At 59.0% G+C, this 44,918-nt stretch carries 38 protein-coding genes and 1 pseudogene; 14 read left to right on the top strand and 25 right to left on the bottom strand.

Annotated elements, in window-relative coordinates; translation table 11 throughout:
- Positions 1-2,751: DUF6531 domain-containing protein (locus AWM79_RS18350; protein ID WP_208599911.1), on the bottom strand; the 2,751-nt coding region annotated here is incomplete at its 3' end.
- 462 nt (positions 2,752-3,213) lie between these two features.
- Here AWM79_RS18350 and AWM79_RS18345 point away from each other — a divergent pair.
- Positions 3,214-3,816: a BON domain-containing protein gene (locus AWM79_RS18345; protein WP_060783479.1), complete on the top strand. Its 603-nt coding sequence runs from the start codon at positions 3,214-3,216 to the stop codon at positions 3,814-3,816.
- 281 nt (positions 3,817-4,097) lie between these two features.
- Here AWM79_RS18345 and AWM79_RS18340 read toward each other — a convergent pair whose 3' ends face one another.
- The 15 genes from AWM79_RS18340 to AWM79_RS18275 form a co-directional block, all read right to left on the bottom strand.
- Positions 4,098-4,397: a DUF2845 domain-containing protein gene (locus AWM79_RS18340; protein ID WP_060783478.1), complete on the bottom strand. Its 300-nt coding sequence runs from the start codon at positions 4,395-4,397 to the stop codon at positions 4,098-4,100.
- The gene (locus tag AWM79_RS18335; RefSeq protein ID WP_060783477.1) at positions 4,394-7,318 is read right to left on the bottom strand and encodes a DUF748 domain-containing protein; all 2,925 of its coding nucleotides are present in this window, start codon (positions 7,316-7,318) and stop codon (positions 4,394-4,396) included. Before AWM79_RS18335 ends, AWM79_RS18340 begins: the two co-directional genes overlap by 4 nt.
- Before the next feature lie 133 nt (positions 7,319-7,451).
- Positions 7,452-8,468, bottom strand: coding sequence for a class I SAM-dependent rRNA methyltransferase (locus AWM79_RS18330; RefSeq protein WP_060783476.1), 1,017 nt, complete (start codon positions 8,466-8,468; stop codon positions 7,452-7,454).
- Positions 8,469-8,572: 104 nt separating this feature from the next.
- Positions 8,573-10,510 carry an acetate--CoA ligase gene (gene acs / locus AWM79_RS18325; RefSeq protein WP_060783475.1) on the bottom strand — a complete coding sequence of 646 codons (1,938 nt, stop codon included), beginning with the start codon at positions 10,508-10,510 and terminating at the stop codon, positions 8,573-8,575.
- A gap of 117 nt (positions 10,511-10,627) precedes the next feature.
- Positions 10,628-12,292 carry a glucose-6-phosphate isomerase gene (gene pgi, locus AWM79_RS18320; RefSeq protein WP_060783474.1) on the bottom strand — a complete coding sequence of 555 codons (1,665 nt, stop codon included), beginning with the start codon at positions 12,290-12,292 and terminating at the stop codon, positions 10,628-10,630.
- A 326-nt stretch (positions 12,293-12,618) separates the two neighbouring features.
- Positions 12,619-13,479 (bottom strand): pantoate--beta-alanine ligase, encoded by an 861-nt coding sequence (gene panC / locus AWM79_RS18315; RefSeq protein ID WP_060783473.1) that lies wholly within the window; start codon positions 13,477-13,479, stop codon positions 12,619-12,621.
- Complete coding sequence (gene panB / locus AWM79_RS18310; protein WP_060783472.1) at positions 13,476-14,276, bottom strand: 3-methyl-2-oxobutanoate hydroxymethyltransferase; 801 nt, start codon at positions 14,274-14,276, stop codon at positions 13,476-13,478. Before panB ends, panC begins: the two co-directional genes overlap by 4 nt.
- 273 nt (positions 14,277-14,549) lie before the next feature.
- Complete coding sequence (gene folK / locus AWM79_RS18305; protein ID WP_060783471.1) at positions 14,550-15,032, bottom strand: 2-amino-4-hydroxy-6-hydroxymethyldihydropteridine diphosphokinase; 483 nt, start codon at positions 15,030-15,032, stop codon at positions 14,550-14,552.
- Between the two features lie 4 nt (positions 15,033-15,036).
- Complete coding sequence (locus tag AWM79_RS18300; protein WP_060783470.1) at positions 15,037-16,425, bottom strand: polynucleotide adenylyltransferase PcnB; 1,389 nt, start codon at positions 16,423-16,425, stop codon at positions 15,037-15,039.
- 740 nt (positions 16,426-17,165) lie between these two features.
- Complete coding sequence (locus AWM79_RS18295) at positions 17,166-18,599, bottom strand: sigma-54-dependent transcriptional regulator (protein WP_060783469.1); 1,434 nt, start codon at positions 18,597-18,599, stop codon at positions 17,166-17,168.
- Between the two features lie 22 nt (positions 18,600-18,621).
- Positions 18,622-21,576: a sensor histidine kinase gene (locus AWM79_RS18290; protein WP_167375435.1), complete on the bottom strand. Its 2,955-nt coding sequence runs from the start codon at positions 21,574-21,576 to the stop codon at positions 18,622-18,624.
- Complete coding sequence (locus tag AWM79_RS25070) at positions 21,560-21,736, bottom strand: hypothetical protein (protein ID WP_003176118.1); 177 nt, start codon at positions 21,734-21,736, stop codon at positions 21,560-21,562. The genes AWM79_RS18290 and AWM79_RS25070 overlap by 17 nt, the downstream gene beginning before the upstream one ends.
- A gap of 78 nt (positions 21,737-21,814) precedes the next feature.
- Positions 21,815-22,714: a tRNA glutamyl-Q(34) synthetase GluQRS gene (gene gluQRS, locus AWM79_RS18285; protein ID WP_060783467.1), complete on the bottom strand. Its 900-nt coding sequence runs from the start codon at positions 22,712-22,714 to the stop codon at positions 21,815-21,817.
- Positions 22,715-22,810: 96 nt separating this feature from the next.
- Positions 22,811-23,257, bottom strand: a complete 447-nt coding sequence (gene dksA, locus AWM79_RS18280; protein ID WP_017133065.1) for an RNA polymerase-binding protein DksA — start codon at positions 23,255-23,257, stop codon at positions 22,811-22,813.
- A 21-nt stretch (positions 23,258-23,278) separates the two neighbouring features.
- A complete protein-coding gene (locus AWM79_RS18275) occupies positions 23,279-23,521 on the bottom strand; it encodes a hypothetical protein (protein ID WP_060783466.1) in 243 nt (80 codons plus the stop codon).
- A 142-nt stretch (positions 23,522-23,663) separates the two neighbouring features.
- Here AWM79_RS18275 and AWM79_RS18270 point away from each other — a divergent pair, with 142 nt between their 5' ends.
- Both AWM79_RS18270 and sfsA read left to right on the top strand, forming a co-directional pair.
- Positions 23,664-24,836 (top strand): pyridoxal phosphate-dependent aminotransferase, encoded by a 1,173-nt coding sequence (locus AWM79_RS18270; protein WP_060783465.1) that lies wholly within the window; start codon positions 23,664-23,666, stop codon positions 24,834-24,836.
- Positions 24,836-25,543 (top strand): DNA/RNA nuclease SfsA, encoded by a 708-nt coding sequence (sfsA, locus tag AWM79_RS18265; RefSeq protein ID WP_060783464.1) that lies wholly within the window; start codon positions 24,836-24,838, stop codon positions 25,541-25,543. The genes AWM79_RS18270 and sfsA overlap by 1 nt, the downstream gene beginning before the upstream one ends.
- A gap of 4 nt (positions 25,544-25,547) precedes the next feature.
- Here the strand turns inward: sfsA and AWM79_RS18260 are convergent, their stop codons facing one another.
- Positions 25,548-25,865: a Rieske (2Fe-2S) protein gene (locus AWM79_RS18260; RefSeq protein WP_017133061.1), complete on the bottom strand. Its 318-nt coding sequence runs from the start codon at positions 25,863-25,865 to the stop codon at positions 25,548-25,550.
- A 108-nt stretch (positions 25,866-25,973) separates the two neighbouring features.
- On the opposite strand from AWM79_RS18260, the pseudogene AWM79_RS25685 reads away from it, so the two are divergent.
- Together AWM79_RS25685 and deoC are read left to right on the top strand one after the other, a co-directional pair.
- Positions 25,974-26,113: pseudogene (locus AWM79_RS25685) on the top strand (heme ABC transporter ATP-binding protein); the annotation flags it as partial.
- Positions 26,114-26,292: 179 nt separating this feature from the next.
- Entirely contained in the window at positions 26,293-27,084 is a 792-nt protein-coding gene (deoC, locus tag AWM79_RS18255; protein ID WP_017133060.1) for a deoxyribose-phosphate aldolase, read from the top strand.
- Between the two features lie 515 nt (positions 27,085-27,599).
- On the opposite strand, the gene AWM79_RS18250 is transcribed toward deoC, so the two are convergent.
- The 3 genes from AWM79_RS18250 to AWM79_RS18240 form a co-directional block, all read right to left on the bottom strand.
- On the bottom strand, positions 27,600-27,872 hold the full coding sequence (locus AWM79_RS18250) for a TfoX/Sxy family protein (RefSeq protein ID WP_017133059.1): 273 nt from the start codon (positions 27,870-27,872) through the stop codon (positions 27,600-27,602).
- A 257-nt stretch (positions 27,873-28,129) separates the two neighbouring features.
- Positions 28,130-28,474 carry a pentapeptide repeat-containing protein gene (locus AWM79_RS18245; protein ID WP_060783463.1) on the bottom strand — a complete coding sequence of 115 codons (345 nt, stop codon included), beginning with the start codon at positions 28,472-28,474 and terminating at the stop codon, positions 28,130-28,132.
- A gap of 90 nt (positions 28,475-28,564) precedes the next feature.
- Positions 28,565-30,121 carry a bifunctional aminoglycoside phosphotransferase/ATP-binding protein gene (locus AWM79_RS18240; protein ID WP_060783462.1) on the bottom strand — a complete coding sequence of 519 codons (1,557 nt, stop codon included), beginning with the start codon at positions 30,119-30,121 and terminating at the stop codon, positions 28,565-28,567.
- Between the two features lie 118 nt (positions 30,122-30,239).
- Between AWM79_RS18240 and mrcB the strand changes: the two genes are divergently transcribed.
- Genes mrcB through AWM79_RS18225 form a run of 3 tightly spaced genes read left to right on the top strand, consistent with a single transcriptional unit; the run spans position 30,240 to position 33,662 of the window.
- A complete protein-coding gene (mrcB, locus tag AWM79_RS18235; protein WP_060783461.1) occupies positions 30,240-32,564 on the top strand; it encodes a penicillin-binding protein 1B in 2,325 nt (774 codons plus the stop codon).
- A gap of 16 nt (positions 32,565-32,580) precedes the next feature.
- Complete coding sequence (locus AWM79_RS18230; protein ID WP_060783460.1) at positions 32,581-33,333, top strand: tetratricopeptide repeat protein; 753 nt, start codon at positions 32,581-32,583, stop codon at positions 33,331-33,333.
- Positions 33,333-33,662 carry a YqcC family protein gene (locus AWM79_RS18225; protein ID WP_060783459.1) on the top strand — a complete coding sequence of 110 codons (330 nt, stop codon included), beginning with the start codon at positions 33,333-33,335 and terminating at the stop codon, positions 33,660-33,662. The genes AWM79_RS18230 and AWM79_RS18225 overlap by 1 nt, the downstream gene beginning before the upstream one ends.
- A gap of 164 nt (positions 33,663-33,826) precedes the next feature.
- On the opposite strand, the gene AWM79_RS18220 is transcribed toward AWM79_RS18225, so the two are convergent.
- From AWM79_RS18220 to AWM79_RS18200, 5 genes are all read right to left on the bottom strand, one after another.
- On the bottom strand, positions 33,827-34,462 hold the full coding sequence (locus AWM79_RS18220; protein ID WP_060783458.1) for an FMN-binding negative transcriptional regulator: 636 nt from the start codon (positions 34,460-34,462) through the stop codon (positions 33,827-33,829).
- Between the two features lie 11 nt (positions 34,463-34,473).
- A complete protein-coding gene (locus AWM79_RS18215; protein WP_060783457.1) occupies positions 34,474-35,325 on the bottom strand; it encodes a TauD/TfdA dioxygenase family protein in 852 nt (283 codons plus the stop codon).
- A 42-nt stretch (positions 35,326-35,367) separates the two neighbouring features.
- Positions 35,368-36,372 (bottom strand): TauD/TfdA family dioxygenase, encoded by a 1,005-nt coding sequence (locus AWM79_RS18210; protein ID WP_060783456.1) that lies wholly within the window; start codon positions 36,370-36,372, stop codon positions 35,368-35,370.
- A gap of 27 nt (positions 36,373-36,399) precedes the next feature.
- Positions 36,400-36,933 (bottom strand): FcoT family thioesterase, encoded by a 534-nt coding sequence (locus AWM79_RS18205; RefSeq protein WP_060783455.1) that lies wholly within the window; start codon positions 36,931-36,933, stop codon positions 36,400-36,402.
- Between the two features lie 530 nt (positions 36,934-37,463).
- The gene (locus AWM79_RS18200) at positions 37,464-37,889 is read right to left on the bottom strand and encodes a DUF4124 domain-containing protein (protein WP_060783454.1); all 426 of its coding nucleotides are present in this window, start codon (positions 37,887-37,889) and stop codon (positions 37,464-37,466) included.
- Between the two features lie 401 nt (positions 37,890-38,290).
- Between AWM79_RS18200 and AWM79_RS18195 the strand changes: the two genes are divergently transcribed.
- The 6 genes from AWM79_RS18195 (at position 38,291) to msrQ (ending at position 44,282) form a co-directional block, all read left to right on the top strand.
- Positions 38,291-40,015, top strand: coding sequence for an acetolactate synthase 3 large subunit (locus AWM79_RS18195; RefSeq protein WP_060784014.1), 1,725 nt, complete (start codon positions 38,291-38,293; stop codon positions 40,013-40,015).
- A 1-nt stretch (position 40,016) separates the two neighbouring features.
- Positions 40,017-40,508 (top strand): acetolactate synthase small subunit, encoded by a 492-nt coding sequence (gene ilvN, locus AWM79_RS18190; protein WP_060783453.1) that lies wholly within the window; start codon positions 40,017-40,019, stop codon positions 40,506-40,508.
- A gap of 53 nt (positions 40,509-40,561) precedes the next feature.
- Positions 40,562-41,578, top strand: coding sequence for a ketol-acid reductoisomerase (ilvC, locus tag AWM79_RS18185; RefSeq protein WP_003185459.1), 1,017 nt, complete (start codon positions 40,562-40,564; stop codon positions 41,576-41,578).
- A gap of 143 nt (positions 41,579-41,721) precedes the next feature.
- On the top strand, positions 41,722-42,579 hold the full coding sequence (gene pssA, locus AWM79_RS18180) for a CDP-diacylglycerol--serine O-phosphatidyltransferase (protein WP_017133044.1): 858 nt from the start codon (positions 41,722-41,724) through the stop codon (positions 42,577-42,579).
- A 63-nt stretch (positions 42,580-42,642) separates the two neighbouring features.
- Positions 42,643-43,656 carry a protein-methionine-sulfoxide reductase catalytic subunit MsrP gene (msrP, locus tag AWM79_RS18175; protein WP_060783452.1) on the top strand — a complete coding sequence of 338 codons (1,014 nt, stop codon included), beginning with the start codon at positions 42,643-42,645 and terminating at the stop codon, positions 43,654-43,656.
- A complete protein-coding gene (msrQ, locus tag AWM79_RS18170; RefSeq protein WP_060783451.1) occupies positions 43,656-44,282 on the top strand; it encodes a protein-methionine-sulfoxide reductase heme-binding subunit MsrQ in 627 nt (208 codons plus the stop codon). Before msrP ends, msrQ begins: the two co-directional genes overlap by 1 nt.
- The last annotated feature ends 636 nt before the right edge of the window (positions 44,283-44,918 follow it).

The raw sequence follows: 44,918 nt of genomic DNA, 5'->3' as shown, positions 1-44,918 counted from the left end.
GGTCACTTGGTCCAGCCGGTCGTAGCTGTAGGTGGTGCGGCCATCGGCGGTGATCTTGGCGATCAGGCGACCCAGTGCATCGCGTTCCAATTGATGGACGATAGGAGCCGGAGTCGGGCTTCCATCCTCTTGAGGCGCTGGCAAGTGTTCAATGGCGACTACGTTGTCGTGCGTGTCATAGCTGTACTGCCGGGCGCTGCCGTCCAGATCCTGTTGGCGGATCCGGCGGTCGTTGGCATCCCAGGCAAAGCGGTAACTTTCCCCGTTCTCGTTGGTCAGTGCCTGCAAGCGGCCATAGGCGTCGTAGTGGTATTCGATCTGTCGGCCAAGGGCGTCGGTGCGTTGGCGTACCTGGCCGCGTCGGTTGTACTGGTAGCGCGTGCTGCCGCCAGCGGCGTCGATATGGGCGATCAGTTGGCCGTGGGCGTCGCGCTGGTAGTGGTCGAAGCGGTCCACGGGCCGTTCGGTTTGCAGCAGTCGGCCTTGAGCATCGCGTTGGTAGTGCACCCGTTCGCCAAAGGCATCGGCCACCGTACACAGGTGGCCGCGTCGGTCGTAGTAAAAGTCCGTGGGATAGTCGGAGCAATCGGCGTGGTAGGTCAGTTGCCCGCATTCGTTCCAGCGCAAGGTTCGGCTTTTGCCCGTGGCATCGATGATTTCCACCACCTGGCCGAAGGCATCGTAGCGATAGGTGGTGGTGTGCCCCAGCGGGTCGGTTTCGCTGAGGCAGTTGCCGCGTTGGTCGTAGCGGTACTGCCAGGCCTGGCCGGCGGCATCGGTTTGCACTTGGGGCAGCGACCAGTGTTCCAGCCACAGGGTGGAGTCGATACGGCCCAATGGGTCTTCGCTGGTGGACAGGTTGCCGGAGGCGTCGTAGCTGAAGCGCCAGTGTCCGTCCTGCGGATCAATGGCGCCGAGTAGCTGGCGTTCGTCGTTCCACTGAAATTGCCAGGTATGGCCGAGGGGGTCGGTGTAGGCGGTGATCTGGTACTGGCGGTTCCACTGGAGGGTGCTGACACGCCGTAAACCATCGGTAATACGTGTGATGCCAGCCTCCAGGTCGTAGTCGAACTGGTAGTCATCGCCGTCATCGGTCCAGTGCCGGGTGACGCGCCATTCCTGTGTTTTTTGTGTTTTCTGTGTTTCTTGTGTTTCCTGTGTTTCGATCAGCGCCCATTGATAGAAACAACGCAGGCCGCTGGGCAATTGGTGTTCGACCAGGCGCCGGTGTTCGTCATAGGCAAAACGCCGCTGAACTTGCCCTGTGGCATCGCGAACTTCACTCAGGTCGCCCGCCGCATCGTAGTCATAGCTGACCAGCACTTCGCGGGTTTGATCGGGGTACAGGCGTTCGATCTGGCCGATACGCCGAGGCCCTTGGGGGCTGTGGTAGATCAGTTCCACCTGGACTTGGTCGAAGGTGTCACGCAAGCGAATCAGCGTGCCCGACTTGCTGTAGTCGAGGTAGAGCCGGTTGTCGTTGCGGTCGCCCAACTGGCTCAGGCGCAGTCGCGAGGGATCGGCGAGGGTCGGTTCAAACAGCCGGTACAGCCCGTCCTCGCTCTCGATCAGCAACTGCCCGTTGTCGTGGCGCCGCACGCTCAAGCCTTCGCCGGCACTGAACACCGCATGGCCCAGCGGGATTGAGCCCATATCGATCTGTCGGGCCTGCTCGTCGGTGTAGATCAGCCGTTCGCCGCCTTCGGGACGGGCTTCGAGGCGCACGTTGATTTCATACGGCAGGCTCCAGCCCTGGCCGAGCAAACTGTCGTGGCGTTCATCGCGGCTGTTGTAGAAGCGTTGCCAGTCGAGGGGCAGCAAACCGGGCAAGGCGAAATCGAGCTCGTCCTCGCCGCCCAGCACCTTGGCACCAGTGGCGGCGTGGACCGGGTTAGGCGAGCCGGACATCGCCGCGCTCAGGGCGTTGCTGACCTGGCCGGTGCCCCATGACGTCAGTCCGCCGACCAGCATGCAGGGCAATTGGCTGAAAAACTTCGCGCCGCCACCGCGCAACATCAACAAGGTGCCCACCGCCAGGCCCACGCCGGGGGGCTTGCCGCTGCGGATTTCGCGTATCACCACGGGCGCGCCACCGATGCGCACATTGGGTGAAATCAGCCCGTTGACCGCACCGACCCGAGCCTCGCAGGTGCTGCGATCACCCGTGCGCACGGCGGGCTGGCCGTTGATGGTGACTTTGCTGGAGCCTTCGGCGAGATAGACCTGGGGCATCGGCGGGTGTTTGTCGCAGGCCACGCGATCATAAGGGCTGGGAATGGCGCCGGGCGCGGGGGTGGCGACGGTGGGCCGCCATAGCTGGGAAAAGAAGCCCTGGGCGATATCCAGGTAGCCAGCGGACTCGCCGGCCAGTACCGGGCCGATCCTGCCAGCGGCGCGGGCGGCGGGCTTGCCGTTGATAAAGGTGTCGGGCGAGCCGGTGGTGATATGGGCCTGGACCGTGGGCGGAAACAGCGCATTGCTTAGCCAGTCGCAGAGCTGTTTCACCTCCTCGTCGGTGCCGGTCTGGTTCATGCCGACGCCGACCGCAATGCCCACCGCGCTCCCGAGTACGAGGCAGCCCAGCCCACCGGTGGCGACGGTGATACCCGTTGCCGCGACAACCGCCGTGGTGGCCAGTGCGCCGACCGCGACAGAGGCGGCGATTTCCAGGACTCCGCCCAGGAGGTCGGCCATCGGCGCGGTGTGCAGCAAGGCATCGCCTTCGCGGGCGGCCCAGTAGGTGTCGGTCATGCCGGTGCGTTCCGTGCGAACAGGGACGCCCATCGGACCATGAACGAAGACCGGGAATTAAGAGGACGGCCTGACTACAGGGCGTAGGAATGGTCTCTATAAGAGATTGAAATGGCTGACTTTACGGCCTGAGAAAAATCTGCAAGGCGTTTGGCGATCTCACTGGCCTCTTCGCGAGCATGCTCGGCTCCGACAACGGAGGGTGTTCGAGCTTGGTTCGACCGAAAACTAGGGTGACAACGACACCCAACGGGCTGTTCAGGGCGCAAACACGCAACTTGCATGCTACTTGGCAACCAGTCATGCAAAATGCACGACAGCGCTTTTTTTGATTTTGTATAAGTTATTGATTTATATAAATTTACTTTGTTTTCGAGGGTTGGCACAGCACCTGCAATCATATTGACAACCCTGTCGCCAGGACTAAGGCGCAGATTTTTCAGAAGAACAGGAGTTACCTGTATGAAGAAGTTCGCTATCGCTGTAGCCACTGCCAGCGCTCTGACCCTGACCTTGGCCAATACCGCCTTCGCTCAAACCTCTCAGGCACCCATGGTTCTGGCTGCCGGTGAAGTGACCGAAGCCAAACAAGCCACCTCCGACACCTGGATCACGACCAAGGTGAAGAGCGATTTGCTGACCGAGAAGGGTATTCCTGGTTCGAAGATAAAAGTTGAAACCAACCAGGGCGTGGTTTCCCTGTCCTCGGACGAGAAGATCTCCGATGCTCAGAAAACCACCGCTATAAATATCACCAAGAATATTAAGGGTGTTAAAGCGGTATCGGCTGACGGCTTGCTTGCCGGCGGTGTCGCGCATCCCGACAAAATCGACCGTGCCAAAGAATCGACCTCCGACACTTGGATCACCACCAAAGTAAAGGCTGACCTGGTGACTGAAAAAGGCATTCCTGGCACCGACATCAAAGTCGAAACCAACAAGGGTGTGGTGTCGTTGTCATCAGACGTGGCGGTGACTGAAGCGCAGAAAACCACTGCTGTCGCTATCACCAAGAAAATCAAAGGCGTCCAGGCTGTTTCGGCCGATGGCCTGAAAGCCAACTGAGGTTCATCGGTTTCGCTGGAACCCGCTTTAGGGTCAAGCAGGTGGTGTTGCAGTGTACCTGCTGAACCTTGAGGTTCCGGCGACGGGTCGCAGGGAGTGACCCACCACAGGTCCCGACGTTACGCGTCGGGACCTGTTTTTATATAGGGCTTGCGAAGACTGATGCCCTGTACGGGGTCCCCGTAGGCCACAGGAGTGGAGCCTGTCCGCACGGACGCCATCACCGCCCATCGAACGCTGACCGGTCATTCCTTCAGGGTGTTGTTGGGGTCTGCGGGTTGTCAGTTCCCGCGCTTGCTGTCGATGCGCTCCAGGCGTCCGCCGACAAAGCGCAGGTACTGGACCATGCCACCACTCTGGGGATAGACCCATTCTTCGATCTGCACCTCGACACGACGATCGACGCTGCGTTGATAGCCCACCACATCCCGGGAAAGTGGTTCGCCGCATTTATCCAGAACCTCCGATTTCCTGTCGCCGATGCTGATCAAGTGGCTGGCGCAACGCAAGGAGCCAGCCTGGGCCTGGCTGGCAATCAATGCCCATGCCAGGCCGAACAGAATAGGTTTGAACCTGCTCATTCGCTATCCAGGTGCAAGGGAGTGACGACGCGGCCATCGCTCTCGGCTTGACCGAGGCTGGCATCAATGAAGTACACACGAGTGTCTTCCAGTTGGCCTTTGTCTACCAGGAAGTCCTTGATGCTGCTGGCCCGCTCCTGGCCCAATTTACGCAGCAATGCGGCGTTGCCACTCCAGTTCTTGAGTACTGCGTCGCGCAGTCTGGCGGTGCGTTCGTCGCGGCTCAATTGCGCCCATTCGGCTGGCGGCTGTTGCTTGAGCTGACTGCGGTAGATGCCCTCCAGCATCGGCGCCTTCTCACCCTCCGGCACCTGCAACAACGAGGCCTGTGCCGGGACCTTGTCGCCACGGCGCTGGAGCATCTTGTAGTAAGTGGCCTGATATTCGCGGTCCAAGCGTTGCTGGGCGATGAGCGGGCCGTCGCTGGCCTGGGCACTGGTGCCTTCGATCTCCAGGCGCAGGTTTGGACGTTCCTTCAAGGCGGCGGCTAGCTTGCTCAGGGACGATTCGGCGTCCTTGCTCAAGTCGCTGGAGCCTGGGGTGAAGGCTACATTGCTGAGGTCCTGGGAATCGCCACCGGCAATCAGCCCGCCAATGAACTTGAAGGGTGCCGTGGCTGCCCGCACGACCAGGTTACGCAGGGTCTGCCAGACAATCGGCATGACGCTGAACTGCGGGTTGTTGAGGTCGCCGGAAACCGGTAGCTCGATGGAGATCTTGCCATCGGAGTCCTTGAGTAGGGCGATAGCCAGCTTGATCGGTAGATCGACGGCGTCCGGGCTGTCGACTTTCTCGCCCAGTTGCAGTTGCTCGACCACTAACTTGTTCTCGGCCTTCAACTGGCCCTTGGTGATCAGGTAATGCAGATCGAGATTGAGTCGGCCCTTGCGGATACGATAACCGGCGAACTTGCCGGCATACGGTGTCAGGGTGGTCAGCTCGACGCGTTTGAAGCTGGTGGCGATATCCAGGCTGGCCATCGGGTCGAAGGGATTGAGCGCGCCCTTGATGGTCACGGGTGCATAACGATCGACCTTGCCCTTGATATCGACATTGGCCGGCTTGGCCTGGCGGCTGTCGATGGTGCCGATCTGGCCGTTGAGTTGCTGGATGGCGGTGGCGAAGTTGGGAGTGAGGCTGAAGTCGGCGAAGTTGGCCGAGCCATCGTTGATGGCAATGCCGCCGACATGGATACCCAGTGGCTTGCTGTTCGACGGGGCGGCCTTGGCCGTCGATTTGCCAGGTCCCCCAGCCGGCTGTGGAATCAGCAGGTCATCGATGTTGGTGGTACGGTCGTCGTTGATCATGAAACGGACATAGGGCCGGAACACGCTGACTTTGTCGATCGACAGGCTGTCGCCGTGCTGGTAGTTCAGGCCGTCGACCGCCAATTTCTGCCATTTCACGAAGTCCCGACTCTTGAGAGTATCGAGGGTGTGCAGTTGATCGACCTGAGCTCTTCCGGTCACGCTGAAGGTCAGCGGGTCGATATTTTTCAGGTTGACGTCGAGGTCGCTGCCGAGCAGGCCGCTGCGTACTTCCAAGCGAATAAACGGCTCGACATAGGCTTGGGCCACTCGCAAGTCGATATCCTGGGTCTTGACCTTCAGCTTGGCACTGATCGGGCTCAAGCTGACTTCGCCACTGGCAAGCACCTTGCCTTGCTTGCCCAGTCCGGTATCGAACTTGAGGCTGAAGGGCGATGGATTGAGGCTGTCGAAGTTCTGCAGGTCGAGGTTCAATGGGCCGAGATCGAGGGCGACCGGTGTTTTGTTCGCGCGGTCGGCGAGATGTATGCGGTAGTCGCGCAGTTGTACGTCCTTGAGCAGCACCTGCCAGGGTTTGCTGGGTGCAGTCGGTGCGGCGCCAGGGGTATCGGCGGTCGCAGGTGGTGGCTCCTTGGGGGCGGGTTTGGCTGGCTGGCTGGCGAGCAGTTTCTGCCAGTCCAGTTGACCATCGGCTTCACGGGCTGCCCAGGTTTCCAGCTTGCTACTGCGGATCTTGCCGACGACGACCTGCTGCTTGGCGAGGTCGATGCTGGTCTCGCTGACGTCTAGCCGCTCCAGGCGCGCCAGGGGCCGGCCATCGGGAGCCTTGATGGCGAACGGTGCGACGCTGAGCGACGTGTTGCTCAGCAGCAGCTCGGTGTCCTTGGCGAGGTTGAGGGTGTAATCGGTGCTGAGATTGACGATGCCATCTTCGAGGTCCAACGGCAGCGCATCACGGACGTAGGGCCACCAGAGCTTCATCTTGCCATCGGTGACTTTCAACGAGCCTTGGGAGGTGATCGGCACGAGGCTGACATTGCCTTTCCAGTCGATACGCCCACCTTCGGGGCCTGCGGCCACCAAGGTCATGTCGGCGGCGTCGTCGGGCAGGGTGCTGAGATTTTTCAGCTGCAGATCCATCTTGTCATAGAGGAACTCGATAGGTTCGCTCGGACGCAGGTCCTGGAAGTGCAGATAGCCGCCAGCCAGTGCGATCTGGTCGATGCGCACGGGGAAAGGCTTGGCATTGGGATCGGTCGGGGTCGGTTCGCTGGCGGGCAACTTGAACAACCGGGCGAGGTTGAGGCTGCCGTCCTTGCTGAAGGTCACTTCAGTCTTGGGCTGGTCCAGTTGGACTTCGGCCAAGTGCAGGGCCTGGGTCCAGAGGCTGTCGGCCTGCAGATTGACATAGAGACGCTCGAACGCGACCTGCTCCTGGCCCGGCTCGCCGATGTTCAAACCCCACAGCGTCAACTCCAGACTGAACGGGTTGAACTCCAGACGCTGGAGCTTGGCAGGCACCGTGGCGTAGTGCGCCAGTTGCTGGTTGGCAATACGCAGGCCCACGCCCGGCAGGATGAAAAAACCTAGCACGGTGTACAGCGCGAGGACGGTCAGCAAGGCGCCGAGGGCGCGTTTCAATCCTTTGGGCATGTGAGGCGTCGTCTATCTCAGTCGGAGGTGCTTTGGAGTATGGCACGCGTTAGCGGTTCCGAAGCAATCGCCTTTTTTCATCGCTACTTACGTTGCTAGGTGCATTTCAAGAGACGGGTCTCTGGCGCCATGCCTACAGTTGGAGGATCAGGGTTTTCAACGGAGGTTGTCCGTCCCACGAAGGGAAGTCAGCCGCCGGTGCCAGTACCTGCCAATCGCGTACCGGTCGACCGGCTTTTTCCGCGCAACGCAAGACCTGTTCGCGCCAGTCGTCCAGGCTGACTTTTGCCAGATTGTTGCAGCATATCAGCACGCCATTGTCGGCTGTGGCCAGCAGTGCTGGCTTGAGCAGGCTCTGGTAGTCACGCAGCAGGTCGACGGTGCCGAAGGCACTCTTGGCCCAGGCGGGCGGGTCGAGCAGTACCAGGTCATATTGGCGCTGTCCCAGGCGCGGATAGCTCGGCAGCTTCTGACCGCGACGCTGGGCGATGGGCAGGCCGGCGAGCTGACGGATGGCCGGAAAGTAGTCGGACTGGACGAACTGCATGGCCGGCAGTTGCGGGTTGAGCAAACCGTTCTCGCGGCCCACGGCCAGGTTACCTTCGGCGAAGTCGAGGTTGCAGATTTCCAGGGCACCGCCGGCGGCTGCGCTCAGACCGACGCCGCAGGTATAGGCAAACAAGTTGAGGACGCTTTTGCCCTGGCTGTGCTGTTTGACCCAGCCGCGGGCATCGCGCAAGTCGAGGAATAGCAGTGGATCCTGTCCGGCGTGTCGGCCGCGCACGCGGTAGTTGAGGCCCCATTCGTGGCCGATCAGGTCGGCGAGGGCGCTTTCGTCGGCCCGGTAGACCGGGTCTTCGCGATCGATCCGCGAATGGCCGCGGGAACGGTCGTTGTAGACCAGCAGAGTGTCCAGTTGCAGGTACTGGTTGATGGTCCCGTGCAAGGCGAGCAGCTCTTCGCGCGCCAGTGTCTGGTGGAAGGTCTGTACCAACAGTTGCGGGCCGTAGCGATCGACGGTCAGGCCACCGGCACCTTCCTGGCTGCCGTGGAACAGCCGATAGCAGTCGGTGCCCTGGGTATGAAGTTCGGCCAGCAGGTCCTGGCGACGATCGAGGGCGGCGCGCAGCGCCTTATTCAAGGAAGACATGGAGCGCGCCTTGGGGGATGTGGCGCGGGAGTTTACCAGCCTTCCGGGGATCAGGCCCATGCAGCAAGGTCGGTGGCGGCGAAAGTAGCTTTCGCCGCCACCGGTTATTGATTCAGGCGCTTGTCGATGAGTCCCTCGACCACGCTGGGGTCGGCCAGGGTCGAGGTATCACCCAGGCTGTCCAGTTCATTGCAGGCGATCTTGCGCAGGATGCGCCGCATGATTTTCCCTGAGCGGGTTTTCGGCAAGGCGGGTGTCCACTGGATCAGGTCCGGTTTGGCGAAGCTGCCGATCTCCTGGCTGACATGGGCCAGCAACGCTTTGCTGAGGGCCTCGCTCGGCTCGATGCCTTTAATCGGCGTGACAAAGGCGTAGATGCCTTGGCCCTTGAGGTCGTGGGGGTAACCGACCACAGCAACTTCGGCGATGCTTTCGTGGAGCACCAGCGCGCTTTCCACTTCGGCGGTGCCGATGCGGTGGCCGGAGACGTTGATCACGTCGTCGATCCGTCCGGTGATCCAGTAATGACCGTCTTCGTCACGGCGGGCGCCGTCGCCAGTGAAGTAGTAGCCGGGGTAGGGCTTGAAGTAGGTGTCGAGCATGCGTTGTGGATCGCCGTAGAGGCTACGGATCTGCCCCGGCCAACTGGCCTTGATGGCCAGCACGCCGCTGCCGACGCCGCTGATTTCCCGACCTTGCTCATCCAACAGCACGGGTTGCACGCCGAACATCGGCTGGGTAGCGCAGCCCGGCTTGAGCTGTTGGGAGCCGATCAGTGGCGTGAGCATGATGCCGCCGGTCTCGGTCTGCCACCAGGTGTCGACGATAGGGCAGCGCTGCTCGCCGACCATGTTGAAGTACCATTCCCAGGCTTGCGGGTTGATCGGTTCGCCAACGCTGCCAAGCAGGCGCAGGCTTGCCCGAGAGGTCCGTTTCAGCGGTTCGTCGCCTTCGCGCATCAATGCCCTGAGGGCGGTCGGTGCGGTGTAGAGGATATTGACCTGGTGTTTGTCGATCACCTGCCAGAAGCGTGAGCTGTCCGGATGGCTCGGCACCCCTTCGTAGATCAGGCTGGTGGCGCCGTTCGCCAGCGGGCCGTAGACGATATAGCTGTGGCCGGTGACCCAGCCGACATCGGCGGTGCACCAGAAGACTTCGCCAGGGCGATAGTCGAAGACGTACTGGAAGGTCATCGCCGTTTGCAGCAGATAGCCGCCGGTGGTGTGTAGCACGCCTTTGGGGCGGCCGGTGCTGCCGGATGTGTAGAGGATGAACAGCGGGTCCTCGGCCTCCATCGGCTCGGGCGGGCAGTCATCGCTGACGCCATGCACGGCCTGGTGATACCAGAGGTCGCGGCCTTCGACCCACTGTACCTCGCCCTGGGTTCGCTCCACCACCAGGACGGTATCGACACCGGGGCAACCGAGCAGTGCCTTGTCGACATTCTGCTTGAGCGGTATGTACTTGCCGCCGCGTATGCCTTCGTCGGCGGTGATCACAGTATGGCAGTCGGCATCGAGGATACGGTCGCGCAGGGCATCAGGAGAGAACCCGCCGAACACTACCGAATGGATAGCGCCGATCCGCGTGCAGGCGAGCATGGCGTAGGCCGCTTCGGGAATCATCGGCATGTAGATGCAGACGCGATCGCCCTTCTTCACACCGCGCTTTTTCAGCACATTGGCCAACCGGCAGACGTTGTGGTGCAGCTTGCGGTAGGTGATTTGCGCCGATTCGGCAGGATTGTCGCCTTCCCAGATCAGCGCGATGCTGTCGCCGTGTTCGGCGAGGTGGCGGTCGATGCAGTTGTAGCTGACATTCAGTTGCCCGCCGGCGAACCATTGCGCCTGACCTGTACGCAGGTCCCATTGCTGGACCTTGTCCCAGGGGCGGGACCAGTCGAGAAAACGCATGGCCTGTTCGGCCCAGAAAGTGTCGGGGTGGTCGATGGAGTCCCGGTAGAGCCGCTGGTAGTCGGCCTGGCTCAGTTGGGCGGCCTGGCGCACGGCTTCAGCCTTGGGGTATGTGCTGATATCGAACATGGCGGTTCCTTGTTCTTGTCTGCGACAAACCTAAGGGTGCGCCCTGTAGCGGGAAGGTTCAAGGGGTCAGGGAGAATCGATCGTTCCCGCTTGTGCGGGAACGATCTCAACAACCGGTCAGCCGCGATGACGACCGCGGAAGTAGTTGATCAGCCCCTGGGTCGAGGCATCGTCGGCCAAAGACTCCTCGCTGCCGACCAGGCGATTGTAGACGCCTTTGCCCAGTTCCTTGCCCAGCTCCACGCCCCATTGGTCGAAGGCGTTGATGCCCCAGATCACGCTCTGCACGAAGACCTTGTGCTCGTAGGTCGCCACCAGGGCACCGAGACGACGAGGACTGATACGCTCGACCACCAGCGTGTTGCTCGGACGGTTGCCGGGGATCACCTTGTGCGCTGCCAGTTTCTGCACCTCGGCTTCGCTCAAGCCTTTTTCACGCAGTTCGGTTTCGGCTTCGGCGCGGGTCTTGCCGAGCATCAATGCCTGGCTCTGGGACAGGCAGTTGGCGTACAGCCATTGGTGATGGTCGGCCACTGGGTTGAAACTGACAATCGGCACGATGAAGTCGGCCGGGATCAGTTGGGTGCCTTGGTGCAGCAATTGGTGATAGGCGTGCTGGCCGTTGCAACCGACGCCGCCCCAGATCACCGGGCCGGTATCGGTGGACACCGGGCTACCGTCCTGGCGCACGCTCTTGCCGTTGGATTCCATGTCCAGTTGTTGCAGGTGCTTGGTGATGTTGCGCAGGTAGTGATCATACGGCAGGATCGCGTGGCTCTGCGCACCCCAGAAGTTGCCGTACCAGACCCCTAGCAGGGCCAACAGCACCGGCATGTTCTGTTCGAATGGCGCGTTCTGAAAGTGTTGGTCCATGGTGTAGGCGCCGGACAGCAGCTCCTTGAAATTCGACATGCCGATGGCCAGGGCAATCGGCAGGCCGATGGCCGACCACAGCGAGTAGCGCCCGCCGACCCAGTCCCACATCGGGAAGATGTTCTCTTCGCGGATGCCGAAGGCCACGGCGGCGGCGTTGTTGCTCGATACCGCGATGAAGTGCTTGTACAGCTCCGCCTCGGAACCGCCCTGGGCCAGGTACCAGTCACGGGCGGCACGGGCATTCTTCAGGGTTTCGAGGGTGGTGAAGGTTTTCGAGGAAACGATAAACAGGGTCGTCTCGGCGCGAATCTTCGCCGACAGCTCGTGGAACTCGCTGCCGTCGATGTTCGCCAGGTAGTGGCAGCGCACGCCTTTGTGGGCGTAGGACAGCAACGCCTCGGAGACCAGCTCCGGGCCGAGGAACGAACCACCGATACCGATGTTGACCACATCGGTGATTGGCTTTTCGGTGTAGCCGCGCCACAGGCCATCATGGATTTTCCCGACCAGCTCGGTCATCTGATTGAGCACTTTATGCACATCGGGCATCACATTGACGCCGTTGACCGATAGCTTGTCGCCGACCGGACGGCGTAGCGCGGTGTGCAGCGCCGGGCGACCTTCGGAGGCGTTGACCAGTTCGCCGGCAAACAGCGACTTGATTGCGCCTTGCAGATCGACTTCATTGGCCAGGCCCACCAATAGGTTGCGGGTCTCGTTGGTAATCAGGTTCTTGGAGTAGTCGAGGAACAACCCGCAGCTGCTGAGGGTGAATTGATTGAAACGCTGTGGGTCGGCATTAAAGGCTTCGCGCATGCTGAAGTTGTGCATGTTTTCGCGGTGTTGGTTCAACGCCTGCCAGGCGGGCAGGGCGGTCACGTCGTGAGGAGTGCGGTAGTACGCCATCGCTGCGGATTTCCTTTTACGAGAGCTGCCTGTTGGACATTTGACTTTTTTGGACACCAGAAACCCCGGAAGGTCCTGCTTTTATTCAGTGGCAGTGTCCGACAACCTGCGTCGGTACCTTGGAAGACGCAGCGCGATTACAGTAAACCTCGCGCTGGCGTCTGTCTTGGCTTTGTCTGACCTTTTCTCGATACTTTTTCGCACTCTTGGGGTTCAGGTTCGAGCAGGCCCGATCAAGCGACCTGGGCTGCGAACGCGTCCATTTGCCCATGAGATACTCGGACGGCGACCGTTTGACTCAAGCCTGGAGCTCGGGCAGTCGCTATTCATGCGGGAGTGTCGAGGCTCAAGTGCAGATTGTCGATCAGGCGGGTGGTGCCGAGGAAGGCGGCAACCAGGATCACCACGTCGCGGTCCTGCGCGGTGGCAGGGCGCAAGCTGAGGCCGTGGCGGATTTCCAGGTAGTCCAGGCGCAAGCCGGCACTTTCGATCAACCGGGTATGTTCGGCGAGCAGCTTTGGATAATCACGTTCGCCCTGCTCGATGAACCCGGCGATCTGGCTCAGGCTGTGATACAGCACCGGGGCCGCGGCCCGTTCGGTTTCACTGAGGAAGCCATTGCGCGACGACAGCGCCAGGCCGTCGGCAGCCCGAACGGTCGGTTCACCGATCACCTGGATGGGCATGTTCAGGTCATGCACCAGGGCACGGATCACAGCCAACTGCTGGTAGTCCTTCTGACCGAACACCACCAGGTCGGGCTGGACCATGTTGAACAGCTTGCTGACCACGGTGGCCACGCCTTCGAAATGACCGGGGCGACTGTCGCTACACAGCCCTTCGGACAGGTGCGGGACGCTGACCCGGGTCTGTCCGGCCATACCGTCGGGGTACATCTCCTCGACCGTAGGCGCGAACAGCAGATTGCAGCCGGCCTGGAGCAGTTTCTCCTGGTCGGCGGCGAGAGTGCGCGGGTACTTGTCGAGGTCTTCGTTAGCGCCGAATTGCAGCGGGTTGACGAAGATGCTTGCCACCACGAAATCCACGCGTTGGGCCGCCTTGGTGACCAAGGCGGTGTGGCCGGCATGCAGGTTGCCCATGGTCGGCACGAAGCCGATGCGTTTGCCCTCGCAGCGGGCTCGCGCGACGGCGGCGCGTAGTTCACGGACAGTCTTGACTGTATTCATGCCGAAAACCCGTGTTCGGTGCCTGGAAAGGTGACGGCCTTGACTTCGCTGACGTAGGCGCCCAATGCCGCTTGGATACTGCTCTGGCCGAGCATGAAGTTTTTCACGAATTTGGGCACGCGACCGCTGATGGAGAGACCGAGCATGTCGTGCAGCACCAGTACTTGACCGTCGGTGGCGGTACCGGCGCCGATACCGATGACCGGTACTTTGACTGCTTGGGTGATTTCCGCCGCCAGCTCGCTCGGTACACACTCAAGTAGGATCATGGCGGCGCCGGCCTGCTCCAGGGCGATGGCGTCGGCACGCATTTGCCGGGCCTGGGCTTCACCACGGCCCTGGACCTTGTAGCCGCCGAAGATGTTCACCGATTGCGGGGTCAGGCCCAGATGCGCACAGACCGGTACACCCCGTTCGGCCAGCAGGCGAATGGACTCGGCCAACCAGGCGGCCCCTTCGACCTTGACCATATTGGCGCCAGCCTGCATCAGCAGAGCACTGTGGTGCAATGTCTGTTCGACGGTGGCGTAGGCCATGAACGGCAGGTCGGCGACAATCAATGCGCCCTGATTACCACGCTTGACGCTGGCGGTGTGGTACACGATGTCGTCCACTGTCACGGGCAGCGTGCTGTCATGCCCTTGGGAAACCATACCCAGCGAGTCGCCAATCAGCAGCACTTCAACGCCTGCTGCGCAAGCGGCGTGGGCGAAAGTGGCGTCGTAGCAGGTCAGCATGGCGATTTTCTCACCTTTGTGCTTGAGGCTTTGCAAGGTGGTCAGGGTAATGTCTGGCATGAAAAAATCCTCTTCAGGCTCCGTGCAAATTACTGCGAGTAACGCGCGTGGCTCGTCATTTATACAGGCGCACGTTTTTTTGTCGTGCTTATAAACCTCGATTGCGCTCTTTAACGCCGCAGAGGCGGCAACGGGACGCCTATAGTCGTGAGGAGAACCGGGGAAGTCAATCGGATGTGTTACCGCAATGTTACGCCGGGGGTGTTACCGGTGTAACTGATGCGATTCAGCCAGACTGCCGCATCGGCGCTTTTTTGCGGGAGGGTGACGTTCCTAGCGGGAAAGTCGTTCCAGGCCGACAAACGGGCATTCGCCAAGCAAGTTGCGCAGTGTGCGGCCATCGGCCAGTCGCAGGTCGACGGGGGCCAGTTCTGCCAGCGGATACAGCACAAAAGGGCGGGCCTGCATATGGTAATGCGGAACTTTCAGACGCGGCTCGTCGATCAGCCGGTCGCCGAATAGCAGAATATCGAGGTCCAGCGTGCGCGGCCCCCAACGTTCATGACGCTCGCGACCCTGCTCGATTTCGATGGCCTGCAGTGCATCGAGCAAGGTCAGGGGGGGCAAGAGGCTGTCGAGCGCCGCCACCGCATTGGTGTAGCGCGGTTGGCCGGGCAACAGCGAATCGCTCTGGTAGAACGCTGAGACGCCTACCAGCTCGCTGTCCGGCAGTTGTGTCAGAGCGTTGATGGCATTGCGCAATTGCTCTGCTGGCTCGGCCAGGTTGCTGCCCAGGCCGATATAGACGCGCTCCATCAACTTACTCTTCCGAACCTGCGGTACGCTTGCGCTTGCCGGCACTGCTGCGGCGACGTTTGCGCGGCGCGCCGCTGACGTCTTCCTTGCCGCTGAGGTCGCGGATCATGTCGCGGCGGCCAGCGTCATTGGCGTCCTGATAGTCGGTCCACCAGTCACCCAGGCCGTCGGTCTGTTCACCGGCGGCTTCGCGTAGCAGCAGGAAGTCATAGCCGGCACGAAAGCGCGGATTGTCCAGCAACAGGTCGGCGCGTTTGCCGCTGCGGCGTGGCAAGCGTTCCTGCATGTCCCAGATCTCGCGGATCGGCAGGGTAAAACGCTTGGGGATTGCGATGCGCTGGCATTGCTCGCTGATCAGTTCGTGAGCAGCTTCCTGCATCGCCGGAATGGGCGGCATACCACGGGCTTGCAAGTGTAATACCCGCGTCGGCAGGGCCGGCCACAGTAAGGCGGCAAACAGAAAGGCCGGCGTTACCGGCTTGTTCTGCTTGATGCGCAGGTCGGTATTGATCAGCGCTTGGCTGATCAGCGTATGGGTGTAGTTCGGATTGTGTTCCAGGGCTTCGAAGCTGGCGGGGAACAGCGGTTCGAACAAGTTCAGGTCGACCAGCATCTCGAAGGTGTCGGCGGCATAACCCGAGAGGAACAGCTTGAGCACTTCTTCGAACAGGCGCGCTGAAGGGATCTCGCACAGCATCGGCGCCAGGTCGCGGATCGGTGTCACGGTATGTTTCTCGATACCGAAGTCCAGCTTAGCGGCAAAGCGCACGGCCCGCAGCATCCGCACCGGGTCTTCCTGGTAGCGCTGGGTCGGGTCGCCGATCAGGCGGATCAGCCGATTGCGAATGTCGTGTACGCCGTGGGCGTAGTCGAGGATACGTTCGCTGACCGGATCGTAATACAGCGCATTGATCGTGAAGTCCCGGCGCTGAGCATCGTCTTCGAGGGTGCCATAGACGTTGTCGCGCAAGATTCGCCCGCTTTCGTTACGAGAGGACTGATTGCTGTCTTCCTCGTCGTCGTTCTGCGGGTGATTGGCGCGAAAGGTCGCGACTTCGATGATTTCCCGGCCAAAGTGGATATGCACCAGTTTGAACCGCCGACCGATGATCCGCGCATTGCGAAATTCGGCTCGGATTTGTTCTGGCGTGGCGCTGGTGGCGACGTCGAAATCCTTGGGGGTGATATTGAGCAACATGTCGCGCACGCACCCGCCGACCAGGTAAGCCTGGTATCCGGCGCTCTGCAGACGCTCGACGATGTTCACCGCATACCGGCTGAACTGCGCTTTTTGCAGCGAATGCTGGCCGCTGTTGAGCACTTCAGGGGTGCTGCGTTTGTGTTGCGTTCGACGCAAGGGAGAACGGAATGACTGGAACAGCTTCTTCAGCATGGGATGCACTGTTTGAAGGAATATTCGGCCAACACGAAGAATGACCGCATGATGGGCGCAGATTCTAGCATTTAGTCGAGGGATGGTGTAGGAAGCTGCGCCAGTCAGTGCTGTGCAGTTGCTCGGAGCCTTATGGGGCGGGCCTTAGCGGGTGGAACAGAAGCTTTATGGCAGAAACTACAAGGGGAGCTAAAGCTCCCCCAGAAGTAGTTGCGTGCTCTTTTTTTATTATGGTGACGGGCTTTTGTTTTTGTTGATCGCCCTATGTCACAAGTCTTTTTTGCTTGTGACGTCTCCCAATCGGGAGTCAAGAGCAAACGGATTGCTTTGGTTGCTGTGTTGTCATGATCCAGTGGATCCAACCAGTTCAGGCTCTGCCTTGAGGGCAGTTTTTGTTGTTCTCGGCCTGGTCGTGGGGCAAGCCCCAAATACAACGCCTCTCCAAAAGAATCAGTTAGCTGCGCCTCCGCCGTGTTGTTTTTATTGTGCGTGAGTCGATTCGTCTTATTTTTATTGTCTTGTACATTGCTTGTTATTGTTCTTGTACAAGACATATAGCAGGTGTCGTGCCAACTTTTGTGAGGTCCAGTAAAACCAGGGCTTTCGAGGGCTTTTCGATTTTTCACAGGTACAAAAAACCGGATCTTCGTTACCGATAGACCCGGCTTTTGTTACGCGAAAAAACTGGGGTAACAGTTTTTTCATTTTTCGGGGAGGGGCCTGGAGAACTGAGTCCTCGTTCAGCTTTCGCTGGCCACTCCGGTTTTGCGCCGTGGAATTCCCAGGCGCTGGCGCCGTTCCCACAGGCACTTGCGACTGACTCCGAGTTTGCGCGCCAGCTCGGTCTCGGTCATGTGGTCCTGATGCTCCAGGACGAAGTGCTGGAAGTAGTCTTCCAGCGACAGGTCCTCGGTGGGTTCGTGGCTGGTGTTACCGCTCGTGGTCGGCTGTGGCGCCAGGCCAACGAAATGGTCTTCTTCCAGATCGCTCAGTTCGATGTCGATGCCCAGCAGTTCAGCCGAGATTTCCGGGCTTTCGCACAAAATCACTGCCCGTTCGACCGCATTCTCCAGTTCCCGGACGTTACCTGGCCATGAGTAATGACGGATGGCTTGTTCGGCATCCGGAGCGAACTTTAGATCGGTGCGCCCGACACGGGTACTCTGACGGGTGAGGAACGCCTTGGCGATCTCGTTGACGTCGGCGCCGCGTTCACGTAGCGCCGGCAGTTTCAGGGCGATCACATGCAAGCGGTAGTAAAGGTCTTCACGGAACTGGCCGATCTTGGCCAGGCTCTTGAGGTCGCGGTGGGTGGCGGCGATCAGGCGCACATCGACCTTCTGCGACTGGACCGAGCCGACCCGGCGGATCTCGCCTTCCTGCAATACCCGCAGCAGGCGCGCCTGGGCTTCCAGCGGCAGTTCGCCGATTTCGTCGAGAAACAGTGTACCGCCGTCGGCAGCTTCCACCAGGCCGGCGCGTCCGGCGCTGGCACCGGTGAACGCGCCTTTCTCGTGACCGAACAGCTCGGACTCGATCAGGGTTTCCGGAATGGCCGCGCAGTTCACCGAAATCATCGGGGCCTTGGCGCGTTTGGACAGATTATGCAAAGCGCGGGCTACCAGTTCCTTGCCGGTCCCCGATTCGCCCTGGATCAGCACGTTGGAGTCGGTGGGCGCGACCTTGCGGATCTTGCTGTAGAGGTCCTGCATCGGCGCGCAGGTGCCGATGATGCCGATCTCGCCATTGCTGTTATCAGTGCCTGATTTCTCTGCCGAGCCGGTGCCCTTGGCACCCCGCTCCGCCGGCGCGCCCTGGTTGTGCTGGCGGTCGCGCAGGATGCGGGCCACGGCTTGCAACATCTCGTCGTGGTCGAAAGGCTTGGCGATATAGTCCACCGCGCCCATCTTCATCGAGTCCACAGCCGAACGCAGGCTGGCGTAACTGGTCATGATCAGCACCGGCGTGCCCTGACCGAGCTTGATCAGCTCGGTGCCCGGCGCGCCGGGCAGGCGCAGGTCGCTGACGATCAAGTCGAACGAGGGGATGCTGAAGCGCTCCTGGGCTTCCTGCACCGAGCCGGCTTCGCTGACTTGGTACTGATTGCGCTCCAGCAGACGACGCAAGGCAGAGCGGATAATGGTTTCGTCTTCGACGATCAAAATGTGCGGCATTGATTCGGTTCTCTCGACGGTCTCAGTTCACAGCGGACGTCGCTTCGACGTGACGCGGTAAGGTCACCCGAATACGGGTGCCGCGTTGGCTTTCAGTGTCAGCCGGGCTGTCGATGGTGATTTGTCCATAATGCTCTTCAACGATGGAATAGACTAGTGCAAGGCCCAGTCCGGTCCCTTCTCCAGGATCCTTGGTAGTGAAAAAGGGTTCGAACAATCGGGCCATGATGTTCTTCGGGATGCCACTGCCTTCGTCTTCGACGATCAGATCGACGGTGTGTTCGAAGGCTTCGCTCTTGACCCGTACCGCGCTGCCGGAGGGCGACGCGTCACGGGCGTTGGACAACAGGTTGATCAGCACTTGCGCCAGGCGCTGCGGATCGCCGTCGACCCAATGTTTGGGATCGCACAGATTGAAGAACTGTACTTCAAAATTGCGCCGATTCAGTGCTAGCAGACCAATGGCATCCTGGGCGACCTCGGCCAGGCACACCGGTTCGTCGTTGTGCTGGTGGCCACCGGCGTGGGCGAAGCTCATCAGCGACTGGACGATACGTGAGACGCGTTTGGTCTGCTCGATGATCTGCCCGCTGATTTCGGTGATCTCGCCGTCTTCCTCACGCTCTTCGCGCAGATTCTGCGCCAGGCAGGCGATACCGGTGATTGGGTTGCCGATCTCGTGGGCGACCCCAGCGGCCAGGCGACCGATACTCGCCAGGCGTTCGGAGTGCACCAGCTTGTCTTCGAGCATCTGGGTTTCGGTCAGGTCCTCGACCAACAGCACCAACCCGCTGTTGCCCGGAGCCAACGGCTCGTCGATGGCGGCCTTGTGCAGATTCAGCCAGCGGGTCTGGCCGTCGAGGGCCAGGTGTTGTTTGTGCAGGTGTTCGTCTGGAAGGTTGATAAAACCTTGTAACAATTCTTTCCACGGTTCGCCCAGAGTCCCCAGTCGCGAGCCAACCACCCGTTGCGCGGCAACACCGGTAAGTTCTTCCATGGCTTTGTTCCACATCAGGATCTCCTGGTCCTTGGCCAGCGAGCAGACGCCCATGGGCAGCTCCTGCAATGTCTGGCGGTGATAGCGGCGCAGGGCATCGAGTTCGGCGGCCAACCCGGTCAGGCGCGAGTGATAGTCCTCAAGGCGGCTTTCGATAAAGTGAATGTCTTCAGTGACATAGCTTTCCCCGCCGGACTTGTACGGCAAGAAGGTCTCGACCATGTCCTGTGCCACGCTCGGCCCCATCAGGCCCGACAAGTTGGCCTCGATCCGGTCGCGCAGGCGACGCAGGGCATAGGGGCGTCGTTCGTCGAACGGCAGGTAGAGGTCACGCAAGGCTTGCTCGACCTCCTTCTGCGCGGCCTTGGCCCCCAGCGGCTTGGCCAGTTGCGTAGCGAACTCCTGGGGTGAGGCGGCGTGCAGTTCGCGCCGCTGCGGACGGCGGACGTTGTCTACCGTACAGGCTTCGGCGGCACTGACTTCTTCCGGGCTGGCATTACTGAACAATGAAATCAGTGTGAACATCAGCACATTGGCTGCCAGCGACGCGATGGCTGCCATATGCCAACTGGTATCGTCCAGCACGTAGATCATGTTCAGCAGTGGAATATAGAAATCTTGCAGGTCGCCGATCAGCGGCAACAGCATGGTGACCATCCAGACGATAATCCCGGCCAGCAGGCCGGCGATGAAACCGCGTCGATTGGCCGTTGGCCAGTATAGCACCGAGAGCACGCCCGGAAGGAATTGCAGGGTGGCGACAAAGGCGACGATGCCGAGGTTAGCCAGATCTTGTTCGGCTCCGAGCAGTAGGTAGAAGCCATAGCCGGCCATGATGATCGCGACGATCAGGGCGCGGCGGGTCCATTTCAGCCAGCGGTAGATATTGCCTTCGGCCGGTGGCTGGTAGAGCGGCAGTACCAGGTGGTTCAGGGCCATGCCGGACAGGGCCAGGGTGGTGACAATGATCAGCCCGCTGGCGGCAGAGAGCCCGCCGATATAGGCCAGCAACGCCAGGGCTTCGTTGTGGGCGGCGATGCCGATACCCAGGGTGAAGTATTCCGGGTTGGTGGTGGCGCCCAGTTTCAGCCCAGCCCAGAGAATCAGCGGTACCGCCAGACTCATCAGCAGCAGGAACAGCGGCAGGCCCCAGCTGGCGCTGACCAGTGAGCGCGGATTGAGATTCTCGGTAAAGGTCATGTGATACATATGCGGCATCACGATGGCCGAGGCAAAGAACACCAACAGCAGGGTGCGCCACGGGCCTTCCTGCAAGGGCGTGTGCAGGGCGGCGAGGGCAGTCTGGTTCTGCAACAGCCACAGTTCAAGCTGTTGTGGGCCGTCGAATACCCCGTAGAGGGCATATAGGCCGACACCGCCGATGGCGATTAGCTTGATCACCGATTCGAAGGCAATTGCGAAGACCAGGCCTTCGTGCTTCTCCCGGGTGGCGATATGGCGGGAGCCGAAGAAGATAGTGAACAGGGTAATCAGTGCACAAAAACTCAGGGCCACGCGGTGCTGCACCGGTTCGCGGGTGAGGATGCCGATGGAGTCGGCCACGGCTTGGATCTGCAAGGCCAGCAGCGGCAGCACGCCGATCAACATGAACACCGTGGTCAGCGCGCCGGTCCAGGTGCTGCGAAAGCGGAAGGCGAACAAGTCGGCCAGGGACGACAACTGGTAGGTACGGGTGATCTTCAGGATCGGGTACAGCAGCACCGGCGCCAGCAGGAAGGCCCCGGACACGCCGAGGTAGCTGGACAGGAAACCATAGCCATACTGATAAGCCAGGCCCACGGTGCCGTAGAATGCCCCAGCGCTGGCATAGACGCCCAGCGACAAGGTGTAGGTCAGTGGGTGACGAATGATCGAGCGTGGAATCAGGCCTCGTTCGCTGATCCAGGCCACGCTGAACAGGGCCAGCAGATACGCGGCGCTGATCAGCAGCATTTGGCTCAGGCTAAAGCTCATCGGCATCTTTTTGGCTCTGCAGGATGAAGGTCACGACGATCAGAATCAACCAGAGCAGATAGGGCCGATACCAGGCGCCAGTCGCGTCGATCCACCAATCCATGATCGCTGGCGAGAACAGGTAGATCCCGACTACCAGGAGCAGGACCAATCGATAGATGTACATCCTGGCCTCTCTTTTTCTAGTGGTGTGCTCGAAAACGTGCGGCGATGGTAACGGATGGGTGCCAACCTGCAAGCGCCGTCAGTGCAATTGCGTTTCGGCCAGGGTCGCGACCCTCGGAATCAGTGTGGCCTCCCAATGGCGGATTCCCCAATCGAGGACTTCCCTGGGTGTGGCCTGTTCGAGTGTAGCGGGCGGTGTTTGTCCTAGTGTCCGCAGGGCCCTCATCAGCAACGGAGTGGCCTGATCGCCGGTCAGTGGCGGAGAGCGATAGGACTTGCCTAGCTTGTTGCCATCCGGCTGGATAATCAGCGGGACATGCAGGTAACGCGGCTGTGGTAGCCCTAGCAACTCCTGCAAGTAGAGCTGGCGCGGTGTCGAGTCCAGCAGGTCGGCACCGCGCACGATATCGGTCACGCCTTGCCAGGCATCGTCGAGCACCACCGCCAGTTGGTAGGCGTAGAGCCCATCGCGACGGCGGATCACAAAGTCGCCGACGTCACGACCCAGGTGCTGGCGGAATTGGCCCTGTACCCGGTCCCGGAAGCTGTAGCTCAACTCCGGGACACGCAGGCGGATGGCCGCATTGTCGATATCGTGCCCGAGGTTGCGACACAGACCGGGATAGATGCCGTCATAGGCTTCCAGTGCTTTGCGCGAGCAGGTACAGGCGTAGGCCAGACCCTGGCTGAACAGGCGATTGAGTACGTGGGCGTAGACTTCATGACGATCGCTCTGGCGGATCATTTCGCCGTCCCACTCCATGCCATAACGTTCCAGCGTATTGAGGATCGAGGCCTGGGCGCCGAGGACCTCCCGCGGCGGGTCGAGGTCTTCCATGCGCAGCAGCCAGCGGCCGCCGACCGAGCGAGCATCCAGGTAGGAGGCCAGTGCCGCGACCAGCGAACCGAAGTGCATGTGTCCGCTGGGAGTGGGGGCGAAGCGTCCGATATAAGCGGCTGAGGTGGTGATGGCAGTCATAAGTCGCAGGATACTGAATCCGTAGAGGGCAGTGCCAGAAAATGCAGAAACGAAAACGGAGCGTTCCAACGCTCCGTTCGTTCAGTCCGGCAGGGACTACTTACCGACCTGTTTTTCCTTGATTTCTGCAAGGGTCTTGCAGTCGACGCACATGTCGGCGGTCGGTCGGGCTTCCAGTCGACGAATACCGATCTCGACGCCACAAGACTCGCACCAGCCATACTCTTCGTCCTCGATGAGCTGCAGGGTCTTGTCGATCTTCTTGATCAGCTTGCGCTCGCGGTCGCGTGCGCGCAGTTCGAGGCTGAATTCCTCTTCCTGGCTGGCGCGGTCGGCGGGATCGGGAAAGTTGGCCGCTTCATCTTTCATGTGGTCAACGGTGCGGTCGACTTCCTGCATCAAGTCCTGCTTCCACTTCTGCAGGATCTTGGTGAAGTGCTTGCGCATGGGCTCGCCCATGTACTCCTCGTCCTTGCCTTCGACATAGGGTTCGAAGCCGCTGATCTTTTGCTCAGTGCTTTGCTGCTTTGCTTGGGTGGGCATGAATGGACCGCCTCTACTCTTCTAATCCATTGCGCAGAATTTCAACATCACCGACACCTGCCGGCCCTGCGGCTGCAAGCGGGCGAACTTACCAGATCGAATCAGGGTGCGCCACTCCCGGTTGTCGAGCCTTGTGATGCGGGCCGGGCTCTTTAGTTTCTGGCGATCCTCGACGGCATCTTCATCGGCTAGTATCGTATCAATAGGTTTCACGGTTGTTTCGGCGCCGTGAGGGGTTGATCGATGAGGTGGTTGAATCTTCATTTTAGTCAATCCTGGGCGTATCGTCGCATTGCTTTAACCCGGGACAACCGTGGCATCAAGGTTGTTTTACAGGCTCGCGGGGCCAAGGTTGGGTAGAATCGAATGTTGCCCCCCCCGATCAAGGAACCATCAAGGAAGGCTAATGGCTCAGCCCTACAGTGCGCGTAGCCGCGCGATCGAACCGTTCCACGTGATGGCCCTGCTGGCACGCGCCAATGAGCTGCAGGCGGTCGGGCACGATGTGATTCACCTTGAGATCGGCGAGCCGGACTTCACCACGGCGGAGCCGATCATCCAGGCCGGCCAGGCCGCCCTGGCCGCAGGCAAGACCCGCTACCTCGCGGCTCGCGGCCTGCCGGAGCTGCGTGAGGCGATCGCCGGCTTCTATCAGCACCGGTATGGTGTGAGCGTCGACCCGCAGCGCATCCTGGTCACCCCCGGCGGCTCCGGGGCATTGTTGCTGGCTAGCAGCCTACTGGTGGACCCGGGGAAACACTGGCTCCTGGCCGACCCCGGCTACCCATGCAATCGCCACTTCTTACGCTTGGTGGAGGGGGCGGCGCAGCTAGTACCGGTCGGACCGGAGGTGCGTTATCAACTGACTGGCGAACTGCTGGATCGGCATTGGAACGAAGACAGCGTCGGTGCCCTGGTCGCGTCACCGGCCAATCCAACCGGCACGTTGCTGAACCGTGACGAACTGGCGGGGTTGTCGAGGGCGATCAAAGCGCATAATGGCCATCTGGTGGTCGATGAGATCTATCACGGTCTGACGTATGGCTGCGACGCCGCCAGTGTGCTGGAAGTCGACGATAGCGCCTTTGTCCTTAATAGCTTTTCCAAATATTTCGGCATGACCGGTTGGCGCCTGGGTTGGCTGGTGGCGCCACCCGAAGCCGTGGCCGATCTGGAGAAACTGGCGCAGAACCTCTACATCAGCGCGCCGAGCATGGCTCAGCATGCTGCTCTGGCATGCTTCGAGCCGCAGACTCTGAGCATCCTCGAAGAGCGTCGCGCCGAGTTCCGCCGTCGTCGGGATTTCCTTCTGCCTGCGTTGCGCGAACTCGGGTTCGGGATCGCGGTGGAGCCTGAAGGGGCCTTCTATCTGTATGCGGATGTCAGCGCCTTTGGCGGCGATGCCTTCGCGTTCTGCGAGTATTTCCTCGAAACCGAGTATGTGGCGTTCACTCCGGGACTGGATTTTGGTCGTCACCTGTCCGGCCAGCATGTGCGTTTCGCCTACACCCAAAGCCTGCCGCGATTGCAGGAAGCGGTGGAGCGGATTGCCCGTGGCCTGCGGAGTTGGCAAGGCTGATGCATTTTTCCCCCGCGCTCGAAGAAGGACGGCTGATCAGGCGCTACAAGCGATTCCTGGCAGATATCGAAACCGCCTCTGGCGAATTGCTGACGATCCACTGCCCCAATACTGGCTCGATGCTCAACTGTATGGTTGACGGTGGGCAGGTCTGGTTCAGTCGCTCCAACGACCCCAAGCGCAAATTGCCCGGCACCTGGGAAATAAGCCAGACCCCTCAAGGGCGGCTGGCGTGTGTCAACACGGCGCGGGCCAATCCGCTGGTTGAAGAAGCCTTGCACGCCGGACTGATCGTCGAACTCAACGGCTTTACCGGGCTCAAGCGCGAGGTCGCTTATGGCCAGGAAAACAGCCGGATCGACTTTCGCCTGGACTACCTAGCGGAGTCGGCGTTTGTCGAGGTAAAAAGCGTCACCCTCGGCTATAACGGAACAGCTGTGGCCGCCTTTCCAGATGCGGTCACCCAGCGTGGCGCCAAGCATCTGCGCGAGTTGGCCAGCTTGGCCCGGGAAGGCGTGCGGGCAGTGCAACTGTATTGCGTCAACTTGACGGGGATCGAGGCGGTGCGGCCGGCCCGGGAGATCGATCCGGCCTATGCCGATGCGCTAGGCGAGGCGGTGGCCGCTGGCGTCGAGGTGCTTGCCTATGGGGTCAGCCTCAGCGTGGAGCAAGTGCGGGTTGATCGGCGTTTGCCGGTGCTGCTCTGACGGCTCAGGCCTGGACCCAGATGCCCTCGGCATCTTCCCGGCAGGGCAGCGCCAGCAGCGACTGTCCGACACAAGGCCCTGCCACACATTCGCCGCTTTCGATCAGGAACAGTGCCCCATGGGTGGCGCACTGGATCAGGCTGGCACTGGCGTCGAGAAACTGGTCGGGTCGCCATTCCAGCGCAATGCCCCGATGCGGGCAGCGATTCTGATAGAGATACACTCGACCTTCGCGGCGTACCGCGAGCACCGGCCTGCCATCCACTTCGAAACCACGGCTGCTGTTGTCGGCGAGGGTATGTGACGTACAGAGAAACTTCATGTTGATCCTTTGGCAGCCTGTCTTGCCTTTAAAAGGGCCTGAGTGGTTAGTTCTGTGAGGCAATTTCGGCGCCACAAGCCCCTGAGCGGCGTTACTGACCGCTTGTGACTCTTGGAAATGGGACGCCCACATGCCCTTGACTTCCCTGAGCAGGTCCTGCGGCCCGACATGCTCAACGCGGTGTGCGGTCTGGAAGCACCGTGCTGCCTCATCCGGAGCGTGGTCATCCGCTGATCATCGCGCGCTGACACCGCTCATATAGAGAATCTTCCTATTTTGATGTAGTCCAGGTCCTTGTCTTTGGCTCGCTGTGATTTCGTTCGGATCAGTCCTTTATTGTATCGGCTGCGCGTGTTTCGCGTCGTCTGAGGGTTTGAACTTCAGATGATTTGTCACGTTGATGCAATGATCGGATGTGGGAGCAAACATGAAGCAGATTAATCGAGCGGATCAGCAACTGGCGCGTCAGGCTATCGGCCTGCTCGACCTGACCTCTTTGAACAATGATGACGATGCCGAGCGAATCATCTCGCTCTGCCGGCGGGCCGTGACGCCCTTCGGGCCTGTAGCGGCGGTCTGTGTCTTTCCACGCTTCGTGACCCTGGCCCGCAAGACGCTGGACAAGCTCAATGCGCCAGGGATACGGGTGGCCACGGTGGCCAATTTTCCCTATGGTGGGCCGAATGTGGCGGCGGCTGTCTCGGAAGTGGAGGCGGTACTCAAGGCCGGCGCGGACGAGGTGGACCTGGTCTATCCCTATCGTTCGCTATTGATGGGCGATACACAGACAGGCAGGACCATGGTTTCGGCCTGCCGCGAATTGTGCGCGGGCCGGGCCAGGCTCAAGGCGATTTTGGAAACCGGCGAGCTGCGCGATCCGCAAATGATTCGCCTGGCCAGCCAGGACGCGATTGCCGCTGGCGCCGATTTTCTCAAGACCAGCACCGGCAAGGTCCTGGTCAACGCCACGGAGCAGGCTGCGCGGATCATGCTTGAAGCCATAGCGGAGCGGGGTGGGCAGGTGGGCTTGAAGGTGGCGGGCGGGATTCGTACCTTCGATGACGCACGAACCTACATCGAGTTGACGAACGCCCGTTTCGGCGAGAATTGGGTCAACGCCGATCACCTGCGCCTGGGCGCCTCGGGGCTACTGGACGAATTGCTGGCACAACTGGAGTGGTCGGCGATGCCTCCGACAAAACGCCGTGGCCGGCACTGAGTTTTCTCCGGGATCGGACCTGGGAGCGCCTTTGGTAGACCATCCCCTGGCTTGCGAGGCCGTGCCCGCAGCGGTTTTTCTCGACCGCGCCATTGATCAGCGTGCTCATCTCAGGATTCACCCGGATCAGCCGTATCCAGGCGAACGCTCATTGCCGGGCAGGCAAAAAAAGACCCGGCAAAAAGCCGGGTCAATAACCGTGATTAGCCTGATGAGGAGATAATCTGAGCGTCCGAACCAAGGACCTTCCAGAAAATCCAACCGATCTTGCGATCAGTTGTGATAATCATAACGATTATCATTTGTAAGTCAATAGGTTTTTCTCGACCGTCCGTCGCCGACGCTTATCAGGCCATTGGGCCATGTCGCAGAGGTCCTGGGTCTGTGCGACCTCAAGCGCTCCGCCACAGGGCGGCAGACCTTCCAGTCATCGAATGGGCATGCTCTGCGGGCGATTGATCAATTCATCGGCGTGCATCGGTGACGCCCGATAGATACATGACAAAGCTGCACAATCAATTCCTATGCCGTGACGATATTGCTTCCAGTTGTCTATTCAAGGCTTCTTTGCGCTCTAGCGGGATGTCATTCCAGTGAATGTCCATCAGCGCGCCCTCGATGGCGTACAGCAGCACTTTCGAGGCCCTGAATCCGCGGGTTTTTACTGCTCGATAGGCATCCACTGCCCCTAATCGACGTAGATCCGATGCGCTGTGGATACCCACAGCGTGCAGCCATTGCGCCGACGTCTTGCCAAGATTCTTCAGGTGTTGCAGTTCATCGTTCATCAAGCCTCCTTGCGATGGCCGAACGCTGCGTTAACGAGAGTAGGCAAGCCTAAAAAGAGTGTAGCGGTCAGTAGGAAAAGCGTGGTTCTTTGGTCGGCTTGTGCGCAAAAGCTTCTAAGCCCACGCTATGGACTACACAGGCTCGGCGTTTTTGAGTCGGTCGCAGAAGGGGGAAAACACTGCCTGCCGTTGTCCAGGGCAGCAACCGGCACCGGACTTCAGCGTTTGCAGCGGCGACCTTATGCAGGCCGGAGCAGTTACTTCGGATCGTAGCGCAGACGTGTGCCGAATTGCACGGACATCAGGATCTCGGCAGCCTTCAGTTGTGTCGGAAAGTAGGCCCCGGAGATCTGCGCGTGTGCCACGCTGGCACCTTCCAGTATGGCGTTTTGGAAGTTCACGCCGCGCAGATCGGCGGAGCGGAAGTAGGCGTCGGTGAAATCGATGCCGTTAGCGTTCAGTTCGCGCAGGTCGAGACCGCGGAAGTCGCCGCCACGCATGTCGATCTGGCCATCCTTGGGGCGGGCTTTATTGAAACCGGCAATGTCATCTTTGTGCAGCAAGGCAAACAAAGCGGAGTCGAGAAGCTTGGGATGGCTCATGAGGCGTCTCCTGTAGGATTTATGACGCCATTATAATGCCACTATGCTTCAGCCGTGAAGCCATTGCGGCTTCGCGGCTGAAATAGTTTTTTACAGACCTGGCAGGCGCAGGCGAATTTGCGCAATCAGGGTGTCGAGGCTGCTGCTCTCGTTGGTTTGCACGCGTTTGCTCCGCGAAGTTTCATCGGCATCCAGGGCTTCGCGAGTGGCCTGTTGGGCGGCGATGACTTCCAGGGTCGCATCGGAAGGATCGATGGCGTCTGCCTGGCGCTGGGTCAGCCAGCTCTCGATGACCGCCTGGGGAGCGTCGCAATCGAGGATCAGGCAGGGCGCACCAGTGGCTTCGGCAACCTTGGCGGCAGCGTCGCGCTGGCCGCGCTTGAGGTAGGTGGCATCGATCACCACCGGGAAACCGGCGCGTAGGATGATGTCGGCGATTTCATGCAGGCGCTGATAGGTCTGTGCGCTGGCATCCTGGCTGTAAATGCCGTTCCCCAGCGCCTTGGTGCCCTGCTGTTCACCGAACAGGCGCTTGCGCTCGACATCGGAACGCAGGCGCAGCGCGCCCAGAGCCTCGACCAGGTGCATGGCCACATGGCTCTTGCCGACCGCCGACACCCCATGAGTAATGGCCAGGAAGCGCGACGGGATGGTGCTGTAGCTTTCCGCCAGGTTGGCGTAGTTGCGGTACTGGCGCAGGGCGATGGCCCGTTGTACGGCGGTGGCGTCCGGCGGCATGCTGAACAGCGCGACCTTGGCGCGGACCAGGGCACGGTAGGCTTTGTAGAAGTTCAACACCTCCAGGCCCTGATAATCACCGGTTAGCTCAAGGTACTGGCTGATGAAGCGTCGGGCCAGGCACTTGAGACTGCGGTCTTCCAAGTCCATGGCCAGGAAACCGATGTCGGCATAGACGTCGGTGAAACGGAACGGTTCATTGAATTCGATGCAGTCGAAGATCACCACGTTGTCGTCGATGACGGTGGCGTTGCCCAGGTGGATATCGCCATGGCATTCGCGGATAAAGCCTTCGGCCTTACGTTGGGCGAACAACGGCTTGAGGCGTTCGAAGCTGGTCTCGGCCCAGGTTTGCAGGGCCTCGAGTTGCAACAGGTCGGGCTTGTCCTGGAGGAACGGACGAATCTGCTCGAAATTCTGCCGCACCGGGTCCATGACCGCTTCTGGAGTACCTTGGTAGTGATCGTTCGGCACTTTCGGTGCGTTCTGGTGGAAGCGGGCGATTTGTTGCGCCATCTCGTCGATATGCCGGGTGGTCAACTCACCATTGGCCTGCAAGGTGCTGAGTAGCTGGCTTTGCGGGAACTGGCGCATTTTCAACAGGTATTCGAAGGCCGGGCCATCGCCGCCCAATTGCGGGGACTCGACAGTGCCGGTGACTGGCAGGACTTCCAGGTACAGGTCGTCGGTCAGGCGTCGGTTCAGGCGTAGCTCTTCCGCGCAGAAGTGTTCGCGGCTGGACAACTCGGTGAAGTCGAGAAAGCCGAAATTGACTGGCTTTTTGATCTTGTAGGCATAGGGCCCGGTGAGCAGGACCCAGGAAATATGGGTTTCGATGAGCTGGAATCCTTCTACCGGATGGGGGTAGAGGGCCGGGTTTTGCAGGGCGGCGATCAGGGACTGGCTCACGGGGCGATCCTTCAACGTTCGGAAAATTCAAGGCCGCTATTATGGCTGCTCGGGCGGGTGCTGCAAACCGTTGGAGCGTGCATGTTGCTCATGAATAAAGTGCGTATAATCCGCGCCCATGACTCGTACTCGATCCCCGCGTTCCAAACTCAAACCTGCCTCCCGCGGCCTTCGTCCCTGGCTCGGTTGGGTGCTCAAGCTCAGTCTGGTCGGCCTTGTGGTGCTGGCCGGCTTCGCCATTTACCTCGATGCCGTGGTGCAGGAGAAGTTCTCCGGCAAGCGCTGGACTATTCCGGCCAAGGTCTATGCCCGGCCGTTGGAGCTGTTCGTCGGCCAGAAACTGAGCAAGGCGGATTTCTTGACTGAACTCGATGCCCTTGGCTATCGCCGCGAGGCGGTGGTCAACGGTCCGGGAGCGGCGGCGGTCAATGGCAACACGGTCGACCTGAATACCCGTGGCTTCCAGTTTTACGAGGGCATGGAAGCGGCGCAGCCAGTGCGTGTGCGTTTCTCCGGCGACTATGTCGCCGAACTGTCGGCGCTCAATGGCTCGAAACTCTCGGTAGTGCGGCTTGAGCCGTTGCTAATCGGTGGCCTGTACCCGAAAAATCTCGAGGATCGGATCCTGATCAAGATCGATCAGGTGCCGCCCTATTTGCTCGATACCCTGGTGACCGTCGAGGATCGGGATTTCTATCATCATTTCGGTGTTTCGCCGAAGTCGATTGCCCGGGCGATCTGGGTCAATACTTCGGCGGGCCAGATGCGCCAAGGCGGTAGTACATTGACCCAGCAATTGGTGAAGAACTTCTTCTTGACCAACGAACGCAGCCTGAGTCGCAAGCTCACGGAGGCCATGATGGCCTTGCTGCTGGAACTGCACTACGACAAGAAAGAGATTCTCGAAGCCTATCTCAACGAAGTCTTTATCGGCCAGGACGGCCAGCGCGCCGTGCACGGTTTCGGCCTGGCGAGCCAGTTCTTCTTCAGCCAGCCGTTTGCCGAATTGAAGCTGCATCAGGTTGCGTTGCTGGTGGGGATGGTCAAGGGGCCGTCCTACTACAATCCGCGTCGTTATCCCGAGCGTGCCCTCGAACGGCGTAACCTGGTGCTCGATCTATTGGCGCAGCAGGGGGTGGTGCCTGTCGAACAGGTCGAGGCAGCGAAGAAGATGCCGCTGGGCGTCACCCAGCGCGGCAGCCTGGCCGACAGCTCGTTCCCCGGTTTTCTCGATCTGGTCAAGCGTCAGTTGCGCGAAGACTATCGCGACGAAGATTTGACCGAGGAGGGGCTGCGGATTTTCACCAGCTTCGATCCGATCTTGCAGATGAAGGCCGAAGCCTCGGTCAATGAAACGTTCAAGCGTCTGGCCGGTCGCAAGGGTTCGGAGGATGTCGAAGCGGCGATGGTAGTGACCAACCCGGAAACCGGTGAAGTCCAGGCTATGATCGGCAGTCGTCAGCCCGGTTTCGCCGGCTTCAACCGGGCGCTGGATGCGGTACGCAATATCGGCTCGCTGATCAAGCCGGCGGTTTATCTGACCGCACTGGAAAAACCGAGCCAGTACACGCTGACCAGTTGGTTGTCGGATGAAGGTTTCTCGGTGAAAGGCGCGGATGGCCAGGTCTGGAAACCGCAGAACTTCGATCGCCGTTCCCACGGCACGGTTTTCCTGTATCAAGGGCTGGCGCACTCCTACAATCTGTCGACGGCACGCCTGGGTCTGGAGGTCGGTGTCCCGAGCGTACTCAAGACGGTCGCCCGATTAGGGATTACCCGTGAGTTTCCCGCTTATCCATCGATATTGCTGGGGGCCGGTGGCATGACCCCAATGGAAGTGGCAACCATGTACCAGACCATCGCCAACGGCGGCTTCAATACGCCGATGCGCGGTATCCGCAGCGTCTTGACGGGCGAGGGCGAACCGCTCAAGCGCTACCCGTTCCAGATCCAGCAACGCTTCGATCCGGGCTCAATCTATCTGATTCAGGCGGCGATGCAGCGGGTGATGCGTGAGGGTACTGGGGCCAGTGCCTACAATGTGCTGCCAAGAACCCTGACATTGGCGGGCAAGTCCGGCACCAGTAACGACTCCCGTGACAGTTGGTTCTCCGGTTTCAGCCAGGACCTGCTGGCGGTGGTCTGGCTGGGGCGCGACGACAACGGCAAGACGCCGTTTACCGGCGCCACCGGTGCCTTGCAGGTCTGGACCAGTTTCATGAAGAAAGCCGATCCGCTGCCGCTGGACATGCCACAACCGGATAATATCGTTCAGGCCTGGGTCGATCAGCACACCGGGCAGGGCTCCGATGCCAATTGCCCGGGCGCGGTGCAGATGCCGTATATTCGCGGTAGTGAACCCGCTCTAGGTGCGGCTTGTGGTGGTGCGGTGCCTGCGCCGGCCACCGAAGTGATGGATTGGGTCAAGGGCTGGTTGAATTAAGCGAAGAGGGTTTGCAGTGAACAAGTGGTGGTTTCCAGCTTTTACGGCTCTGGCTTTGCTCGGCGGTTGCTCGAGCGTGCCCCATGGTTCGATCCCTGTGGTCGATTCCGGGACTGCCGTCTCCAACAATGATCGGATTTCCGCCAACGGCGGTTTCCGCCAAACCACCGTCAAGCGCACCGCGCCGAACCAAGCCCAGGCCGTTGCGCAGGATTCCGGGGTGGTGGTGATGATTCCGGGGGGAGGCGCGGCGACGTCCGCGCCGATCAGCAGCGAACCCTGGACACCAGGCCCCGCCACGTCAGGGCCGATGACTCCGGGAGCACTGGACAGTGCGCCGATCCAGACATCGCCGATCAATCAGGGCAGCTACAACATGCCCAGCCAGGTGACGCCCAGCGGCGTGCCTTCGGGCAATGTCGGTGGCCTGTCGGCCGATGAGCAGTTGGATGGCCCGGTCCTGGCGCTCCTGACCACGGCCCAGCAGCAGCAGTCCAGCGGCGACCTGAACGGTGCCTCGTCAAGCCTGGAGCGGGCCCAGCGCGTGGCCCCGCGTGAGCCGCAAGTGCTTTATCGCCTGGCGCAGGTACGGATGGCCCAGGGCGATGCCCAACAAGCGGAGCAACTGGCACGTCGTGGCTTGAGCCTCGCCAATGGTCGACCGGATTTGCAGGCCAGCCTCTGGGGCCTGATCGCCCAGGCTCGGGAAAAGCAGGGTGATGCGGCTGGCGCGGCCTTGGCGCGACAGAAGGCCAAGGTCAGTCTCTGATGGACGGGCGTTTGCTGTTGATTGCCGACCAGTTGCTGCTGATCGAACGTGAGCTGCGCATCCAGGGCTGGTGGGATGAGCTACCGCCCCCTGCGCAGGCTCTGGCCAGTGTCGAGCCTTTCAGTGTCGACACACTGGAGTTCGAGCAATGGTTGCAATGGGTTTTCCTGCCGAAGATGAAGATCATTCTCGAACAGAATCTGCCGCTGCCCAACGCCTCGGGCATCCTGGCCATGGCCGAGATGGTCTATGCCCAGCGTCCGGGCCAGGGCCGAACGTTGCAGGAGTTGCTGGCACGGTTCGATCAGTTGATCAGCGAATCGCCCTGAACCGGATGACATAAGTGTGGCGAGGGGCTTGCCCCTATTGGGCTGCGAGGCGGCTCCGAAACCTCTGATCGCGGTGCTTCGGGGTTATTAGTGAATAAGCCATGGCCATTCTGGTGGGTAAGGGGCCGTCGAGACGGCACCCTTACCTTGTGGCACAGAACCGCTTATCGCAGATGCTCTTCCATTATTTCAGCCACTGCCGCTGGTTTCTCATGGTTTTCACGCCTGAGCCCCTCGATTGCGCCCTTGCGGTCTTCTGTGGATGCGTATTGGCTCATCTTCCATTTTCCTTGAATGTGTTCCACCGGAATTTCAAAACCGACAACGCCACGGGCCATAACGTCTATGTGATCTGACGGTGCCTGTGCGGTGCTCCAAGGATAAGCTCGCCCTGACTCGTGCCGTGCGGTTTGGCGGGTAAGGAGTTCCAGTATTTGCTCCTCCTCCTGGAAAAATCGAATCGTGCCGCGAATGTGTACGGCCGTGTAGTTCCAGGTCGGGACTGAACGACCTGTTTGTGCCGTGCTGGGATACCACTGAGGCGAAATGTACGCATCGGGCCCAAGAAACATCACGATCGCTCGGTTGTCGACTGACAATTGCTGGAACTGGGGATTGTTGCGCGACAGGTGCCCCAACAGACGTAATGACCCCTCTTCGTTTTCGTCGAGCAACATCGGGATATGGCTGATTTCTAGATCTGAGTCGTTAAACGTTACAAGCGTACCGAACCCAACTTGGTTCACGGCTGCTCGTAACACGGCCAGATCTTTTTCCTCGAATAGCGGTGGAAGATACATGGAGAGCCCCTTTAAGCGTAAAAGTCTTTGTTGTCATAAACACCGATGCGATAGCTCACACTTTTCTCGCCCTTGGCCAAGGGCGAAGATCGATGCAAAGTGGTTCGGTTGTCCCAAATCAACAAATCGCCCTCTTCCCAGAGGTGTTTGTAAACATGCTCAGGCTTTTCAATAAAGCTAATCAGCGCCTGGAGCGCTGCGGCGCTGTCCTCGGCAGACATATCAGTGAGACCCACGGTAAAGCCACCGCTGATGTACAGTGCCTTTTTACCGGTGACAGGATGGGTGATAACTGTTGGATGTCTCACGGCAGGTGCCATTTGCTCTTTTTCTGCGAGCAGCTCGCTGATCGAGCGATCAATGTCTTCTTCTTGAATCTTGTAACGCCATTTACCTTCGTGAATGGCATCACGTCCCGTGATCAGTTCGCGCAGTGAATCGGGTAGCGTTTCATAGATTGCCACCATGTCTATATATTCCGTTGCCCGACCGCCTGCCGATATCTGCGGCAGCAGGGTGGTCAGGGGCAAGGGCGCCCTCAGAAACTGGCAGTCGGTGTGCCAGTATCGTCCGGTTCCTGATACTCCGACCTTTCTGCCATTCTCGGGTATGTTTGAAGAGACAAAGATCTCTGGGTGGTCCGGGTGATGATAATTGGCCTGTGGGTAGATTTGTGGCGTGCCTAACATGCGCGAAAAGTTCACGTAGTCTTGTTTGCTGAGTGTCTGCTGTTTGACAACAACCAGTTTGTGTTCATAAACCAGATCCAGCAGTTTGGCGCTGTCTTGAGACGTCAGAGACAATATATCAACATGCTTGATCGACACCCCCATTGTGTTATTCGATAGCCTGGAAATATGCATAAAAGAATCCTTCTTGATTAAGCGATTTCTCGAGACCGAAAATCAATCGATATTAAAATCGGCGGCATGGGCAGGTTGGCGAAACGAGGCAAGTATCGAGCGTTGACCGGAAAAAGGTTTTCTGCCATGAGAGGCTAACATGTTGTCAATATAGAGCATATCACCCGTCTGCCAGGAGATATCCAGTTCATGCTCTTCGTAGACACGGCGAATAAGATTAATGGTAGACTCAGGAATAATGCCGCCATCGGCGAACTGTGCATCTTGCCAAAGGTCTCCAGGCAATTGAGGTTCCGGTACGTTAGGGTAAACACGGCGCATGATATCCAGCCAATAGGCCGGGTGCCACAGTACCAAAGTGTTGAAGAAGACAGACTCACCGGTCTCGGGATGTTGACGTACCGCAGGCCCCAACTGCCTAAGCTGAAGAGTGGTGTCGTTTTCCCATTGAGTTTGAATATTATTTTTCTCACAAAACGCGTCGATAACCTGACGATCGGTTGTGCCAAATGTTTCTTGAATGGATTTATAAGGTACGCGTGCTGAATAGTTTCTCACGTATCGAATGCCTCGTGTATTTAATTCATCACGAACTTCATCAGGCAAGCATTCAAGTATTCGGCGGGCATCACAAACGGTTGTCGCTCCTCCCTCACTAGGGGCTTTTTCGCAGAAAAACATTACCCGCATCGGCCATGTGGATGAATAGGACATTTCATTATGGGAAGCCAGACTGGCCGCGGGTGGCAAGTCTGTCGATGTGAACACATCCTCCTCAACCAGATGTCTGGGGCCAATACCGCCGGTGTAGTCGATGGCATCCGGTTCCAACACGCGGCCCACGGCGCCAAACTGCCGCCTGCTCAGTTCCAGGCCGCGAATTTGGATAGCCCCGTGCTTCAGTAGGGCTTCGCGCAAGGCGGCACGATTTTCGCGCGCCCATTCGTCTGCCGGTACATTGGCGGGCGCATGGACCAGGAGGAATGGGTGTTGATAAGACAATCGCTCGGCAGTCAAATTACCAAAACGGAGAGTAGAGAGGGTCATTGCAACGTCCTTGATAGAAGAGGTGAATCAGTGAAGGGGAATCGCAAACATGACTTCACCATAAGCACTATTGTTATGCTCACCAAAGCCGAACTCCGCTTGGCAGAGAATCAGGCCCATTTTTTTTGAGACGCTTTTCCAGCGCAAACTTCCGCGAAAGTCGCCGGCATCCAGAGCCTGGCGAAAGCGTGAAGAAAGCGAAACGATAAAAATTCTCGCCAGTTGCTTTTCTTTAAAGGTAGCTAGGTCAAAGCTCCCAAGAGTGGCCCAGAAGGGATGCGCATTGGGTTTTGATACAAAATCTGCAAACAGAAGATAAGACATCTGATTCAGGCAGATATTGGCTTCGACAGCATTGAAGTGACCGGTTGAATCAATATAGAAGGACTTTGGGATGGAGAATTCCGCACTGAGCACAATGTCGGATGTTTTGCTGGAGGTGATTTTGTATGCTGACTTCAAATATTGGCATTCAATTGTATAAGGTCCAAGTGCCAAAGTCATGATGCTTGCGGTAATGGGTGTTTTGGCTAGATCTGTCGTTTCATTAAATATGTTCATGTTGTCCTCTGAAATAATAAGGTACGCATAAATACCTCCTCAAAATATGCGTTTCCTTGAATTGTTGAATCTTTTTCGTGGCTGGTTAGGATCATGCTATGATAAAAAATGGTTGATTGGTAACGTGTTTCTGTTTCTGGTGGGCGATATATGGTTTTAAATCATGGGATAAGTTACCTGTTTAAGTTTTATGGTTCGTGGTGGTTAGGATTGTAAGTTGCAGGTGTTGAGTTTTTTTCATAAAAAGCCAACAAGGTTTTTGTGAGTAATAGATGGTGAGTGGTGAAAATTTTAATAAAGTTCCATCATCACTGATATTGCTCGAGTGGCAACGCGGCCGTGCCTTGAGCGTCCGGTTGAGGCGCGCTGACCTACCAGCGCCGCGACGACGCCAACCGGGTAGTTTTTTGTGGTGCGTCTGTACCTATTGCGCTATCTAATCGAGTGACGGCCCCCACTCAGCTTTAGCGCCACTGCTCTGCAGTCGACCGAGCGAAGCGGCGCTCCGACAAGCGCCCTCGTCACAAGATTCAAGAACAGTTCTCTTCAATTGCCTTGCGCGTTTCAATCAATCGGGTCTGGCGTTCTTCTTCGGTCAGGCGCCGCGGTTCTCCATTGACTTCCTCTCGTACTCGCGGATCGTTCTGCAATCGCGCCAGATTGGTCCGCGCCTTGTCGCAGAACACCTTGAGCATGGTATCTCGCTCGGCCAGGCGTTTCTTGACCTTGGCATCCACGGCTCGCTGATCGCCCACTGGGGTGCTGACCGGAAGCTGCGACCTGGGTGGCGCTGGGGGGCCAATTGTCGGGGTGACCACGCTGGCCGGTTGTCCCGGTGGTGGCTGGGCGTCGAAGTGAGTGACCCCTTGGGCGTCGACCCATTTGTAGATCGAGGCGGCCTGGCACGGGGGACTCAAGGCAAGCAGCAGGCTGCCTATGAGAATGCTTGTACGCATCAGGTTTCCTTGTCAGACGATTTAACCGGCAACCTAGCATATTCCTTCGAGCAAGGTTTTCTTCTACTTTCTCATGCGCTTAGTTCGAAGAAAGCGCACAGATGACTTGACTTGGGCGAGGCGAATCAGAACAATCCAAAGTCCGCTGTAGAGGGACTGCCAGAAGCAGGCCCATTCGGCAGATCATGAGGCGCACATCCGCGCCGACCTGTTACACCCGCAACGCGTTACCTCGCGCTGGGTGGGAACCCCCGCAACACTTGGGGTACTCCCAATACTTGCTCAGTCAGTGCTGACGTAGTCGGCGACCACCGTCGCTCATGCTCTGTCGAGAAGTAAACCTATTAAGACCCGTCTCCAGCGTTTGTAGACGGTATTCTGGCGTTTTAGAGGTGAACAACGTGGAGCTTTTATCTGGCGGTGAGATGCTCGTCCGCTTTTTGCGTGACGAGGGCGTCAAATATATCTATGGGTACCCGGGTGGTGCTCTTCTTCATGTCTACGATGCCCTGTTCAAAGAACCGGAAGTGACCCATATCCTGGTTCGTCACGAGCAGGCTGCGACCCATATGGCTGATGGCTATGCTCGTGCCACCGGTAAAGCCGGTGTGGTACTGGTGACTTCCGGTCCTGGCGCAACCAACGCCATCACTGGTATCGCCACGGCCTACATGGACTCCATTCCGATGGTGATCATCTCCGGTCAGGTGCCGAGCACCCTGGTCGGTACCGATGCATTCCAGGAAACCGACATGATCGGTATCTCCCGGCCGATCGTGAAGCACAGCTTCATGGTCAAGCACGCGTCGGAAATCCCGGAAGTCATGAAGAAAGCGTTCTACCTGGCGCAGTCCGGCCGCCCTGGTCCTGTCGTTGTCGATATCCCGAAAGACATGACCAACCCGGCCGAGAAGTTCGAATATATCTTTCCGAAAAAAGCCAAGCTGCGTTCCTACAGCCCGGCAGTACGTGGTCACTCCGGTCAGATTCGCAAGGCAGCCGAGATGCTCCTGGCCGCCAAGCGTCCTGTCCTCTACTCGGGCGGTGGCGTGGTCCTGGGGGGCGCCTCGGCACCCTTGACCGAACTGGCCAAACTGCTCAACCTGCCGGTGACCAATACCCTGATGGGGCTCGGGGCGTACCCTGGCACCGACCGTCAGTTCGTCGGCATGCTCGGCATGCACGGCAGCTACACCGCCAACCTGACCATGCACCATGCCGATGTGATCCTGGCCGTCGGTGCGCGCTTCGACGACCGTGTCATCAACGGTGCTCCGAAGTTCTGTCCGAACGCCAAGATTATTCATATCGACATCGACCCGGCATCGATCTCCAAGACCATCAAGGCAGACGTGCCTATCGTGGGACCGGTGGAGAGCGTGCTGACCGACATGGTCGCGGCCCTCAAGGAAATCGGCGAGACGCCGAACCAGGAGTCGGTGGCCAACTGGTGGAAGCAGATCGACGAATGGCGCGGTGATCGCGGTCTGTTCCCTTATGACAAGGGCGATGGCAGCGTCATCAAGCCGCAGACGGTGATCGAAACCCTGTGCGAAGTGACCCAAGGCGATGCCTTCGTGACCTCCGACGTGGGCCAGCACCAGATGTTCGCGGCCCAGTACTACAAGTTCAACAAACCCAATCGCTGGATCAACTCCGGTGGCCTGGGCACCATGGGTTTCGGTTTCCCAGCGGCCATGGGAGTGAAGTTGAGCTTCCCGGATGTGGATGTCGCCTGCGTTACCGGCGAAGGCAGTATCCAAATGAACATCCAGGAACTGTCGACCTGCTTGCAGTACGCCCTGCCGGTGAAAATCGTCAACCTGAACAACGGCGTTCTTGGCATGGTTCGCCAATGGCAGGACATGAGCTATGGCAGTCGCCATTCGCACTCGTACATGGAATCACTGCCTGACTTCGTCAAGCTGGTCGAAGCCTATGGTCACGTCGGTATCCGTATTACGCAGTTGAAAGACTTGAAGCCGAAGATGGAAGAAGCGTTCGCCATGAAGGATCGCCTGGTGTTCCTCGATATCCAGGTCGATACCAGCGAGCACGTCTATCCGATGCAGATCAAAGACGGCTCCATGCGCGATATGTGGCTGAGCAAGACGGAGCGTACCTAACATGCGGCATATCATTTCCCTGCTTCTGGAAAACGAACCTGGCGCTCTGTCTCGTGTGGTTGGCCTGTTTTCGCAACGCAACTACAACATCGAAAGCCTGACCGTGGCCCCGACCGAGGACCCGACCCTGTCGCGTCTGACGCTGACCACCGTGGGGCATGATGAGGTCATCGAGCAGATCACCAAGAACCTGAACAAGCTGATCGAAGTGGTCAAGCTGGTCGACCTGTCGGAAAGCGCTCATATCGAGCGTGAGCTGATGCTGGTCAAGATCAAGGCCACTGGCGCCCAGCGCGCCGAGATAAAACGCACTACCGATATTTACCGCGGGCAGATCGTTGATGTCAGCGCCAGCGTTTATACCGTGCAATTGACCGGTACAAGCGACAAGCTGGACAGCTTCATCCAGTCGATCGGCACGGCGTCGATTCTGGAAACCGTGCGCAGCGGCGTCACCGGGATTGCCCGTGGCGACAAAGTACTGAGCATCTAACTTAATTTTAATTTAGCGAATGGCCGTATGGCCTGGATATAAAGGGGTATTTCATGAAGGTTTTCTACGATAAAGACTGTGATCTGTCGATCATCCAGGGCAAGAAAGTCGCCATCATCGGTTACGGCTCCCAGGGCCACGCGCAAGCTTGCAATCTGAAGGATTCCGGCGTCGACGTTACCGTCGGCCTGCGTAAAGGTTCGGCCACGGTTGCCAAAGCAGAAGCCCACGGTCTGAAAGTGACCGACGTTGCCTCCGCTGTTGCCGCCGCCGACCTGGTGATGATCCTGACCCCGGATGAGTTCCAGTCGGCGCTGTACAAGAACGAAATCGAGCCGAACATCAAGAAAGGCGCCACCCTGGCTTTCTCCCATGGTTTCGCGATCCACTACAACCAAGTGGTGCCGCGTGCCGACCTCGACGTGATCATGATTGCGCCGAAGGCTCCGGGCCACACCGTGCGTTCCGAGTTCGTCAAGGGCGGCGGTATCCCTGACCTGATCGCGATCTACCAAGACGCTTCGGGCAACGCCAAGAACGTTGCGCTGTCCTATGCCGCTGGCGTGGGTGGTGGCCGTACCGGCATCATCGAAACCACCTTCAAGGACGAGACCGAAACCGACCTGTTCGGCGAGCAAGCCGTTCTGTGCGGCGGTACCGTAGAACTGGTCAAGGCCGGTTTCGAAACTCTGGTTGAAGCTGGCTATGCGCCAGAAATGGCCTATTTCGAGTGTCTGCACGAACTGAAGCTGATCGTTGACCTCATGTACGAAGGCGGTATTGCCAACATGAACTACTCGATCTCCAACAATGCCGAATATGGCGAGTACGTGACCGGCCCTGAAGTCATCAACGCCGAATCCCGCCAGGCCATGCGCAACGCTCTGAAGCGCATCCAGGACGGTGAATACGCGAAGATGTTCATCAGCGAAGGTGCTACCGGCTACCCATCGATGACTGCCAAGCGTCGTAACAACGCCGCTCACGGTATCGAGATCATCGGTGAGCAACTGCGCTCGATGATGCCGTGGATTGGGGCGAACAAGATCGTCGACAAAGCCAAGAACTAAGTTCAAGGCCTGTCTGGAGAAACGCGGCTTCGGCCGCGTTTTTTCGTTTAGGCGGCCGCTTCTGGTATAAAGTTGAATCGTTTTGCGGTCGATCTCGGTCGCGAACCTCTGTCGAATTTTTTCACCGTTGCAAGGTATTGTCCATGAGCGAACGTCCCGAAGAGCCGAGCCAGGCTCCCGACGCCGAAAGCCTATTGCCGATCGATGAGCATGTCGAAGAAGGACATGACGCCGAAGGCCGTAAAGTCCGGCATCGTGGTATCTATCTGCTGCCGAATCTATTCACTACCGCGAACCTGTTCGCCGGTTTCTACGCGATCATCAGTGCGATGAGTGCGCAAAGTGCCGCCAGTGCGGGTGATCCTGTTGGCGCGAGCAAGTATTTCGCGTTTTCCGCAATCGCGATCTTCGTCGCCATGGTCCTCGATGGGCTGGATGGGCGCGTGGCGAGGATGACCAATACCCAGAGCGCCTTCGGTGCCGAGTATGACTCACTGTCCGACATGGTCGCGTTCGGTGTGGCGCCGGCGTTGCTGGCCTTCGGTTGGGCGCTGGGCGATATGGGCAAGGTCGGTTGGATGGTGGCCTTTATCTATGTGGCCGGTGCGGCCTTGCGCCTGGCGCGCTTCAATACCCAGGTCGGTACTGCGGACAAGCGTTACTTCATTGGTCTGGCCAGCCCGGCCGCGGCCGGTGTGGTGGCGGGTACGGTCTGGGCCTTCAGCGACTACGGTATCCAGGGTTCGAAGATGTCGTTCCTGGTGGCCTTGCTGGTGGCGGCGGCTGGGATGCTGATGGTCAGCAACATCAAGTACAACAGCTTCAAGGAGCTGGATCTCAAGGGGCGTGTGCCGTTTGTCGCAATCCTGGCGGTGGTGCTGGTGTTCGCCGTGGTATTCAGCGATCCACCGCGGATCTTGCTGCTGATTTTCCTCGCCTATGCGGCTTCCGGTCCTGTTCAGTACCTGCTGCGCCTGCGTCGTCATAAAAGCGTCGAGTGATGTAATTTCCCCTACACTCCGTAGTCTATTGGTGCATCACTCGCCCAATACTGCGGAGTTGCCATGCTGATCAAGCTTTCCAGGACTTCCGACTCCAAGGAATCGGAAGTTACCCCCGAGTCCCTCTATCTTTCTCGTCGCGCCGTGCTGGGTAGTTCGCTTGCCGGGCTGGCGCTTGGCAGTCTACCGCGTTGGGCCAGTGCGGCCGAGGTAGCGCGTTACGCCGATGCGGAAGTGGGCAATGCACCGTCCTGGTTTGCCGGTAAGCTGGCAGATACCCGCTGGGGCGCCGTGACGGTCAAGGATGAAGCAATCACGCCCTACAAGGATGCCACGCACTACAACAATTTCTATGAGTTCGGTACCGAAAAGGGCGATCCGGCGCGGAACGCCGGATCGCTGAAAACCGAACCCTGGTCAGTGGTGATCGATGGTGAGGTCGGCAAGCCCGGGCGTTATGCACTCGAAGACTTCATGAAACCTTATCAACTGGAAGAACGGATCTATCGCTTACGCTGCGTCGAAGCCTGGTCGATGGTGATCCCGTGGATCGGTTTTCCAATCTCCGCGCTGCTCAAGCAGGTCGAGCCCACCTCCAAGGCCAAGTACATTCGCTTTGAAACCCTGCAGGATCCCAAGAGCATGCCAGGGCAGCGTTCCAGTTTTGCCTTGATCGACTGGCCCTATGTTGAGGGCTTGCGCCTGGATGAAGCGATGAACCCGTTGGCGATCCTTGCGGTGGGTATGTATGGTCGGGAGCTACCGAATCAGAACGGTGCGCCGTTGCGTCTTGTTGTGCCGTGGAAGTATGGCTTCAAGAGCGTCAAGTCCATCGTGCGCATCAGCCTGGTGGCGGAGCAGCCGAAAACCACCTGGCAGCGCATCGCTTCGGATGAGTATGGCTTTTATGCCAACGTCAACCCGACGGTCGATCACCCACGCTGGACCCAGGCCCGGGAGCGCCGGCTGCCCAGTGGTCTGTTCAGTCCCAATGTGCGCGAGACGCAGATGTTCAACGGCTACTCAGATGAGGTCGCTTCTTTGTATACCGGTCTGGACCTGAGGAAGAACTACTAATGCGATATCCATTCTTGCGTATTGGCTTCTTTATCGGGGCGGCGATCTGGCCGTTGCTCTGGCTGTATCAGGCGTGGACCCTTGCCCTGGGGCCAGATCCCGGGAAGGTACTGGTTGACCGATTGGGCTTGGGGACGCTGATTCTGCTAATGATCACCCTGGGGATGACACCGTTGCAGAAGTTGAGCGGCTGGCCGGGCTGGATTGTGGTACGGCGCCAAATAGGGTTGTGGTGTTTCGCTTACGTGGTGCTGCATCTGTCGGCATACCTGATGTTTGTCCTCGGGTTGGATTGGTCACAGTTGGGTGTCGAGTTGCGCAAGCGGCCCTATATTATTGTGGGGGCCTTGGGCTTTCTTGGCCTGCTGGCGCTTTCCGTGACGTCGAACCGCTACAGTCAGCGTCGCCTGGGCGCGCGCTGGAAGAAATTGCATCGTCTGGCCTATGTGATTCTCGGATTGGGCTTGCTGCATATGTTGTGGATCGTGCGGGCTGATTTGAAGGAATGGACGGTGTATGCCGTTATCGGTGCGCTGCTATTGGCATTGCGCATCCCTGCGTTGGCGCGGCGAATTCCGCGCCTTGTGGCAAAGAGGCCTCCCGTTGCGGCAACGCGATCCTCGTAGGCGTCGGCTTGCAGGCGCTGCCGTCCTTATGACAGAAAGATGAAAATAAGGGTTGACGGCGAATTCCATGGGCCTATAATTCGCCCCACTTCCGACGCGGTCGAAACGAAAAACTCCTTTTCATTCAGTGAGTTAAGTAGATTTAGATCGGTGCGGTCTTCAGTTCATCGAAGCCCGGAAGCGCTGTAAAAGAGGTGTTGACAGCAGCGTGTAACGCTGTAGAATTCGCCTCCAGCTGCCGACAGGTCGACAGCGCAAGTGATTGAAGTTGAAGCGTTTTTTGAACGAAAAGCGTTGAAAACTTCTCAAATAATCACTTGACAGTAACTGGCGCTGCTGTAGAATGCGCGCCTCGGTTCAGCGAACAGCTCAACCCACCGCTCTTTAACAATTGAATCAAGCAATTCGTGTGGGTGCTTGTGGAGTCAGACTGAATAGTCACTAGATTATCAGCATCACAAGTTACTCCGCGAGAAATCAAAGATGTAACCAACGATTGCTGAGCCAAGTTTAGGGTTTTCTCAAAACCCAAAGATGTTTGAACTGAAGAGTTTGATCATGGCTCAGATTGAACGCTGGCGGCAGGCCTAACACATGCAAGTCGAGCGGATGAGGGGAGCTTGCTCCCGGATTCAG

Source organism: Pseudomonas agarici, from assembly GCF_001543125.1.
GTDB lineage: Bacteria > Pseudomonadota > Gammaproteobacteria > Pseudomonadales > Pseudomonadaceae > Aquipseudomonas > Aquipseudomonas agarici.
This window is presented reverse-complemented; position numbering and strand designations above follow the sequence as displayed.

Bases quoted from the DNA above. Each gene is read 5' to 3' on its own strand.
- AWM79_RS18345 (WP_060783479.1), top strand. From the start codon at position 3,214: ATGAAGAAGTTCGCTATCGCTGTAGCCACTGCCAGCGCTCTGACCCTG.
- AWM79_RS18340 (WP_060783478.1), bottom strand. From the start codon at position 4,397: ATGAGCAGGTTCAAACCTATTCTGTTCGGCCTGGCATGGGCATTGATT.
- AWM79_RS18335 (WP_060783477.1), bottom strand. From the start codon at position 7,318: ATGCCCAAAGGATTGAAACGCGCCCTCGGCGCCTTGCTGACCGTCCTC.
- AWM79_RS18330 (WP_060783476.1), bottom strand. From the start codon at position 8,468: ATGTCTTCCTTGAATAAGGCGCTGCGCGCCGCCCTCGATCGTCGCCAG.
- acs (WP_060783475.1), bottom strand. From the start codon at position 10,510: ATGTTCGATATCAGCACATACCCCAAGGCTGAAGCCGTGCGCCAGGCC.
- pgi (WP_060783474.1), bottom strand. From the start codon at position 12,292: ATGGCGTACTACCGCACTCCTCACGACGTGACCGCCCTGCCCGCCTGG.
- panC (WP_060783473.1), bottom strand. From the start codon at position 13,479: ATGAATACAGTCAAGACTGTCCGTGAACTACGCGCCGCCGTCGCGCGA.
- panB (WP_060783472.1), bottom strand. From the start codon at position 14,276: ATGCCAGACATTACCCTGACCACCTTGCAAAGCCTCAAGCACAAAGGT.
- folK (WP_060783471.1), bottom strand. From the start codon at position 15,032: ATGGAGCGCGTCTATATCGGCCTGGGCAGCAACCTGGCCGAGCCAGCA.
- AWM79_RS18300 (WP_060783470.1), bottom strand. From the start codon at position 16,425: ATGCTGAAGAAGCTGTTCCAGTCATTCCGTTCTCCCTTGCGTCGAACG.
- AWM79_RS18295 (WP_060783469.1), bottom strand. From the start codon at position 18,599: ATGCCGCACATTTTGATCGTCGAAGACGAAACCATTATCCGCTCTGCC.
- AWM79_RS18290 (WP_167375435.1), bottom strand. From the start codon at position 21,576: ATGCCGATGAGCTTTAGCCTGAGCCAAATGCTGCTGATCAGCGCCGCG.
- AWM79_RS25070 (WP_003176118.1), bottom strand. From the start codon at position 21,736: ATGTACATCTATCGATTGGTCCTGCTCCTGGTAGTCGGGATCTACCTG.
- gluQRS (WP_060783467.1), bottom strand. From the start codon at position 22,714: ATGACTGCCATCACCACCTCAGCCGCTTATATCGGACGCTTCGCCCCC.
- dksA (WP_017133065.1), bottom strand. From the start codon at position 23,257: ATGCCCACCCAAGCAAAGCAGCAAAGCACTGAGCAAAAGATCAGCGGC.
- AWM79_RS18275 (WP_060783466.1), bottom strand. From the start codon at position 23,521: ATGAAGATTCAACCACCTCATCGATCAACCCCTCACGGCGCCGAAACA.
- AWM79_RS18270 (WP_060783465.1), top strand. From the start codon at position 23,664: ATGGCTCAGCCCTACAGTGCGCGTAGCCGCGCGATCGAACCGTTCCAC.
- sfsA (WP_060783464.1), top strand. From the start codon at position 24,836: ATGCATTTTTCCCCCGCGCTCGAAGAAGGACGGCTGATCAGGCGCTAC.
- AWM79_RS18260 (WP_017133061.1), bottom strand. From the start codon at position 25,865: ATGAAGTTTCTCTGTACGTCACATACCCTCGCCGACAACAGCAGCCGT.
- deoC (WP_017133060.1), top strand. From the start codon at position 26,293: ATGAAGCAGATTAATCGAGCGGATCAGCAACTGGCGCGTCAGGCTATC.
- AWM79_RS18250 (WP_017133059.1), bottom strand. From the start codon at position 27,872: ATGAACGATGAACTGCAACACCTGAAGAATCTTGGCAAGACGTCGGCG.
- AWM79_RS18245 (WP_060783463.1), bottom strand. From the start codon at position 28,474: ATGAGCCATCCCAAGCTTCTCGACTCCGCTTTGTTTGCCTTGCTGCAC.
- mrcB (WP_060783461.1), top strand. From the start codon at position 30,240: ATGACTCGTACTCGATCCCCGCGTTCCAAACTCAAACCTGCCTCCCGC.
- AWM79_RS18225 (WP_060783459.1), top strand. From the start codon at position 33,333: ATGGACGGGCGTTTGCTGTTGATTGCCGACCAGTTGCTGCTGATCGAA.
- AWM79_RS18220 (WP_060783458.1), bottom strand. From the start codon at position 34,462: ATGTATCTTCCACCGCTATTCGAGGAAAAAGATCTGGCCGTGTTACGA.
- AWM79_RS18215 (WP_060783457.1), bottom strand. From the start codon at position 35,325: ATGCATATTTCCAGGCTATCGAATAACACAATGGGGGTGTCGATCAAG.
- AWM79_RS18210 (WP_060783456.1), bottom strand. From the start codon at position 36,372: ATGACCCTCTCTACTCTCCGTTTTGGTAATTTGACTGCCGAGCGATTG.
- AWM79_RS18205 (WP_060783455.1), bottom strand. From the start codon at position 36,933: ATGAACATATTTAATGAAACGACAGATCTAGCCAAAACACCCATTACC.
- AWM79_RS18200 (WP_060783454.1), bottom strand. From the start codon at position 37,889: ATGCGTACAAGCATTCTCATAGGCAGCCTGCTGCTTGCCTTGAGTCCC.
- ilvN (WP_060783453.1), top strand. From the start codon at position 40,017: ATGCGGCATATCATTTCCCTGCTTCTGGAAAACGAACCTGGCGCTCTG.
- ilvC (WP_003185459.1), top strand. From the start codon at position 40,562: ATGAAGGTTTTCTACGATAAAGACTGTGATCTGTCGATCATCCAGGGC.
- pssA (WP_017133044.1), top strand. From the start codon at position 41,722: ATGAGCGAACGTCCCGAAGAGCCGAGCCAGGCTCCCGACGCCGAAAGC.
- msrP (WP_060783452.1), top strand. From the start codon at position 42,643: ATGCTGATCAAGCTTTCCAGGACTTCCGACTCCAAGGAATCGGAAGTT.
- msrQ (WP_060783451.1), top strand. From the start codon at position 43,656: ATGCGATATCCATTCTTGCGTATTGGCTTCTTTATCGGGGCGGCGATC.